The organism is Aquimarina addita, assembly GCF_039539305.1.
Taxonomy (GTDB): domain Bacteria; phylum Bacteroidota; class Bacteroidia; order Flavobacteriales; family Flavobacteriaceae; genus Aquimarina; species Aquimarina addita.
Genome location: NZ_BAABCW010000024.1, coordinates 1 through 57671 on the forward strand (window position 1 = coordinate 1; position 57671 = coordinate 57671).

The 57671-nt window shown below is 31.0% G+C and carries 61 protein-coding genes (1 of these 61 running past the window's edge); 29 read left to right on the forward strand and 32 right to left on the reverse strand.

Features of this window, described 5'->3' with window-relative positions; translation table 11 throughout:
• Positions 1–172: 172 nt before the first annotated feature.
• The 6 genes from ABD816_RS19430 to menA form a co-directional block, all read right to left on the reverse strand.
• Positions 173–2317, reverse strand: coding sequence for a YfbK domain-containing protein (locus ABD816_RS19430; protein WP_344930241.1), 2145 nt, complete (start codon positions 2315–2317; stop codon positions 173–175).
• A 241-nt stretch (positions 2318–2558) separates the two neighbouring features.
• Complete coding sequence (locus ABD816_RS19435) at positions 2559–3680, reverse strand: AMP-binding protein (protein WP_344930244.1); 1122 nt, start codon at positions 3678–3680, stop codon at positions 2559–2561.
• Between the two features lie 59 nt (positions 3681–3739).
• Positions 3740–4690, reverse strand: coding sequence for a CPBP family intramembrane glutamic endopeptidase (locus ABD816_RS19440; protein WP_344930246.1), 951 nt, complete (start codon positions 4688–4690; stop codon positions 3740–3742).
• Between the two features lie 4 nt (positions 4691–4694).
• Positions 4695–5735, reverse strand: a complete 1041-nt coding sequence (locus tag ABD816_RS19445) for an o-succinylbenzoate synthase (protein WP_344930247.1) — start codon at positions 5733–5735, stop codon at positions 4695–4697.
• A complete protein-coding gene (locus tag ABD816_RS19450; RefSeq protein ID WP_344930249.1) occupies positions 5736–6416 on the reverse strand; it encodes a metal-dependent hydrolase in 681 nt (226 codons plus the stop codon). It abuts the gene before it with no gap.
• A gap of 42 nt (positions 6417–6458) precedes the next feature.
• Entirely contained in the window at positions 6459–7388 is a 930-nt protein-coding gene (gene menA, locus ABD816_RS19455) for a 1,4-dihydroxy-2-naphthoate octaprenyltransferase (protein WP_344930251.1), read from the reverse strand.
• 731 nt (positions 7389–8119) lie between these two features.
• Between menA and ABD816_RS19460 the strand changes: the two genes are divergently transcribed.
• Together ABD816_RS19460 and ABD816_RS19465 are read left to right on the forward strand one after the other, a co-directional pair.
• A complete protein-coding gene (locus tag ABD816_RS19460; RefSeq protein WP_344930253.1) occupies positions 8120–8491 on the forward strand; it encodes a hypothetical protein in 372 nt (123 codons plus the stop codon).
• A gap of 156 nt (positions 8492–8647) precedes the next feature.
• Positions 8648–9265, forward strand: coding sequence for a YqaA family protein (locus tag ABD816_RS19465; protein ID WP_344930255.1), 618 nt, complete (start codon positions 8648–8650; stop codon positions 9263–9265).
• A 218-nt stretch (positions 9266–9483) separates the two neighbouring features.
• Here the strand turns inward: ABD816_RS19465 and ABD816_RS19470 are convergent, their stop codons facing one another.
• Both ABD816_RS19470 and ABD816_RS19475 read right to left on the reverse strand, forming a co-directional pair.
• Positions 9484–10200, reverse strand: a complete 717-nt coding sequence (locus tag ABD816_RS19470) for a LytR/AlgR family response regulator transcription factor (RefSeq protein ID WP_344930256.1) — start codon at positions 10198–10200, stop codon at positions 9484–9486.
• A 3-nt stretch (positions 10201–10203) separates the two neighbouring features.
• Positions 10204–11250, reverse strand: coding sequence for a sensor histidine kinase (locus tag ABD816_RS19475; protein WP_344930258.1), 1047 nt, complete (start codon positions 11248–11250; stop codon positions 10204–10206).
• 180 nt (positions 11251–11430) lie between these two features.
• Here ABD816_RS19475 and ABD816_RS19480 point away from each other — a divergent pair, with 180 nt between their 5' ends.
• From ABD816_RS19480 to ABD816_RS19490, 3 genes are all read left to right on the forward strand, one after another.
• Positions 11431–12759 carry a serine hydrolase domain-containing protein gene (locus ABD816_RS19480; protein ID WP_344930260.1) on the forward strand — a complete coding sequence of 443 codons (1329 nt, stop codon included), beginning with the start codon at positions 11431–11433 and terminating at the stop codon, positions 12757–12759.
• Between the two features lie 12 nt (positions 12760–12771).
• Positions 12772–13179 carry a hypothetical protein gene (locus ABD816_RS19485; RefSeq protein WP_344930262.1) on the forward strand — a complete coding sequence of 136 codons (408 nt, stop codon included), beginning with the start codon at positions 12772–12774 and terminating at the stop codon, positions 13177–13179.
• Between the two features lie 514 nt (positions 13180–13693).
• Positions 13694–13972, forward strand: a complete 279-nt coding sequence (locus ABD816_RS19490; RefSeq protein WP_344930264.1) for a DUF3817 domain-containing protein — start codon at positions 13694–13696, stop codon at positions 13970–13972.
• On the opposite strand, the gene ABD816_RS19495 is transcribed toward ABD816_RS19490, so the two are convergent.
• Together ABD816_RS19495 and ABD816_RS19500 are read right to left on the reverse strand one after the other, a co-directional pair.
• Complete coding sequence (locus tag ABD816_RS19495) at positions 13962–14555, reverse strand: hypothetical protein (RefSeq protein WP_344930265.1); 594 nt, start codon at positions 14553–14555, stop codon at positions 13962–13964. The genes ABD816_RS19490 and ABD816_RS19495 overlap by 11 nt on opposite strands.
• Before the next feature lie 160 nt (positions 14556–14715).
• Positions 14716–16758: an HD family phosphohydrolase gene (locus tag ABD816_RS19500; RefSeq protein WP_425549130.1), complete on the reverse strand. Its 2043-nt coding sequence runs from the start codon at positions 16756–16758 to the stop codon at positions 14716–14718.
• Positions 16759–16958: 200 nt separating this feature from the next.
• Between ABD816_RS19500 and ABD816_RS19505 the strand changes: the two genes are divergently transcribed.
• The 7 genes from ABD816_RS19505 to ABD816_RS19535 all read left to right on the forward strand — a co-directional run bounded on the left by ABD816_RS19505 (position 16959) and on the right by ABD816_RS19535 (position 24504).
• A complete protein-coding gene (locus tag ABD816_RS19505; RefSeq protein WP_344930267.1) occupies positions 16959–18137 on the forward strand; it encodes an acetyl-CoA C-acyltransferase in 1179 nt (392 codons plus the stop codon).
• Between the two features lie 64 nt (positions 18138–18201).
• Positions 18202–18951 (forward strand): C40 family peptidase, encoded by a 750-nt coding sequence (locus ABD816_RS19510; RefSeq protein WP_344930268.1) that lies wholly within the window; start codon positions 18202–18204, stop codon positions 18949–18951.
• Positions 18952–19093: 142 nt separating this feature from the next.
• A complete protein-coding gene (locus ABD816_RS19515) occupies positions 19094–19621 on the forward strand; it encodes a GNAT family N-acetyltransferase (protein ID WP_344930270.1) in 528 nt (175 codons plus the stop codon).
• A gap of 81 nt (positions 19622–19702) precedes the next feature.
• Positions 19703–20284: a TetR/AcrR family transcriptional regulator gene (locus ABD816_RS19520; RefSeq protein ID WP_344930272.1), complete on the forward strand. Its 582-nt coding sequence runs from the start codon at positions 19703–19705 to the stop codon at positions 20282–20284.
• Between the two features lie 69 nt (positions 20285–20353).
• On the forward strand, positions 20354–21103 hold the full coding sequence (locus tag ABD816_RS19525; protein WP_344930274.1) for an SDR family NAD(P)-dependent oxidoreductase: 750 nt from the start codon (positions 20354–20356) through the stop codon (positions 21101–21103).
• Positions 21104–21442: 339 nt separating this feature from the next.
• Positions 21443–23536, forward strand: coding sequence for a DUF5723 family protein (locus tag ABD816_RS19530; RefSeq protein ID WP_344930275.1), 2094 nt, complete (start codon positions 21443–21445; stop codon positions 23534–23536).
• Positions 23537–23946: 410 nt separating this feature from the next.
• Positions 23947–24504, forward strand: coding sequence for a class I SAM-dependent methyltransferase (locus ABD816_RS19535; protein ID WP_344930277.1), 558 nt, complete (start codon positions 23947–23949; stop codon positions 24502–24504).
• 4 nt (positions 24505–24508) lie between these two features.
• On the opposite strand, the gene ABD816_RS19540 is transcribed toward ABD816_RS19535, so the two are convergent.
• Positions 24509–25192: a DUF2461 domain-containing protein gene (locus ABD816_RS19540; RefSeq protein WP_344930278.1), complete on the reverse strand. Its 684-nt coding sequence runs from the start codon at positions 25190–25192 to the stop codon at positions 24509–24511.
• Between the two features lie 245 nt (positions 25193–25437).
• Between ABD816_RS19540 and epsC the strand changes: the two genes are divergently transcribed.
• From epsC to ABD816_RS19555, 3 genes are all read left to right on the forward strand, one after another.
• Positions 25438–26229, forward strand: coding sequence for a serine O-acetyltransferase EpsC (gene epsC / locus ABD816_RS19545; RefSeq protein WP_344930280.1), 792 nt, complete (start codon positions 25438–25440; stop codon positions 26227–26229).
• Positions 26229–27113, forward strand: a complete 885-nt coding sequence (gene cysM, locus ABD816_RS19550; RefSeq protein ID WP_344930281.1) for a cysteine synthase CysM — start codon at positions 26229–26231, stop codon at positions 27111–27113. The genes epsC and cysM overlap by 1 nt, the downstream gene beginning before the upstream one ends.
• A gap of 90 nt (positions 27114–27203) precedes the next feature.
• On the forward strand, positions 27204–28460 hold the full coding sequence (locus tag ABD816_RS19555) for an FAD-dependent oxidoreductase (RefSeq protein WP_344930283.1): 1257 nt from the start codon (positions 27204–27206) through the stop codon (positions 28458–28460).
• Between the two features lie 59 nt (positions 28461–28519).
• Here ABD816_RS19555 and ABD816_RS19560 read toward each other — a convergent pair whose 3' ends face one another.
• The 10 genes from ABD816_RS19560 to ABD816_RS19605 form a co-directional block, all read right to left on the reverse strand.
• A complete protein-coding gene (locus ABD816_RS19560; protein WP_344930284.1) occupies positions 28520–29398 on the reverse strand; it encodes a DMT family transporter in 879 nt (292 codons plus the stop codon).
• 45 nt (positions 29399–29443) lie between these two features.
• Positions 29444–30436, reverse strand: a complete 993-nt coding sequence (gene lpxD, locus ABD816_RS19565) for a UDP-3-O-(3-hydroxymyristoyl)glucosamine N-acyltransferase (protein WP_344930286.1) — start codon at positions 30434–30436, stop codon at positions 29444–29446.
• A gap of 181 nt (positions 30437–30617) precedes the next feature.
• Entirely contained in the window at positions 30618–31064 is a 447-nt protein-coding gene (locus tag ABD816_RS19570) for a KTSC domain-containing protein (protein WP_344930288.1), read from the reverse strand.
• Between the two features lie 120 nt (positions 31065–31184).
• Entirely contained in the window at positions 31185–31376 is a 192-nt protein-coding gene (locus ABD816_RS19575) for a cold-shock protein (RefSeq protein ID WP_344930289.1), read from the reverse strand.
• Positions 31377–31527: 151 nt separating this feature from the next.
• Positions 31528–32826, reverse strand: coding sequence for a DEAD/DEAH box helicase (locus ABD816_RS19580; protein ID WP_344930291.1), 1299 nt, complete (start codon positions 32824–32826; stop codon positions 31528–31530).
• Between the two features lie 17 nt (positions 32827–32843).
• Positions 32844–34181, reverse strand: a complete 1338-nt coding sequence (locus ABD816_RS19585; RefSeq protein ID WP_344930292.1) for a DEAD/DEAH box helicase — start codon at positions 34179–34181, stop codon at positions 32844–32846.
• Between the two features lie 88 nt (positions 34182–34269).
• Positions 34270–34959: an SCO family protein gene (locus tag ABD816_RS19590; RefSeq protein ID WP_344930294.1), complete on the reverse strand. Its 690-nt coding sequence runs from the start codon at positions 34957–34959 to the stop codon at positions 34270–34272.
• Position 34960: 1 nt separating this feature from the next.
• Positions 34961–35575 carry a toxin-antitoxin system YwqK family antitoxin gene (locus tag ABD816_RS19595; RefSeq protein ID WP_344930297.1) on the reverse strand — a complete coding sequence of 205 codons (615 nt, stop codon included), beginning with the start codon at positions 35573–35575 and terminating at the stop codon, positions 34961–34963.
• Positions 35576–35586: 11 nt separating this feature from the next.
• Positions 35587–35877: an EF-hand domain-containing protein gene (locus tag ABD816_RS19600; protein ID WP_344930299.1), complete on the reverse strand. Its 291-nt coding sequence runs from the start codon at positions 35875–35877 to the stop codon at positions 35587–35589.
• A 24-nt stretch (positions 35878–35901) separates the two neighbouring features.
• Positions 35902–36219: an EF-hand domain-containing protein gene (locus tag ABD816_RS19605; RefSeq protein WP_344930301.1), complete on the reverse strand. Its 318-nt coding sequence runs from the start codon at positions 36217–36219 to the stop codon at positions 35902–35904.
• Positions 36220–36621: 402 nt separating this feature from the next.
• On the opposite strand from ABD816_RS19605, the gene ABD816_RS19610 reads away from it, so the two are divergent.
• Positions 36622–37431 (forward strand): sensor histidine kinase, encoded by an 810-nt coding sequence (locus tag ABD816_RS19610; RefSeq protein WP_344930303.1) that lies wholly within the window; start codon positions 36622–36624, stop codon positions 37429–37431.
• Complete coding sequence (locus ABD816_RS19615; protein WP_344930305.1) at positions 37418–38098, forward strand: LytR/AlgR family response regulator transcription factor; 681 nt, start codon at positions 37418–37420, stop codon at positions 38096–38098. Before ABD816_RS19610 ends, ABD816_RS19615 begins: the two co-directional genes overlap by 14 nt.
• A gap of 292 nt (positions 38099–38390) precedes the next feature.
• On the opposite strand, the gene ABD816_RS19620 is transcribed toward ABD816_RS19615, so the two are convergent.
• Positions 38391–38759: a hypothetical protein gene (locus ABD816_RS19620; RefSeq protein WP_344930306.1), complete on the reverse strand. Its 369-nt coding sequence runs from the start codon at positions 38757–38759 to the stop codon at positions 38391–38393.
• 148 nt (positions 38760–38907) lie between these two features.
• On the opposite strand from ABD816_RS19620, the gene ABD816_RS19625 reads away from it, so the two are divergent.
• The 5 genes from ABD816_RS19625 to rlmF all read left to right on the forward strand — a co-directional run bounded on the left by ABD816_RS19625 (position 38908) and on the right by rlmF (position 43299).
• Positions 38908–39108 (forward strand): hypothetical protein, encoded by a 201-nt coding sequence (locus tag ABD816_RS19625; RefSeq protein ID WP_344930308.1) that lies wholly within the window; start codon positions 38908–38910, stop codon positions 39106–39108.
• A gap of 307 nt (positions 39109–39415) precedes the next feature.
• The gene (locus ABD816_RS19630) at positions 39416–39853 is read left to right on the forward strand and encodes a DUF2147 domain-containing protein (RefSeq protein WP_344930309.1); all 438 of its coding nucleotides are present in this window, start codon (positions 39416–39418) and stop codon (positions 39851–39853) included.
• Between the two features lie 585 nt (positions 39854–40438).
• On the forward strand, positions 40439–41962 hold the full coding sequence (locus ABD816_RS19635) for an aldehyde dehydrogenase family protein (protein WP_344930310.1): 1524 nt from the start codon (positions 40439–40441) through the stop codon (positions 41960–41962).
• An 11-nt stretch (positions 41963–41973) separates the two neighbouring features.
• Positions 41974–42345, forward strand: a complete 372-nt coding sequence (locus ABD816_RS19640) for a DUF779 domain-containing protein (RefSeq protein ID WP_344930311.1) — start codon at positions 41974–41976, stop codon at positions 42343–42345.
• Positions 42346–42444: 99 nt separating this feature from the next.
• Positions 42445–43299 carry a 23S rRNA (adenine(1618)-N(6))-methyltransferase RlmF gene (gene rlmF, locus ABD816_RS19645; RefSeq protein ID WP_344930312.1) on the forward strand — a complete coding sequence of 285 codons (855 nt, stop codon included), beginning with the start codon at positions 42445–42447 and terminating at the stop codon, positions 43297–43299.
• 2 nt (positions 43300–43301) lie between these two features.
• On the opposite strand, the gene ABD816_RS19650 is transcribed toward rlmF, so the two are convergent.
• On the reverse strand, positions 43302–44858 hold the full coding sequence (locus ABD816_RS19650) for a DEAD/DEAH box helicase (protein WP_344930313.1): 1557 nt from the start codon (positions 44856–44858) through the stop codon (positions 43302–43304).
• 173 nt (positions 44859–45031) lie between these two features.
• On the reverse strand, positions 45032–45682 hold the full coding sequence (locus ABD816_RS19655) for a hypothetical protein (RefSeq protein WP_344930315.1): 651 nt from the start codon (positions 45680–45682) through the stop codon (positions 45032–45034).
• Between the two features lie 194 nt (positions 45683–45876).
• Between ABD816_RS19655 and ABD816_RS19660 the strand changes: the two genes are divergently transcribed.
• Positions 45877–47109, forward strand: a complete 1233-nt coding sequence (locus ABD816_RS19660) for a response regulator (protein WP_344930318.1) — start codon at positions 45877–45879, stop codon at positions 47107–47109.
• 62 nt (positions 47110–47171) lie between these two features.
• On the opposite strand, the gene ABD816_RS19665 is transcribed toward ABD816_RS19660, so the two are convergent.
• Together ABD816_RS19665 and ABD816_RS19670 are read right to left on the reverse strand one after the other, a co-directional pair.
• The gene (locus tag ABD816_RS19665; protein WP_344930320.1) at positions 47172–47423 is read right to left on the reverse strand and encodes a hypothetical protein; all 252 of its coding nucleotides are present in this window, start codon (positions 47421–47423) and stop codon (positions 47172–47174) included.
• Between the two features lie 117 nt (positions 47424–47540).
• Positions 47541–48539, reverse strand: coding sequence for a peptidoglycan DD-metalloendopeptidase family protein (locus ABD816_RS19670; RefSeq protein WP_344930321.1), 999 nt, complete (start codon positions 48537–48539; stop codon positions 47541–47543).
• A gap of 325 nt (positions 48540–48864) precedes the next feature.
• Here ABD816_RS19670 and ABD816_RS19675 point away from each other — a divergent pair, with 325 nt between their 5' ends.
• A complete protein-coding gene (locus ABD816_RS19675) occupies positions 48865–49698 on the forward strand; it encodes an OmpA/MotB family protein (RefSeq protein ID WP_344930322.1) in 834 nt (277 codons plus the stop codon).
• A gap of 275 nt (positions 49699–49973) precedes the next feature.
• Here the strand turns inward: ABD816_RS19675 and ABD816_RS19680 are convergent, their stop codons facing one another.
• From ABD816_RS19680 to ABD816_RS19705, 6 genes are all read right to left on the reverse strand, one after another.
• The gene (locus ABD816_RS19680) at positions 49974–51029 is read right to left on the reverse strand and encodes an MJ1255/VC2487 family glycosyltransferase (RefSeq protein WP_344930323.1); all 1056 of its coding nucleotides are present in this window, start codon (positions 51027–51029) and stop codon (positions 49974–49976) included.
• Between the two features lie 50 nt (positions 51030–51079).
• Positions 51080–51268, reverse strand: coding sequence for a hypothetical protein (locus ABD816_RS19685; protein WP_344930325.1), 189 nt, complete (start codon positions 51266–51268; stop codon positions 51080–51082).
• A 207-nt stretch (positions 51269–51475) separates the two neighbouring features.
• Positions 51476–51853, reverse strand: a complete 378-nt coding sequence (locus tag ABD816_RS19690) for a hypothetical protein (protein WP_344930326.1) — start codon at positions 51851–51853, stop codon at positions 51476–51478.
• Positions 51854–52162: 309 nt separating this feature from the next.
• Positions 52163–52918 (reverse strand): phosphodiester glycosidase family protein, encoded by a 756-nt coding sequence (locus tag ABD816_RS19695; RefSeq protein ID WP_344930328.1) that lies wholly within the window; start codon positions 52916–52918, stop codon positions 52163–52165.
• Between the two features lie 19 nt (positions 52919–52937).
• On the reverse strand, positions 52938–53465 hold the full coding sequence (locus ABD816_RS19700) for a DUF5713 family protein (protein ID WP_344930331.1): 528 nt from the start codon (positions 53463–53465) through the stop codon (positions 52938–52940).
• Positions 53466–53555: 90 nt separating this feature from the next.
• Positions 53556–54770 carry a class I SAM-dependent rRNA methyltransferase gene (locus ABD816_RS19705; RefSeq protein ID WP_344930332.1) on the reverse strand — a complete coding sequence of 405 codons (1215 nt, stop codon included), beginning with the start codon at positions 54768–54770 and terminating at the stop codon, positions 53556–53558.
• An 837-nt stretch (positions 54771–55607) separates the two neighbouring features.
• On the opposite strand from ABD816_RS19705, the gene ABD816_RS19710 reads away from it, so the two are divergent.
• From ABD816_RS19710 to ABD816_RS19730, 5 genes are all read left to right on the forward strand, one after another.
• Positions 55608–55919, forward strand: a complete 312-nt coding sequence (locus ABD816_RS19710) for an ArsR/SmtB family transcription factor (protein WP_344930336.1) — start codon at positions 55608–55610, stop codon at positions 55917–55919.
• Positions 55920–55981: 62 nt separating this feature from the next.
• Positions 55982–56578 (forward strand): short chain dehydrogenase, encoded by a 597-nt coding sequence (locus ABD816_RS19715; RefSeq protein ID WP_344930338.1) that lies wholly within the window; start codon positions 55982–55984, stop codon positions 56576–56578.
• A gap of 3 nt (positions 56579–56581) precedes the next feature.
• Complete coding sequence (locus ABD816_RS19720; protein WP_344930340.1) at positions 56582–56770, forward strand: PhzF family phenazine biosynthesis protein; 189 nt, start codon at positions 56582–56584, stop codon at positions 56768–56770.
• Complete coding sequence (locus tag ABD816_RS19725; RefSeq protein ID WP_344930341.1) at positions 56751–57350, forward strand: PhzF family phenazine biosynthesis protein; 600 nt, start codon at positions 56751–56753, stop codon at positions 57348–57350. Before ABD816_RS19720 ends, ABD816_RS19725 begins: the two co-directional genes overlap by 20 nt.
• A 52-nt stretch (positions 57351–57402) precedes the next feature.
• Positions 57403–57671: the beginning of an aspartate/glutamate racemase family protein gene (locus tag ABD816_RS19730; protein ID WP_344930342.1), read on the forward strand. The gene runs 442 nt beyond the window's last position; the window shows 269 of its 711 coding nt (coding positions 1–269); it begins with the start codon at positions 57403–57405; its stop codon lies beyond the right edge, outside the window.

Sequence of the window (57671 nt, forward strand, 5' to 3'; positions counted from 1 at the left end):
CCTCGACCAAAAAAGAAAACTAGGTCTGGTCAAAAGAATTAGAAAACAAATTGATAAATTTGGATTATCTAATGATGATTTGCAAATAACTGTAAATCAGTGATGTATTTTTACGTTAGTCAGAATTTTAATCAACGTAGATTTTTGTAGTCTGAGACAACTCTTATAAAAATTAAAGTGCCTGATAACTATTCATCAACCTTACGAATTCTGCTCTATAGCCTTGATTATCATTAGCTCTATTAGTCTCTGCTAAGGCGATAATATCAGAAAGTTCGTGTTTTTGGATATACTTTGACTTTCTCATTTTCATACTAAACCAAGCGACAGATGCGGCAAAATTGAAATCCGGAGATGCTATTTGATTTTTGCTTGTATGTAGAATGTGCACCATCTCAATACTTTTAGTTTTTTGCGGCTTTTTATATCTAAATTTTACTGTTAACAATTCATCACCATAGTTTGTGTTTTTCTCTTTGTTTGTATATTTTAAATCACAAGAGTCTTTGAGATATATACTCTCAACACCCGCCGGTATCACTTCATATAAGGCAGTAACAGTATGTCCACTTCCTAATTCTCCTGCATCTTTTGTGTCATCCACAAAATCTTCATCTGCTAACATCCTATTTTCATATCCGATCAGACGATAAGCTTGTACTTTTGTAGGGTTAAACTCTACCTGTATTTTTACATCTTTAGCAATTGTATATAGTGTACCTCCAAATTCTTTGCCTAGTACACGTTGTGCTTCCTGCATAGTGTCTATATAAGAATGGTTACCATTGCCTTTATCAGCCAATGTTTCTAACTTACTATCCTTATAATTGCCCATACCAAAACCCAGACAGGTTAAAAATATGTTGGATTTTCGTTTTTCTTGTATTAATGTTTTCATATCACGGTCACTACTCATCCCTATATTAAAATCTCCATCTGTTGCCAGAATTACTCTATTATTTCCGTTTTTTATAAAATTATCCTGGGCTAATTTATAGGCTAATTCTATGCCCTCTCCTCCTGCTGTAGAACCTCCGGCATCTAATTTATCTAATGCTTTATTAATCTTATTTTTGAATGTACCAGATGTTGGTTTCAACACTACTCCTGCAGCTCCGGCATAGACAACAATCGATACCTTATCTTTTTCACGTAGTTGATTTACTAATAGTTTAAAAGCATTTTTGAGTAGTGGTAATTTATTAGCATCGCTCATAGAGCCAGAAACATCTATTAAAAATACAAGGTTTGATGCTGGAATTTCTTCTTGAGGGATTTCTTTTCCCTTTAAGCCTATTTTTACTAATTGTGTATTTTCATTCCATGGAGTTGTTGCATACTCAGTATCAATAGCAAATGGGTGTTCATCTACAGGTTGTTTATAGCTGTAGTTAAAATAATTAATCATCTCTTCAATTTTTACAGCATCCGCAGGAACTTTAGTACCATTATTGATCATTCTCCGTACATTACTATAGGATGCTTTATCCACATCTATAGAAAAAGTGGATAATGGAGATAATTGTGTTCTTTTAAAGTTGTTTTCTATAATTTCTTCATAAGATTCATTAGTAATTTCCTTATGAGATCCAAAGTTTTCTTTTTTTGTAGTTACTAAAATAACTCCATTCCCTCCTCTACTCCCATAGATTGCAGTTTTAGACGCATCTTTAAGCACATCAATATTTTTTATTAATTTTGGATCTATTTCTTCCACAGACATGTTGGTAACAAAACCATCGATAATTAATAATGGTTGATGGTTCACAGAAGATGAACCTACACCTCTTATTTTTATATCAGAAGTAGCTTGATGAACGGATAATCCTGCTACGCTTCCTTTTACTGTTGTAGCTCTTTTTTTTGATCTCCTTCTTGATCTCTTTCTGGAACTTCCATTTAAACTTTGATTACTAATTATCGAAACACTTTCTAAATCTTCATTATTAATTTTTGAAACACATGCTGTTAATGTTTTTTTCTTAACCGCAGCATACCCAACTACAACCACTTCTTCCAGTTGTGCTTGTGATACCATCATTCGTACATTCAGTGTTGCATTTGAAGCAATTTGTAGTTCTCTCGTCTCATATCCTAAATAACGAAAAATCAAGGTATCTCTTAGCGTGGTGTTTATAGCATATTTCCCATCAAAATCTGTTTGATGTATATCAGTTGTACCTTTTACAAAAACACTGACTCCTACTAATGGTGTACCTGTAGTGTCATCGATTACAATCCCTTCTACTTTAATTTGTTGTGCAAACGATACTCCTGTGCATAAAAGAAATATAATACAATAATATACTTTTCTCATAATGATGGTTTTTAAGTTATAGATCAAAACTATGAGATATGATCAGTATGTACAATCTATATTGAGTAAGTGCCCTCTTCAGTCGAGTAAAATAATATTTCTAATAAGGATAATAAAAAAACAAGGTAGAGAAGTATCAGTAGATTTTGATTTCAGGAATTATAGATTGTAATGAACTAAGTATTATAAAATCAGTATAATCATCTTAACTACATACCGTCAAAACTCTACTTATACATTTTTAATTATCTATAATATGGGCTTTGGCATACGCTAATGTTTTATTCCGCTGTATTTTACCAGTTTTAGTTTCTATGAATTGTTCTAAGAAATAAATTTCTTTGGGCGCTTCGTATTTAGTAAGTATAGTTAAATGTTGTATTGCCTCCTTTAGTGTAGCTTTTAATTCTTTATCATAAGTTTGTTCAATAAGTAATATGAGCTTATTTCCTAAGCTGTCATCAGGTACTCCAGCAATAAAAAAACGACATGAAATCAACAGTTGTAGTTTCACTTCTATTTCTTCCGGGAATAATTTTATACCTCCGCTATTAATTACATTATCGTATCTACCTTTCCAAATAAACTTTTTATACGTCTTTAATTCTACTACATCATTGGTATAGATGGTTTCATCTGTTAACTGTGGTGCTTTAATTAGTAAACAGTTCCTATCATCAGTACTTAAAGTTATGGCCGGCAATGCTTTAAAAAAAAAGGCTTCTTTTTTATCTTTCTTTTTTGGGTTAATTCTTCGTGCTGCTATGTGCGTTACTGTTTCTGTCATTCCATAGGTTTCAAAAACTTTGGTTTTTATTCCTTGAATCAACTCCTTGAGGTTTTGTGATACTGCTCCACCACCTACAATTAATTTTTTAATCAGGTGTAATCTATTAATAGAGTTATCTAACTGCAAAGGTACCATAGCACAGAAGTCATATTGCTTATACACAGTATCTAAAACATTAGCTCTTGGTGGCACCACATCAATTTTCCAACCAAGAACCATAGCCCTAACAAGCATCATTTTACCAGCAATATAAGACGCTGATAAACATAATAAAGCTGTTGTGCCCTCTTCTACTTTAAAAAATTTTCCAGTAGCCTTAGCACTATTAATCATGTGCTGTTTATAAATTTTAATTTTTTTTGGTGTACCCGTAGAACCTGATGTCTGAACAATAATATAATTATTACTATCTAACCAATCTAACAGAAAACTACCAATTTCTTGTTCATATACTTCTCCTTGTTTGCTAAAATTGTTTGCAGTAGTCTGTAACTCTTCTTTACTAAGCGATTGTTGATTTATACTAAAATCAGGATGTATTTCGGGAATAAACTTGGTGTCTTCTACTCGCATATCCAAATTTCTAATTATTCAACAGACCTGATGTTAAGTTATTATAAAAAGTATGTTATCTATTGGTTATCTTCAATTACTATATTTTCTGGTTGTACTTTTCCAAATAATTTATCTTTCCATCCGGACCATTTGTACTTTTTAGCCAGAATCAATAAAAAAATAGGATATTGAATCAACATAGGTACAATAACTGTCAATCCAGCTGTAGGCTCAGAAGTATCAATAAAAATAGCATCTGTTTGCAAAGCGCTCCAACTAGTCGTTACTAATACTGCTGCCAGTATATTATTTGCTGCATGAAAGCCCAATGCCAATTCCATGCCTTCATCCATTAAAGTCATAATGCCTAACAAAAAACCAGTACCTATATAATATACCATGATTATATAACCCAATTTTTCTACTTCAGGGTTTAAACCATGTAGTAGTCCAAAAATAACGGATGTTATTAATAAAGGCACCCATTTATTTTTTACTATAACTCCAATTCCCTGCATTAGATATCCTCTGAATAAATATTCTTCGAAACTTGTTTGTAATGGCAACAGAAATAACGCAATTAACAATAAGAGTATAAAGGGAACTAATTTAAAATTTAGTTGATAAATTTCTGGTTCTGTAACATAGCTAATAGCAAAGAGTATTGCATTTATAATAATAACTAAAAAAAATGAAAACCAGATTCTACTCCAATCCACTTTAGCTCGGGATGTCGTTAACTTACTAAACTTTTGTTCATGAAGAAATCGATTCGAAAACCAAATGCCTGCCAATCCCATTGCAAAACTAAAAATAATTAATACTAAAAATAAATTAGAGTTGATACCTAATGACATAAAACTATCTGTGGAAGCCTTCAGAAATGTCTGTAAATCTCCCGCTTCAAAAAACGCAACAACCATCAAAGGAACAACACCTATTGTCTGCCATCCGATGAATACTATAAATAATCCTACTAAATATCTCCACCAATTGTGTTTAATTTTAAATGCTTGCGCTATATACATGTGTTTAATTTAAATAATTTACGTTCCAATTTTTGTGTATGTCGTATTGTAATGTTCCTTGATTCACTACCAGAGGTGATTTTATATTATTAGTATACAGACCACCAGTTCCTAATCCTTGAGGCATCTTACTATGAAGCGTATATGTATATTGAGCAATAGCACTCAATCCTATATTGCTTTCTAATGCGCTGGTAATCCACCAACCTATATTAAGGTCTTCTGCCAAATCAATCCATTCTCTTGTTCCTTTATAGCCTCCTATCAAACTTGGTTTTAGAATAATATATTGAGGTCTTATAGTTAGTAACAATTCTTTCTTATTTGTTACACCATACACACCTATTAGTTCTTCATCTAAAGCAATAGGCAAAGGAGTATTTTTACATAACTCCCTCATTATTTGAGGCTGCCCCTGTTTTACAGGTTGTTCTATACTATGCAAATTATATTGCTGTAAACTATATAATTTATCTAAAGCTTCCTCTGGAGCAAATGCTCCATTAGCATCTACTCTTAATTCGATTTGATCTTTAGAAAATTGAGACCTGATATATGATAAGAGTGATAATTCCAAATCAAAATCAATAGCTCCTATCTTTAGTTTGATGCAATCAAACCCTTGTTGCAATTTTTCTGTAATCTGGGTTGTCATAAAATCCTTGTCACCCATCCATACTAGTCCATTAATAGGTATTGAATCCAAACTATCAGTAAAATCTGAAGGAAATAATAAAAAAGGATCTTCACTTTCCAGAGATTTAAATGCCATCTCTACCCCAAACTGAATACTGGGAAACTCTTTTAAAGCTTGCCATAATTGATCAACACCCAGATGGATTTGATCACAAGTCCATTGTAGCTTTTCTTCATAATCAGGGCGATCATCAATGCTTAGACCTCTCAGAATGCCACATTCACCAATTCCTTTGGCACCTGCATCCTCAATAACAATGAACCAGGTTTCTTTCGTTTTTAGAACTCCACGAGAGGTACCACTGGGTCTTTTGAATTCTAAAATATGCTTATGATAAGTCGCTTTCATTTATAATGTGATACTTTCTCCAATCTCTAGTAACATGAGATCTTTATCTTTTTCAAAGAATTTTGTTTTTGCCTCTTTATGATCTATTTCAATATACCCAAACGTATCATAATGTACTCCCAATACTTTATCACAAGCCACAAAATCACTGGCTATAATAGCATCATCAATACCCATTGTGAAATTATCACCAATTGGCAAAATTGCCAGATCTAATTTAGTCGTCATAGGAATTAATTTCATATCCATAGTAAGTGCGGTATCTCCTGCAATATAGATATTCTTATGCTCTCCCTCTATAATAAACCCACCGGGTTGCCCTCCATAGCTTCCATCAGGAAAACTACTGGTATGAATAGCATTCACATATTTAACCTTTCCAAACTCAAACTCCCAGGTACCACCGTGATTCATAGGATGCACTTCTATTCCTTTGGCTTGATAATGCATAGCTATCTCATAATTAGAAACAATGGTAGCATCATTATTTTTTGCAATAGCTTCTGCATCCAGAATATGATCCTGATGCGCATGCGTTAATAAGATATAATCTGCTTTAATATCATTAATATCTACAATATCCTTAGATAAAGGGTTTCCCGAAATAAAAGGATCAATCAATACGTTTACATTCTGGATGTCTATCAACAACGTATTTTGACCATAAAATGTAATTTTCATTGTGTGAATTTTTAATTAATAGGTTGGATGACTTTATTAAACCTAACCGAGACCTAAACTAAATAAAATAGCAAATAAAAAAGTTGATAAAGCCACTTTTTTTAATTCAGGATCAAGATCAACCGCTTTTTTAGTTTTAATTACTTTTACCAAATGAAATACCAATGGAATAAAAGCAATTAAAAAAAGTAAATTAAAATAAGATAAATAAGTAAGATACAAAAAGAGTAGCATTGTACTCATAGCAACAAGAATCAAAGCATAATGGTATTTTTTAGCCTTTATTAACCCCATTTTAACTACAATAGTATTCTTTCCTGCTTTTTTATCACTGTCGTGATCTCTCATATTATTAAGATTCAATACCGCAGCGCTTAAGAGTCCTATAGTTATTGCAGGAAGAAAAACAAGCCATTCTATACTTTTAGTAAATAAAAAATAACACCCTACAACACTTACTAATCCAAAAAAAATAAAAACAAATATATCTCCTAAACCTCTGTACCCATAAGCGGTGCTGCCCATAGTATATTTGATAGCGGCAATTATGGCTGCCAATCCTAAAAGAAAAAAGAATATGGAATAAAAGAAATATTGAGATCCAAAAGAAGTATAAATTAGCAAAATAGCAAAGATTAATGTAATAATCGATGTCATAACAATACCTCTGAACATTTCTTTTCTAGAAATCGCACCACTCTGTAATGCACGTTGCGGTCCTACTCTATCTTCATTATCTGTTCCCTTGACCCCATCACCATAATCATTAGCAAAGTTAGATAATATTTGTAATCCCAAAGTAGTCAATATAGCAAGCCAAAATATAGGAGTACTGAAAAAAAAACCAGTACCTTTTACCGCATAATTTAATAACTGATCAACACCTAAGGAAGACCCAACTATAATCCCGGAAACAGATAAAGGCAGGGTACGAAGCCTAGCAGCAGAAATCCACGCTTTAAATTTAGTCATTCAAGATAATTTTGTTTTAATAAAAAGAGATTATAAAAAACTGCAACGGTCGAGACCTGACAGATATAGTACATCTAATTTAATACCTCAAAGGAACAGTATTTTGATCAATAAAAAAAGTTTGTATTCGTTTAGAAGTTGATTAAAAATTAAAGAAAATAATGCAATAGGTTCTAGTACATACTTATATCTTTCTAATGAATATATAATCTTGTGATCAAACCTAAGGAAGAAATTTTATAAGTGAAAAATAAGAATTAATGATCATAAAACGCTACATCCTGTATATTAAAGAAATCTAACTTAAAAAATAACAGTATAAGTATAAAGATTATTTCTCCATTTTAATATGATAAATAAACACAGTATAAAAATGTCCTAAAAAGAACTTACCTCCTGTATTCAAGGAGGTAAGTGTGGGGAAAACAAAAAAAGTAAGGGAAAAATTGTAATTGGAATACTTGTCAAAGATAAAGAGGATAAAGGAAATATGGATACGGTTTTACCTCAAACTTTAGCCGGAAATGTAGTATATCAGAGGGTTACAAAAAATAAAGTCTTAATCCTTAGTACATTGTGGGGAAATATCCGTCATTAAAAATAATTTTTTTTTATAGTTATTTTTTTATTTAACACTTTAAGATGAATTTATTCTTTAAAAGATTTTGAGGAAGTTTTTAAAGAGTTAAATTTGTATCATAATTTATTTAGTAAAACTAATTTTATCATCCTTGGAAAATAAAAAGGCCCTCAAATTAATAGACAAAATTCTAACCGATTTAGAACAATCAGGAATTAATACTACTACGCTTATAACAGATCTAACAAGTTTAAGATCTTATGCATTAGAGCAACAAGTTCCTCTGGTTGTAAAAGTTTTAAGACTTACCTGTGAACATATTGTTGAAAATGATAGCTTCTTAATTCCTATACCAGATGATGAGCCTATCGAAGAAAATGAAGGTGAAGTAATTGAAAAGGAAGAAACACCATTTGACCCTACAGAAAGTCTTATATATCTTGTCTCTTTATTTAAAGATATTAAAAATAAAATGAATGTAATGGATCTGGGAGAATATAGAAATGGGCTTTTAGCTTCTTAAATAAGATGTTCTATAGATAATTCTATCGTTATTCTTTGCTTTTAAATAATCAGATATTTTTTTGATAACTTTCTTTTGGTTCACAAAAAAATTATGAATTTTTAAATGCTTAAAAACCAAATATGTAGTATTTTTGTTCTTTTCCGGAAAATAATTATGAAGACAAGCTCCAAATCTGTCAAAAAATCAAGATTACAACTATTACATCAGTATTATAGTTATACTGGCTTTTATAAATTTTTAGGAACCAGTTTAAAAAAAGCCTTACCTCCTATTCTTCTTTTTATAGCGGCATTATTGATCATTAATTATTTTGTGATCGATATTAATGAATTACTTATTTATGTGACCGAAAATTATTCTGATTATGTGGTATTCAGTGTATTTTTTGCTTCAGAATCTATCTTAGGATTGATTCCTCCAGAAATTTTCATCGCTTGGAGTGACAAGGCGGTTAGTCCTATTTTATATTTATCTATACTAGCTACATTATCTTATCTTGGAGGTATTATTTCTTATTTTATTGGTAAATGGATTACCAAAATTCCTTCTGTACACGAGTATTTAGAGGTTAAGATGGCAAAGCATATTAAAAATGCACGTAAATGGGGAGGCTTTTTAATTATAGTAGGAGCTTTATTACCAATACCTTTCTCAATCACCAGTATTGCTTCTGGAATGATAAAATATCCTCTGATTAGTTATTTGTTATTTGGATTATTGCGTTTTCTAAGATTTTATCTATATGCAGCTGCTATCTTCAGTTTGATTTAATAATCTTAGTAAAATAATCGTTTTTTTAACTACACCTAATTAATTCTACTCTGTTTTATTGAAGTAGCCATTCTGATAGTCTAAGTTTTGTTTAAATAATAGATATTATTATAATGCTTAAATCTAAAAAAGAGAATGCTTTAAATCCCTTTAAAAATAGATTATAGAAAACTAAGTCAATAGTTTATCTACTATTTTGAGAGATAAATAAGAAAAGTCTAAAACATTTCCAATATACGTAAAACCTCTTTTTTATAACCTCTACTAATTGTAAGAGAAGTATTTTTGATAGCAACTTCCTCATTAGTAAATGATATAATATGTTTTAAGGCAATAATATAAGATCTATGAATTCTTATAAATTTTTTAACAGGTAATTTTGCTTCAATAGCACTTATTGTTTCTCTGGTTACAATCGTTTCTTTATTCAAGTGAATCTTAATATAGTCACTATAACTTTCAATATAGACTATAGCTTCAAAATTAATTTTGACCATACGCCTGTTTGCTCTGACAAACATAAAGTCGGAGGTTTCTATAAGACCACCACCCTCATTCTTTGTAGTAATATGGGTACCAAAATAGTTATTTACTGCTTTTAATATACGGTCAAAAGAAATGGGTTTTAACAAATAATCCACCGCTTGTAATTCAAACCCCTCTACAGCAAAATCTCTATAAGCAGTAGTAAAAATAACCTTGACCTGAGTATTAATAGCTTTAGCAAAAGCAATCCCTGATATCTCAGGCATATTGATATCCAGAAAAATTAAGTCTATAGAGTTTGTTCTAAGAATAGTAAAAGCATCGATAGCATTACTACAGTTAGCAACGATTTTAATCGTAGGAATTTTAGCAAGATGTGTGGCTATGACTTCGCGTGCAATAGCCTCATCATCAACAATCATACATGATATGGTATGGTGATCTTGCATATATTAGACAGTATCTAGTTTTAAGTGTACTTTAAAAATATCATTTTCCAAAAAAATTTCCAAAACATATCTTTCCTTATAAAGAAGATCCAATCTTTTTTTGATATTCTCTAAACCAATACCTTTTTTTGAGGTCTGCAAAGTACTTGTATTTTCTATTTCAAAAAATAGCTGTTTATTTTTACAGAACAGTTTAATATTTATTAGTAGAATCCCTTTTTTTAAACAACCATGCTTAAAACTATTTTCTACAAAAGGTAGCAAAAGCATGGGAGCAATTTTTGCATCTGTAAGAACATTGTCAGTTTTGAAATCGATGCGCAAGGTATCATTAAATCGCATTTTTTCTAAGGTTATATAATCATTGATATGATTAATCTCTTCTGTAAGCGCAACAAAAGGTTTATCCACTTGATATAATAAATAATCCAATAGATTAGATAATTTTAAAATCATTTCGGGAGTTTCATCAGCTTTTTTTAAAGCAAATCCATACATAGTATTTAGCGTATTAAATAGAAAATGTGGATGAATCTGCATTTTTAAATAATTGAGCTCTTGTTCCTTTAATTTTAGTTGCGTTTCTAAAATTTTGGTTTCTAATTTTTTTGTGGCTTCTGTGTGTTTTAGATTCAGTTTTAATAGTTTAAAAGAGCTTACTATAATAACTACCACATAAACAGCAATGGCTACAAAGAGCAAACTTCTACTTATAGGTGCCATATCTGTATATTCAAAATTTGATAAATACACCAGTCCAAAAAATATGGAAATAACAATCAGATAGGCTGATATAATAAAGGTGTATAAACTATATAGAATAAATAATGCATAGCGTTTGGTAACTAAATAATCAGGAATTAATTTATAAATTAACACATAAGTTGTAGCTATGGTTATAGGCATCAAAAACATAGAGAATGCCAATACATAATTAAAATCATTACTATCAAATCCAAAAAAGTAAGTATAAAAAAAGAGGACGGCACACCAGAAAATAGTATGAAGCAGAAGTTGAATGATTTTTTGTAAAATAAGTTTCTGTAACATCTTCTTTACAATAGTACTATAATTTTAATAGTAAATAATATTTTATAGACGAATAACAGGTTTAATAACCGTTTTAGCATTTTGTCAAAAAAAGTGCTAATGAAGTGATTCGTCGCATTTTTATTTTTGGATGTCTCAACTAATGTACGTTTGTGCTGTGTTTAACTAAAATCTACATCTATGAAATCATTAATAATACTTTTTCTTTTTGCGAATACCTTATGTTTTTCGCAACAAGAAAACTTCAAACAATTGAATACGCTTTTTGACGTACTTGAAGTAAATAATAAAGCAATGGGGAGTGTTGCCATAATGAAAGAAGGTAAACTTGTCTACAGTAAATCCATAGGGTTTCAATATAAAACCAATAAAGAGAAGAAACCAACCTCTCACGTTTCTAAATACAGAATTGGTTCCATTACAAAAGTAATTACGGCAAGTATGATTTTCCAATTAATCGATGAAAAAAAGATCCACTTAGAAGATAAACTAGCCTTGTATTTTCCTGAAATACCAAATGCTAAAAAAATAACGATTACAAACCTTCTAACTCATAGTAGCGGTTTGTTTAATATAACAGAAGACACTAACTTTTCTACCTGGATGCTTAAGCCTTCTACACAGGAACAAATGTTAGCTAGAATAAAAAGTCACGAAGTGATTTTTGAGCCCGGAGACCAAAATGAATATAGTAATACCAATTTTATACTACTAGGATATATTCTTGAAAAAATAGAAGAAAAGCCATATAAAATGGTCCTTAAAGAGCGGATCGCAGATAAACTACATTTAACAAATACATATTATGGAAGTGTTATAAAGACTAATAAAAATGAATGTCAATCGTATTATTATGACAAAAATGAGTTAACACCTGCTGTAGAAACTCATATGAGTAATCCAGGCGGAGCTGGTGGTGTCGTCTCATCAGCTACAGACTTAACAACATTTATGAATGCTCTTTTTACTGAGAAAATAATGTCCTCTACTAGTTTTGAGCAAATGACAAAACCATCAGACAGTGGGACGTGTAGTGGTATTTTTTCATTAGAAAGGAATGGACAAACGATTTTCGGACATGGCGGGAGTATTGATGGGTTTACATCGTTTGCCATGTATATTCCAGAGATTAAAACTGCAATTGCGATCACTCTTAATGCATCAGAATACGGAACACAGCCAATTGCTTTTCATATGCACGATGTCATAAATGGAAAAAACATCACTATACCAAATTTTGATAAGATTGAACTAACAGCGGCACAACTAAAAGCGTATGAAGGAGTTTATGAGAGTGCATCACTCCCCTTTGATCTTACATTTAAAGCTTCTGGAAATATCCTTAAAGGAGGGCCGGATTCTAAACATCTAAGGACACTTGTTGCAAATAAAAAAGACGAATTTGCACTAGAAGCTATGGGAATAATACTGAAGTTTGATGTACAAAATAATACAGTTCTTTTTAATGATCAAACGAGTGAACCTACATTATTAACAAAAAAACAATAAATTTAACAATATATGATGACTCTAATAATAGTTCTAAACAGCAATGTATTTTCAGGATTAGCCAAACGTTTTAATGAAGGAGGCCCTTTTTTTATGTCTCTAATTTTGCTTTGCCTAATAGTATCCCTAGGTTTTATTATTTTTGGTTTTCTAAATCTTAAAACCGATATTAAAAAGTCTAAAAAAATGATAAGTTTAGCATCAGATACCAGTCTTTTGGGTCATGTGTTTGGTTTTTTAGGATCTACCATAGGACTCATCACAGCTTTTGATACTTTAGAGGCCGTGGGTGATATTAGTAGCGGAATGATGGCTGCAGGTCTCAAAATATCCTTTTTAACAATCGTTTTTGGTTGTATAACTTTTATTCTCTCCAGAATAGGTATTATTATCCTGAAGGGATTGCACGAAACTAAATAAGAGTAAGAATCCTGATTCCAGTAAGTCCATGAATAGTCGTCTTTTCAGCCTGGTAAGCAATGGATGAGAAGAAATCATAGAATTCATAACGCTACCATAAAGCGTTATTACATTTTAAAAACTTCTTAGAGCCTTTAGATAGTAATGCTACAGGCTCTTTTTATTGCGATATTCTTATTTAATAAAATTATTAAATAAAAATTGCTTAATTTATTTCTAAGATATGCTTCTAAGTCGAAAAACACATTTGACGATTATTTGTTTAAAATAAGATATTTGGTTATCTATCCATAAGAAAGGTAGGCCTTTAGATACATATGCTTTTCGAAATGATAATGTATGGAAGGGCTATAAAGATATCGTTGCTAATATTTTTGATCATTTGTTATCAGCTACTTCCTATTTTTGATCTGGAGCGATTCGAACCGTAAAATCGTCTTAAAAGCTATGATTTCATTTAGTAAATGCTATTTGTATCGTACATTTGCAATGAGATATTTTTAAACTGTATTTTATGATTAACTTTTTTAGAACCATTAGTTATCTGGAAGGGATTTCTTATCTCCTTCTTTTTTTTGTTACTATGCCTTTAAAACGTATCTACGGTTATCTCGAACCTAATTTGATCGTAGGATATACACATGGTGCTTTATTTATTACTTATATATTACTAGCTTTTATGGTAAAAAAAGAAAAACAATGGGATATTAAAACTCTAGGTATCGTATTACTTTGTTCTTTAATTCCTTTTGCTACTTTCTGGATGGATCGTAAATATCTGGCTAAAAGTTAACAGTTCCATTAAAACTTCCTTCTTGCTCAGTATGTAAATTGATTACAGAATGAAAACCTTTATTTACTAGAGGCTGCAGTGATAAGCTACCATTATTTAAAGCGATTTCTTGTCCATTTAGTAAAACTGCAAGTATAACATTACCTTGATAACGATTCATGTTCCTTACAAAATGATAATTATAATCATCAGGATTTTGTGTGCTGATAATTAGTTCTAGAATTTCATTCGTATCTAAATAATAAATGATCTTTTCTTTATGACCAGATACATCTTCTAATAAAGCGTTAGTAACGTGAAAAACATAGTTCCCTTGTGATCCATTTTGATTCTGAATTTTACCAAAGCTAAAATTACCATAATTACGATCATGAGTACATATATGATCACAAGTATGAATGATCGGTCTAGTAGCTTTTGGTACGTTGCGAGGTTGTGGAGATCTTGTAACAACAACCACATCAGGAATAGGAATATGTATATTAACTCCTACAGATACTCCTCCTCCTACCCGAATTTGAGCAAATGAAGTGATTGAAGAAATAAGTAAAAAGGCTAAAAAGTACGTTTGAGTTTTTTTCATGATTTGGTAAAATTTAAAATTAATCAATCAAAATATATGCCACGCTTTACTGCAGCATTCTTACTTTTCGTACAGAATAACATTAGGTCATCAGCTTTTGATATTTTTCTATTATTAAAAAAATTATCATTTCTAAACTATATAATTAGCTAAAATTAAATTATTCAGGATATTCAATACGTAAATGATAGATATTTGTTAACTTACGCTTAAAAACCTTTTTTATTTGCTGAATTTCTTTAAAAGTAATGTCTGCATTTAGAAATTGCCCTTCTTCCATTTGCTTGTTTACTATTTTCTCCACAAATGAGTCTATTAGGCTACTAGTAGGGTTTTTTAGACTTTTTGACGCTGCTTCTACACTATCACTCATCATTAAAATTGCAGTTTCTTTAGAAAAAGGTTTGGGACCCGGATATTGAAAATCTTTGATATCTACATGTTCATTAATTTCTTTTGCTTTAGAATAAAAATAATAAACAGTACTTGTGCCATGGTGAGTGCGTATAAAATCAATCACACGATCCGGCAAATTATTCTTTTTAGCCATCTCAATTCCATTAATCACATGATCCGTAATTATCTTAGCACTCTCTTTTGGTGATAATATATCATGTGCATTTCCTGATGCTGTTTGATTTTCAGAAAAGTAAATTGGATTAGCCATTTTCCCAATATCATGATACAAGGCTCCTACTCTGACTAGCATGGCATTAGCCCCTATTTCATTTGCTGCCGCTTCTGCAATATTAGCTACATTAAGAGAATGATGAAAAGTTCCTGGTGCTTTTTCTGATAATTCTTTTAATAAAGTAGAATTAGTATCACTTAATTCTAATAAAGAAACATCCGAAATTAGACCAAACATCTTTTCATAAGCATAAATTAGGGGATGAACCATTAAGGTGGCAAAACCACTGAGAATAAAAAGACCTACGGTTGTCCAGTCAATATCATCAAATGTTTCTTCATGTCTTATATTAAGAGCTACATATGCTAATATATATACTAAAGTAATTTGTCCTACAGAAATAAACAGGTTAGCCCTTTTGTAAGATTCTGAAATGGTGAGTACTGTAACAATACCAGCTATAATTTGCAAAAATGTATATTCATAACTGTTAGAAATGAAACCTAAAATCAAGACAGTTACTATATGTGTAAAAAGGGCTAATCTAAAATCAAAGAAAGCCTTTAGAATTAAGGGTAAAATACATATAGGTACAATGTAGATAAAATCAGGCTGATAGGTTACCACTAGTGTAGTGACTAATATTATTATTAGTACATTAAACACAATAAAAGTAACTTGCGTATTATTATTAAAAATATCTTTCTCGTACTTTCTAATAAAAAGAAAAAGCATCAATAAGACTAAAGAAACCAGTACACTATAACCAAAGACGATCTGATTAAAATTTTGGTTACTTCTTAAATCGGATTCATATTCTGCCTTAAGCGAATTAAGTATTTGTAATCGATCTCCTTCTACAACTTCTCCTTTAGCAATAATTCGACTCCCTTGAGAAACACTACCGCGCGTAGTTAATATTTTTGCCAACTCATTTTCTAATGTACTTTCAGTTAGATTCTTATTTAAAATTACATTTGGTTTAATTAAATCATAAAACAAAGAAACAAATCCACTTTTAAACTTGATATATTCACTTTTTTCTATTCGTGAATTAATCAGTTGAGTAACAGAACTTGTAGTTAATAACTGTCCATAGGTTATGGCTTCCGCTTTGTTACCTTTATTAAGAAATATTTGTCTTTTATTTTCATAAGGATGTGTTTCTTGTAAAACTCCATACCGATATATATCATTTAATAAAATTCGACCAAATAATTTTGCCTTATCTCCAGAGCTACTTTCATCTAATGTTTTTAAATAACTTTTGAATGTGGTATTATATAAATCTTTAGCAGAATTAGCTATAATAGTATCATACTGAAAATACGGAATTGTATTCTCATAAACTCTTTTTTTATCGGTTTCAATTTCTTTTTCTGTTTTAATAATGGCAAAGTCAAATGGAGCATACAAATTTTCATATTTCCATGGTTCTCCTTTTCCAAATTCATACTTAAAGACTCCACTTTTAGGTAGCAGATACAAAATGAAGGCAAGAGAAATTATAAAAAGAAAAATCTTATAGATTAAAGATTGATTTTTATAAAAATTAATTGATTTTATTTTCACAGTTATGGTTCCTATCGGTTCATCAAAAATACTAAAAATAATGTCAGCAGCTTTATTTTATCTATTTTGAAACGTTTTATGTTCTTTAAAAGAAATTGATCAAAGATAACTCGTCAAAGAGCAAAGTAAGTTCCTTATGTATATCCTTTAAAAATTCTTAAATTCGCATAATTACACACACATTTTTAAAAAAGAAAGCAATGAATAAAGAAGTCGTTATAGTATCCGCAGTTCGCACGCCAATTGGTAGTTTTTTAGGAAGTTTATCTACAGTACCTGCAACTCAATTAGGAGCAGTAGCAATAAAAGGAGCTTTAGATAAAATCAATTTGGATCCATCTTTGGTGCAAGAAGTGTATATGGGTAATGTGGTACAAGCAGGAACTGGTCAGGCTCCGGCACGTCAGGCAGCTATAGCTGCAGGGATTAGCGACACCGTTCCTTGTACAACTATAAATAAGGTATGCGCTAGTGGCATGAAGTCTGTAATGCTTGCTGCACAGGCAATTGCTCTCGGAGATGCAGATATTATTGTTGCAGGAGGAATGGAAAACATGAGTTTAATTCCGCATTATGTAAGACTTAGGACTGGACATAAATTCGGACCTCAAACCTTAGAAGATGGAATGCAACGTGATGGATTAGTTGATGCATATGATCAAAATGCAATGGGAGTTTGTGCAGACCTTTGTGCCACAGAACATGATTTTAGCAGAGAAGATCAGGATGCTTATGCAGTACAATCCTACGAGCGCTCTGCAAAAGCCTGGTCAGAAGGAAAATTTAGTAACGAAGTGGTACCCGTTCCTGTTCCTCAACGTCGTGGCGAACCTATAATGGTAACAGAAGATGAAGAATATAAAAACGTAAAAATGGAAAAAATCCCGTCGTTACGTCCAGCATTTTCTAAAGATGGTACCGTAACAGCAGCAAACGCATCTACTATTAATGATGGTGCTGGTGCAGTTGTAATTATGAGCGCTGAAAAAGCGGAAGAATTAGGATTAAAACCATTAGTTAAAATTTTGAGTTATGCAGATGCAGCACAGGAACCTAAATGGTTTACCACTGCTCCATCTAAGGCTTTGCCTAAAGCAATAGATAAAGCAGGCATCACATTAAAGGATGTAGATTTTTTTGAATTTAATGAGGCATTTGCAGTAGTAGGTTTAGCCAATATGAAAATACTTGGATTAACAGATACCAATACAAATGTTAATGGTGGTGCTGTATCCTTGGGACATCCGCTAGGTTGCTCTGGAGTACGTATATTAATTACTTTAATTAATGTATTAGAACAAAATAAGGCCAAAACAGGAGCTGCAGCAATATGTAATGGCGGTGGTGGTGCCTCGGCAATGGTAATTGAACGCATATAATTACATTTTGTTTAAGATAATTGTTTAATCCCTGGTTTGATATCAGGTTTCTATAAAGAAATTCATGAAATACGGAATTTGCAATCTAAGTGTAATCCCAATGCGCTATGAACCTAGTGATCGCAGCGAATTAGTATCACAGGTTCTCTATGGTGAACATTTTAAAGTATTAGAGCAAAGAAAAAAATGGAGTCGTATCCGTCTTGCATTTGATTCATATGAAGGATGGATTGATAACATACAGTACCAAGAAGTTACAGAAGAAGATTTCATAAAAATCGATGGGCTAAAACCTGTAATGGCTGCAGATTTAGTTGATTTTGTAAGTTGTGAAGACAAACAGTTAATGCCTATACCATTGGGAGCATCCTTACAAGTGTTAGATTATTTTAGCCATTCTTTTGAAGGTCAAAGTATTACTATACAGCAGCCCAAAAAAGCGCTCATAGAGACAGCCTATCTTTTCCTTAATACTCCTTATGTATGGGGAGGCAAAACAAATTTCGGAATTGATTGTAGCGGTTTTACACAGATTGTATATAAATTAAATGGATATAAACTATTTCGTGATGCTTCCCAACAAGTAACTCAAGGAGATCCATTAAGTTTTATAGAAGAAAGTGAACCAGGTGATTTAGCTTTTTTTGATAATGAAGAAGGTGCAATAACCCACGTAGGGATTATGATGCAAGACAATTACATTATCCATGCACATGGCAAAGTTCGCGTAGATAGAATTGATCATACAGGAATATTTAATTCCGAAAAAAGAACGTACTCACATAAATTAAGGGTAATAAAAAGAATTATTTAAATGCATCGTTTTATATAGAAAATAACGAACATTGAATATTAAATTTTTAAACACAATAGTTTAATATTCAATAATTTAAATATTTTACCTAAAGTCATTATTTAAATACAATATTCTATAAAATTATTAACTTTCAAAAGTCATGATCACACCAAATGATTTTGTCATCGAAAAAGTTCAATTAAAGGATAACCAACAATTAGCAGCACTAGGTAGGCAAACGTTTTGTGAATCATTTGCTTCGCAAAACACACAAGAAGATCTACAACAGTATATAAATGAAAGTTTTAGTTTAGAAAAAATAACCAAAGAACTTCTTAATCCGAATTCATTCTTTTACTTCATTAAATTAAACACGCAAATTGTTGGATATTTAAAAGTGAATTTTAAGGATGCTCAAACTGAAAAAGTGGATGGTAACGCTATGGAAATTGAACGAATTTATATTAAAACCAAGTTTCAAGGACAAAAACTGGGACAGCTACTAATTCACAAGGCACTAACCATTGCCAGACAAAACAAAGTAACTTATGCCTGGTTAGGAGTTTGGGAAAAGAATATAAAAGCAATTAAATTCTATAAAAGCTATGGGTTTATTGACTTTGATAAACATAGCTTTATGTTAGGGTCCGATATGCAAACGGATCGTGTGATGAAATTAATTCTATAGTATGATTTAAAATTTATGATTTTTATAACAACAGCTGTTTCTTATTTTAATTAATTTTGAAACGATCATTCCAATTAAAGTATGCCCAAAACAGAAACATTTGATAGAGCGCAAATTTTGCATAAAGCTACAGAAGTATTTCATAAAAAAGGATATAATGGCACTTCTATGCAAGATTTAGTTGATACTACTGGATTGAACAGGTCCAGTATATACAATTCATTCGGTTGTAAATTACAATTATATCTAGAGGTGTTATCAGATTATCAGAAAAAGGCAAATCATAAGTTCAGAAAAGGATTGACGTCGATTTATAATGCTACTGAGCAGATACAAATGATTTTTGAACTGACATTAATCGATATTTTAGAAGACGACGATAGAAAAGGATGTTTAATTGTAAACTGTAAATCGGAAATGGCAAATCATGAATCTTTAATCAAGTCTTTTGTAGAAAAGAATCAAGATCAAATGTTAGCAATGTTATCTGATATTGTCAATAAAGGGCAAATGGAAAAAATCTTTAATACAGAAAAAACTGCTGGTCAGTATGGACTATACTTATATACCTCTATACAGGGTTTGCGTATGACAGGAATACTAAATAAAAATGAAAATGATTTACGAAATATTATTGATACCATAATAAAGGTATTGCATTAATTTTTTTTTAACTCAATTTGAAACGATTGTTTCAAATAAAATAAATAGTAATATTAATAAAATTCAAAAATGAAGAAATTAGAAAACAAAGTAGCTGTAATTACAGGAGCCAATAGCGGAATTGGATTAGCAACCGCAAAATTATACCTTAAAGAAGGCGCTAAGGTTGTGCTTTCAGGAAGAAGACAAGAGGCATTGGATGAAGTAGCTAAACAATTAGAGGGTGATTTTATTACAGTAAAAGCAGATGTATCTGTTGCGGCAGAAAATAAAGCATTGATCTCAGCTGCAACTGCTAAGTATGGGAAAATAGATATTCTATTTCTAAATGCTGGCATCGCTCCTCCTACTCCTGCTCACGAAGTTACAGAAGAACATTATGATACTTTATTTAATACAAATGTTAAAGGACCAATTTTAGCAGTAAAAGAGGCGTTACCAAATATACAGGATGGTGGCACTATTTTATTTACGAACTCTATAGTACATCAAAAAGGTTTTGAAGGCTTAGGCATATACTCTGCAACAAAAGGAGCACTTAGAGCATATCAAAGAGTTTTAACATCAGAAGTAAAAACCAGAGGAATACGTGTAAATTCTATTGCCCCTGGGCCTATTGATACTCCTATTTATGGCAAAATGGGATTACCAGATGATGTCGTAGAAGAAATGGGCAAAGGGTTTGCTCAGCAAGTACCTCTTGGTCGTTTTGGAACCTCAGAGGAAATTGCAAAAACAGCATTATTTTTGGCTTCAGAAGATGCTTCTTACATTAACGGTATAGAAATCGAAGTAGACGGAGGACTTAGTCAGGTGTAATCAATATACTAAACTCATATCAAATTTTACTAAAGCTATGTATTAGAAATTCTATTGCATAGCTTTTTTTTAAAAAATAAAGAAAGTAATAACAACTTTACTTATAAACTAGGACGTTTTTTCTCGCTACAAAGCTTATAAAACGATGGAATTGCTGTCGGTTTTTAGATGTTACTATCCTATCGCACTAGTTATTATGATAAAAACTAGGGAATTATCACTTAATAAAGGAAGCAAAATACTTTTATCAAAAAATCATATTTCCCAGGAAATTTTAAGATCATATTTAAAAATTAAGATACATTTGCAATCTAATTAACTGAACTTAACATTTTCAATATGAAAAAAATTCTATTTACCGGATTCGTTATTTTTTGCATATCATCTGCAAAAGCACAATCCTATTTGGGATACCTTACTGATAATTACAGTGGTGTCAACAGTGTGATTTTTAATCCTGCTAACATAGTTGACTCCAGATTTAAAACAGATATCAATCTTTTTGGTGTTAGTGCAATCACGGGCAATGACTATTATGGACTAAAACTAGGGGATCTTTTTGATGATAATTTTGATATTGAAGATGATGCTAATAAATCTCCAAAGGAAAAGAACAATGTCTTTGGAAATATAGATGTTCTAGGTCCTTCTTTTATGTTTAATATCAATGATAAAAATTCTATTGCTGTTTTTACGCGGGGAAGAGTATTTTATAATATCAATGAGGTTAATGGAACTACCCTGGAAAATATTACAAATGATTTTGATGAAAATGAAGATTTTGTCGTAAATGAAGGTGATTTTTATGCCACTGCTAATGCCTGGGCTGAAGTAGGTGTATCATATGCCAGAGTGATTATGGATAAAGAACAGCATTTTTTAAAAGGAGGTATTTCCTTAAAATATTTACAAGGATTAGGAAATGTATATAGTGAAGGGAATAATGTAAATATTGATTTTGATGCAGATGGATCTGCATTACCAACAGGAGGAACAACAGGTAGTATTGATACAACTGGAGAAGTTTCTTACGGATATAGTAATAATCTGGAAGAGGATACTGATGATTTTGAGGTAGTGAGTGGTGCCACAGGAATCGGAGCTGATATAGGTTTTGTATATGAATGGAGACCTGATTATAAGGAACATACATTAACAGACAGTAAAGGACAATCTTACCCTTTAAAAGACGTAAATAAGTATAAGTTAAAGTTTGGTCTGTCTATTACAGATCTTGGTAGTATCAATTATGATGATGGAACTGAAGAAACATACGATATTAATAATACTATTAGTGAAGAACAATTCGAAAATGAGGATGATTTTCAAGATGTGTTAGAATCATTTTATACATTGACTGCTGCAGGTAATACTACAAAGGCAGTGTTACCAACAGCATTACATTTAAATGCTGATTGGAATATTAATCACAAATTTTATGTAAATTTAAACACGGATCTTTCTTTGATTTCAAAATCTAAAGTAAATGCAAGTAGAATTGCCAACGTAGTTTCTTTAACTCCTAGATTCGAAAGTAAATGGTTTAGCTTTTATTCTCCTATTAGCGTAGTACAATACAGTGGTTTTCAATGGGGAGCTGGATTAAGAGCAGGACCGTTATATATTGGTTCTGGATCTATTGTATCGCTTCTCATTAGTGATAATTCTAAAGCAGCTGATATATATGCTGGTCTTAAAATTCCTATCTATCAATCCAGACCTAAAGATAAAGATGGTGATGGTGTATTAGATAAAATTGACGATTGCCCTGAAATCAAAGGGCCTGAGGAAAATAATGGTTGTCCCTGGAAAGATTCAGATGGTGATACCGTATTAGACAAAGATGATACCTGTCCAGAGGAATTTGGTGAAGTTACTAATGCTGGATGTCCTTGGGCAGATACAGATGGTGATACCATTCTGGATAAAGATGATAATTGTCCTGAAGAGTTTGGGTTTTTAGAAAACGGTGGCTGCCCTTGGAAAGATAGTGACGGAGATTCTGTTTTAGATAAAGATGATAATTGTCCAGATGTTGCAGGAACTGTTGCTAATAATGGTTGTCCTGAGGTCACTGAGGAGATTCAAAAAACACTAAATGATTATGCTAAGACGATTTTATTTAATTCTGGAAAGTCTTCTATAAAAGAAGAGTCTTTTATTGTATTAGGAGATATTGTTGGTATACTAAAAGAATATCCTAACGCTAAGTTTACTGTAGAAGGTCATACGGATAGTGCAGGTAGTAACTCCTTGAATCAAAGACTATCTGATGCAAGAGCAAATGCAGTAAAAACATATCTTATAGATAATGGTGTAGACCAATTTAGATTATCAGCAATTGGTTATGGAGAGGATAGACCCATTGCCTCTAACAAAACAAAAGCAGGTAGAGCTAGTAACAGACGTGTAGAAATTAATTTAGTAAAATAATAGTTTACACCTGTCCAATCCTAAATGATCGATACAGATTATTAAAGGATTAAATTTATTAATTAAGAGGCTGTCTGAAAAGACGGTCTCTTTTTTTTTAAAATAAGTTTATGAATTTGTTTATACGATCAAAAAGTTTTACAAGTTTTATAACATAGGTGATACAATATTGTAAAACTAAATTGATATTAGATAGATAGGTTAGCATTTTTTATCCTAACTATGAGGTAAAAAGTATTATAATATTTAAATTGCCGATTAAGGAATATAACAAAAAAAGAAAATCTTAAAAACTATTATTATTAACTGTATTAAATAGTTCAATCATTTCCTTAAATAAGGTATTTGATTATTGATTGATTTTTTTCAAAAAACTATTAAATAAGTAATAGTTAACAATAGAATTATTTATGAAGTCATTTTTTAAAGAGGCGGTGAATTCAATCCAGACTAGTGGTACAATTTCACCAAGTTCAAAGTTTTTAATTAAGAATTGCTTAAAGGGATTAAAATTAAATAAAGCAAATGTAGTTTTAGAATTTGGACCCGGAAACGGTTGTATAACAGAGGCTCTTATTAAAAAAATTGGTAAAAACACACAACTATACTCTTTCGAAATAAATTCAAAATTTCATAACTTCTGTACTAATAAATTCAGTGAATATGAAAATATACACGTTCTTAAGGAATCAGCATTAGAATTTAAAAAAATTTTAATGTCTGAAAATATTACTGAGGTTGACTATATTATTTCCAGCTTACCATTATCATTTTTTAAAAATCATGAAATCTCCTCTTTGTTTCAGGAAATATCTACATTTCTTACGCCAGATGGTCGCTTTGTGCAATATCAATATAGTTTTGGTAAATATCCACTACTTAAACAGGTATTTGATAAAGTAGATATCAATTTTACACTTTTTAATATTCCGCCCGCATTTACATATAGATGTCATCCCGCAAAATAACTCTTTACTTCTTATCAATTAAAGATACTCCATTTAGATCGGTAGTTAATACATCGCTCATATAATCAAAAAAGGGACGTAATAATTCGTAGTGATATATTAATGTGTCTAAAAAATCAGGAGCAAATACTTCTTTATCTGTAAAAGAATGCTCTACAAAAAATGATTTATTTTTAATTAAATCTATCGCTGAATGATCTTTACTAAAACCTTTAGGTGATGTTTTTACCTGATAGTTTGTATTAAATCCATCAAAGGATTTTCTAAATTCTGGTTGTGCTAATATCTCTCTGATTTCCTGATCATCCATCTCAAATTCCTTTCTAATTCTTAAAAGATCCGCAGGTTCAGGGTTAAAGAAACCTCCAGCCATTAGTGAATTACCAGGTTCTAATCGTAAATAATACCCTCCTCTACGATGGGCCCCTGCCCTAGCAAAGCTAACACTTCGATGCACATTATAAGGTGTTTTATCTTTACTAAAACGTATATCTCTATTAATTCTAAACACCTTACTTTTTTCTATTTCATCCTTTTCATTCAATCGTTCAGTAACGGCTCCATAAAAGGCTTTAAGTGTTTTCTCATTTGCTTGATAACATTTTTTATGCTGCTGCATCCAATCTCTATGATTGTTCTTTTTAAGATCTAATAAAAATTCGAAAGCGGATGATGGTATGTTAGACATATACTATTTTAAATTATTATGACATGGAATTGACTTTTTTAATCTATTAATTACAATACCTAAATATGGATTAAAAATACCAAAATCCATATTGACAAATCATGTTTAACTAAAATTTATATAATAATCTGAAGTTTTACTATCACTTCTTATAATTACTTCAAAAATATAAGTATTTATATCAAAATCCGTCCTAGCTTTAGCAATATTCTATATATTTACTAGACTTTTCAAAAAAAACCATTATGGCTACAGATAAAGATAAAATCATAGCTAAGATTGAAGAACAGAAAAAAAATCCCAATCTTAAATTAAAAGTAAAAGAACGAACAGAATATTTTACAAATCTTTTATTTTATACATTATTCGATACAGATACAGAAGTAAAGAAAAATATAGAGATTTTAGAACAAACTTTTGAGGAACTTGTAAATCTTGCTTGCTGGAAAATTGAAAAACCATGTAGTAAAATCTGGCAATCATATTTAGAAATATTACCAGAAATATTACAAAAACTCAATAAGGATGCAGAAGCATTTATGCAAAGTGATCCATCAGCTAATTCTATTGAGGAAGTCTATCTTGCATATCCTGGTTTTTATGCAATTGCAATATATCGTCTGAGTCATGAATTATTACAATTCGGTTTACCTTTGATTCCTAGATTAATGACAGAATATTCTCATCGATTAACAGGAACCGATATCAATCCGGGAGCAACTATCGGTGAATCATTCTTTATAGATCATGGGACAGGAATAGTGATTGGAGAAACTGCCATTATCAAAAACAATGTGAAAATATATCAAGGGGTAACACTAGGGGGACTTTATGTAGCCAGAAAACTGCGCAATGTAAAACGGCATCCTACCGTAGAGGATAATGTAACTATCTATGCCAATGCAACGATTCTGGGAGGCAAAACAATTATAGGAGCAAATAGTACTATAGGCGGTAATGCCTGGATTACTGCTTCTGTTCCTGAAAATTCAATTATATCCAATACCCTGGAGGTTAAAATTAAAAAAGTTATTTAATGGCTCATCATATTTTAGACCTTATAGGAAATACACCAATAATAAAGGCTACATCATTACTAGATAACCCAAATATTACTTTATATCTAAAACTCGAGGGTCATAACCCCGGGGGCAGCGTAAAAGATCGAGCAGCCTATAATATGATTAAATCTGCGTTGGATCGTGGTGATATTGATGTCAATACAAAACTAATTGAAGCTACTAGTGGTAATACAGGTATTGCACTAGCCATGATCGCAGGAATATTCAAATTAGATATAGAATTGGTAATGCCAGAAAATGCTACAAAAGAACGTGTACAAACCATGCGTGCTTACGGAGCTAAAGTTACATTAACCGCTAAAGATATAGGTATTGAAGGTGCCAGGGATTATGCAGAGGAAAAAGTTGTCAATAATGGATATGTGATGCTTAATCAGTTTGCTAATGATGATAACTGGAAAGCACACTACAAAACTACAGGCCCAGAAATTTGGAGAGATACTAAGGGATTAGTTACTCACTTTGTTTCTTCTATGGGGACTACCGGAACAATTATGGGAACATCCACCTATCTAAAAGAACAATCTAAAGCAATTCAGATTGTAGGAGTACAACCTACAGATGCGTCCAGTATTCCTGGTATAAGAAAATGGCCAAAAGAATACTTACCCAAAATTTTTAATCCGGAAAAAGTAGATCAGGTAATAGAGGTATCACAAGAAGAAGCTACAGATATGGCCATAAGATTGGCTAAAGAAGAAGGCGTTTTTTCTGGTATGAGTAGCGGTGGATCAGTAACAGCCGCTTTAAAACTAGCAAAAACATTAGATAAAGGTGTAATTGTAGCTATTATATGCGATCGTGGAGATCGGTATCTCAGTTCTGGATTATTTGAATAATTATATTTGTACAACATATTGAATCCTCACATCTATTTTAGATTCGATTAACGTATGATTGAAAAGATATTTTGATATTGATAAGTATTTATGGAAAAAGAAGATTATAAAATTCATATTATAGGAGCAGGTATAAGTGGTTTAATTGCTGCAACTGTGTTAGAAAACAAAGGGTATTCACCTATAATCATAGAATCTTCTGATAGTGCAGGAGGACGTTTAAAAACCGATGTTATTGATGGTTATCAGCTGGATCACGGTTTTCAGGTATTATTAACAGCATATCCTACTGCACAACACTATTTAGATTTTAAAAAATTATCCTTGCAGAAATTTTTACCAGGAGCCTGTATCTTTAAAAATAAAAAAGCAAAAATCATAGGTGATCCTTTAAGAAATCTTTCTCTCCTTTTACCTACATTGTTTGCTAATATTGGTAATTTCTCTGATAAAATAAAAATTCTAAAATTAAATGCTAAACTAAAAAAGAAATCGATTAGCGATATTTTTAAAGATAAAGAAACCAGTTCTCTTACTTATCTTCAAGATATTGGCTTTTCTGATCAAATCATACAAGATTTTTTCAAACCTTTTTTTAGTGGGATTTTTTTAGAACCTAATTTGGAAACCTCTAGCAGAATGCTAGAATTTGTATACAAAATGTTTAGTCAAGGCTTTGCCACATTACCAAAAGATGGTATTAAGGGTATTATAGATCAATTGATTTCAAAATTAAAGAAAACTACATTTTTATATAATTCGCCAGTTCAGGAGGTAAAGGATGGCGTAATATATCTAAAAAACAAGGATGAAATAAAAAGTGATTTCACGATAATTGCAACTGAAGCCAGTGGTCTTATTAGTAATTTGAAAAATCAGGAGATTGATTGGAAAGGTTGTGACACCTTATATTTCGAGGTAGATAATAGAATTATTGACAAACCTTTAATTGGTCTTATTTCAGATCCGAAAGCTTTAATTAATAATATTTTTTATCATACAAGTTTACAAACTACATTGATACCCAAAAAAGAACTTATTTCTGTAACTATAGTTAAAGAACATCAGCTCAATCAGGAAGAATTAAAACAAAAAGTTATAGATGATTTACATCAATATTGTGGTATTACAGGTTGTAAATTTATCAAACACTACCCTATTGTAAAAGCATTACCTAAACTACAAAACTTGCAATATGAAAATTCTCATACAGAAACAAAACTAACTACTACCATATTTTTAGCTGGAGATCAATTGCTTAACGCATCTTTAAATGGAGCTATGATTTCTGGAGAACGTGCTGCCTTAGGAATTATAAATACCTTAGAAGATGGTTTAATCGTCTAAGAGTTTACGTCTGAAACCGATTAAAATCTATCATTTAAAGATATTTTCTTACTATTTTCCTATTTATTCTTCAAAGCATAAATATTTCCTATAATAATTAATACGATTCCGCTAAAAGCATATATATCTGGCTTATATCCCTCAAATACAGTAGAAATTGTTAATGCAATAACCGGAACCACTACGATAGTATACGCAGCCTTACCAGCTCCTACTCTACCTACTAGTGTTAAGTAAGCTGTAAAAGCGATAATAGAACCAAAAAAAACCAGATATCCCAAAGAGGATATATATGAAATTGAAGTGTCAAAACGAATCTGTTTTCCGCTAAAGATTGCGATTAATAACATTGCGATCGCTCCATACACCATTCCAAAACCATTAGTCTGGATCACCGGAAGTTTAAAAGTCCTTTGATTATAAGCTGACGTAATATTTCCTAAAGAAGCAAATATGATAGAGGTGATACAAAGAAGCAATCCCTTTATCTGATCTCCTGTTAGTTCTACTCTTCTAAATTCTGCCTGATAAATCAATACGGTACCCAAAAGACCTAAAACAGCTCCAATAATAATTTGTTTTTTAATCGTATCACCTAAGAACAATGCTCCAAAAAAGATATTAAGAAAAATCAAAGTGGAAAAAGCTACAGCTACTAATCCACTACTCAAATATAACTCAGACAAATACACCAACCAATAATTAGAACCAAATAACAGCACGCCTTGTAAAGCAATAAAAAAATGCTGTTTTCTTGTAAACTTAAGAGTCAGTTTTGTGATTTTAGCATATCCCAATATAAGAATACCTGCCAGTCCAAAACGATATCCTACAGATACTATCGGATCGACTACACCCAATTGATACTTAATAACATACCACGTAGACCCCCATATCAACGCAGGAATAATAAATAATAAATAATTTGTCTTAGGCACTTAACAGTAGATTAATATGATAATTGTCTGAATCAAAATTAATAATTATTGTTTACCTAACTTACGTAAAGCAACCCATTGTTTTAATTTTTCTCTAGCTTCACAAGCAGGATACCCTAATACTGTTTGACCAGCAGGTACATCCGCCAGAACACCAGATCCCGCACCAACAGTTGCTCCAGAATGAATTGTAGTATGATCTTTTATCGAAGCACTACCACCAATAATTACTCCATCTCCCAAAGTAACAGAACCAGCAAGACCACTACTTCCTGCCATAATACAAGAGCGACCCAATATCGAATTATGTCCAATCTGAACTAAATTATCTATCTTACAACCATCTCCTATAATTGTAGAGTTAAATTTAGCACGATCCACACAAGAATTAGCTCCAATTTCTACTCCATTACCAATAACAACATTACCTATATGGGGAATTTTAACCAATCCTCTCCCATCATCACTAGGACGATACCCAAATCCATCTGCTCCAATACTTACATTTATATGAAAAATACAATAGCTTCCTATCTCGGAACGTTCTCTAATAATAGTACCTGACCAAATAACTGTGTTACTACCAATCGTTGTTTCATCAAAAATAGTAACATTAGGATAGAGTATACTACCCTCACCTATTACAACATCTTTGCCTACATAAGAACCTGCACCAATTTTAACGCCTGCACCTATAACTGCAGACTCGTGTACTACTGCAGCAGGATGAATATCCATATCAAAAACAGGAGCTTCTGGACTAAAAAGTTCTAGTAACTTAGCCATAGCAAGATCTGCATTTTTTACTATAATAAGTGCCCGCTTATCATCTGGCTCCATATTTAAAGACTCATTTACAATAGCAGCACTTGCCTTAGATTGTGACCATAAACGCTTATATTTAACACTTCCGATAAATGTGACTTGATTATTTTCTGCAGTTTTCAGTTCACCTAAACCAGTTATTTTTTCGTTTATATTTCCTACTAATTTACCATCTACGATGGTAGCAATCTCATTAATTGTAAATGATTTCATAATTTTCTTAAGTTATTGTTGGTTTTTGATGATATGCTAATAATCAAAATACCTTTTTGAATAATTGACAAAGCATACAACCAAAACTGATCAACAATATATGCTTATTAAATAATAATTAACATTATTTAATATTTTTTTTAAGGAAGCATAAATCTTTTAATTAAAATACAGAAGCAAATTAAGCCTCTATATTTTTTTTAGACTTTCTATATAAATACGAATTAAAAATATTTCTTTTAGCAAATCTAAATAACTTATCAGAATTAATCATCTTAGTATATACTGTTTTAGGCACCCCAAAATACTCATAGGTTGTTCCATCCAAAAAAGAGATTTCTAATAATAACCCTTTATGATGGTAATCTGCTATACCAGATTGTGACGTAGTTAATACATACTCTTCAAGATTAGCGGCTTTCGTTTCTGGAGCGATACTTACTAAAAAATGATACCCATCAATAATTTCCCTGCTTTTTTCTTCTGCTTCTTCTCTCTTTTCATCACCTTCCTGAAATTTGTCTGGATGCCATTCTTTTACTAAATTTCTGTAAGATGTTTTTAGTTTTTTAAGATCAATTTCTTTTTCAACAGCAAACATCTTTTTATACATATTAATACGCTTCATAATTAATGCTTTAAAATTAGTGCGCGAAACTACAGTATTTATAGAACTAATTCTTTGTATTGCATAAAAAAACCTGTCAAAATTGACAGGTTTTGAGATAAAAAACTTAAAGCGTATATGTTAGATAACTTTTACGTTTACTGCATTTAATCCTTTTCTACCTTCCTCAAGATCGAATTCAACTTCATCGCCTTCACGAACTTCGTCAATTAATCCTGAAATGTGTACAAAATGTTCTTTGTTTGAACCCTCTTCTACGATGAAACCGAAACCTTTTGCGTCGTTGAAGAATTTTACTGATCCTTTAGCCATTGTAATAATTTTAATTTTAATAATATGTTATATAGACAAATATAGTTCCATTAAATTAAACATTACAATACTTATATATATTTTTTGAATATTTGTCCATTAAAACTACTAATTAACCAAATAAAGTAAAAAAAAGGAATATAACAGACAATTAAATTATTGTGATACGTACCTTTTTCTTCTTTAACCTACTATTATTTAATGTAGTAACAAGTTTATTTGCAATAGAAACGGGTACTGCTACAAAAGTACAATCTTGTTTTAATTCTATAATTCCAAGTTGATCTTTTTGAATTTTTCCTTGCTTAAAAAATAAGCCCGCTATATCTCCCTTAGAGATTTTATCTTTTCTACCACCAGAAATAAATAACGTTTGCCAGTAAGAAGGATTTCTTTTGGTTTCCCCCGTTATTGTTGCTTGGGAAGTGTTTTTAATAAAATCTGGTAGATTTTCTTTTTCCCATTTTAAAATATAGGCTGTTCCCTCAGCATTTACTCTGGCAGTCCTACCATTTCTATGTGTAAATTCTTCTATTTTCAATGGAAGCTGATAATGAATAATATATTGAATCTCTGGTATATCAATACCTCTGGCTGCCAGATCTGTAGCGATAATAATTTGATGTGTTCCGTTTCTAAATTTAATCAAAGATCTTTCTCTGTCTTTTTGTTCCATTCCTCCATAAAAACAACCATGATCTATATTATGTTCTGTTAGGAAAGTACTTACATAATTAATAGTGTTTTTAAAGTTACAAAATATAATCCCTGGTTGATTACCCAGATAATTTAACAAATCTACCAGAGTTTGTAGTTTGTTTTTTTCTGGAGAATCTAATGTTTTGACTTCTAATTTAGAAACTCCCTTATCCAGATGGTTTACCGTGACTGGCTTCTCAAATTTTACAAAATCGGGAATCTCTGTTTGATGCGTAGCAGAAGTCAGGATTCTTTTCTCTATACCGGTCAACTCATCGATGATACCTTTCATTTCATTTTCGAAACCTACTTCTAAAGACTTATCAAACTCATCAAGAACAAGTGTTTTAATATGTTCCTTACTGAAATTTTCTTTACTAAAATGATCCGCTATTCTTCCTGGAGTTCCAATAAGAATGGCAGGTGCATGTTTGAGCTCAACTTTATCTTTAGACATTGATCTCCCACCATACACAGCATTTACCTTATACCCTGACCCCATTACTCTCACAACTTGCTCGATTTGTATTGCTAATTCTCTGGAGGGTACCAGGATCAATACTTGTATATCTTTGGATTTAGGATCTAATCCTGCAATCACTGGTAATAAAAAGGCTAATGTTTTTCCTGTTCCTGTAGGAGAAAGAATAATCGTATTCGCTGTATTTTCTACAGCGAGTAGTGCTTCTTCCTGCATGGTATTGAGTGCCGGAATATTTAGTTTATCAAGGATATGTTGTTGTGATTTCATATAATTATTTGGAAAAACTATTTTTTCTTGACTGTATGTTTTGTAATCTCAGAAGTAGAATTTGCATGCTGTGCTACATAATTTGCTATCATTTTTTCTATCAACTCTTCTTTAGTAAGATGATGAAAAATTGTTTTGATTTTTTCTTTAAATTCTGATGATACGGTATGATTTGGTTTAGTCTTAAAGATCTTTTTAGCCCATAAAAATGCTTTATTTTCTTCTATACTTTGTGCATCCGCTTTTTTAAATTCTTTATAAACGATATCTAATTCATCTTGAAATTCTGCTAAATAATGCACCTCTTCTTTCTGTAACACCGTTAACGAGAGTCCTCTTGCTCCTGCTCTTGCTGTTCTTCCACTTCTGTGAATATAGGTCTCATAAGCATCTGGTAAATGATAATTAATAACAAAAGTAATCTCTTTGACATCAATTCCTCTGGCTGCCAAATCTGTTGCCACCAGAATATCTATATGTCCCGCTCTAAATTGCTCCATAATTCTATCACGAATAGGCTGAGAAAGACTTCCGTGCAATGCTCCTGATGAAAATTTATGAATCGCTAGGTTCTTAGCAAGCTTATTAACGGCAGCTTTTGTTTTACAAAAAATAATGCCTCGCTCCCCTATTCTACTGGTAAGAAAATGCATCAAAACATCTAATTTCTCAATAGGTTCTACAACTACAAACTGATGATCTATTCCTTGATGTCCAATAGTATCCATATCCGCTTGTACCTGAATCACATGCTTAGACATATAATTTTGGATCAATTGCTTAATAGTTCCAGGCATTGTAGCCGTAAAAAGAATAGTTCTTCGTTTTTTTGGTAATACAGCTACAATTTTATCTAATCCATCTTTTAATGAACTCATCATCTCATCTGCTTCATCCAGCACTAGATAATCTGTATCTGTTATATCTACCGCATTACGTTTTATCAGATCGATTAAGCGACCTGGTGTAGCTACAATAACGTGAGTATCAGAAGTCAAACGTTCTATCTGAGGTTTAATAGGAATCCCACCACAAACAGCTGCAATAGATACTGCAGGGATATGAGTTGAAAAAGATAGTAGGTTTTGATAAATCTGATGTCCTAATTCTCGGGTTGGGACGAGAATAACCACTTGAATTTTGGATTTTTTTATATCAATTAATTGTAATAAAGGTAGTCCAAAAGCGGCCGTTTTTCCTGTACCTGTTTTAGCTAAACCAACAACATCATCTTTTTTTTGCAACAAGAGTGGTATCGCTTTCTTTTGAATATCTGTAGGTGTAGTAAAATTAAGTGAGGATAAGGTTTTTTGTAATGCTATTGAAACTCCTAAATCGGAAAATTTTGTTGACATAAAATATTTTCGACAAAGATAGGTGTATAATTAAACTTGTCCTAATTACAGAAATAGCGCTATAACAACGGTTTAAGATACACAGTGCTTACAATTCTGATTTTAGAGCTTTCACATCTATTATTAATTGAGCGATTGAAGTTTTATTCAATCCATTATAAATACCTCGTATATGATTTTTATCGTCTATTAACAGAAAGTTTTCTGTGTGCAAAAAATCATTTTCATCTTTTTCTTTACCCAAATCTTCTTCAACAAAATAATGATTTCTGCCTAAATCGTATATTTCATCTCTATCTCCCGTAACCAAGTGCCATTTATTAGAAATGACTCCTTTTGTTATCGCATATTCTTTTAATACAGGAACAGAATCAAAGGATGGCGTAACAGAATGAGATAATAATAGTATATCCTCATCATTTTTAAACTCCTCTTGTAATTTGATCATATTATCGGTCATTCTCGGACAAATTCCTGGGCATGTAGTAAAAAAGAAGTCTGTGATATAAATTTTATTAGCAAACGTTTGTTGAGTTACAGTATCACCATCTTGATTGATTAGTGAAAAATCCGGAATAGAATGAAAATCTATGGTTTCCTTACTGTCTGGTGTTAACCAATGTGGGGTAAAAGCAGGATCATTAAAAAACGGAAGTGACTCTACTCTACTAGTTTCTTTGCGCACTACCGGCTCGTGTTTTGATTTTTTACAACCGGAAGCGAATAAAACTATAATAAATAACACGCCAGAAAACTTATGGATATACGACAACCTCATTTTATTTATATTTTTCTTTTATTTTTTCTTTTTTCAATTGATAGCATAGATCTGCACGTTGTAGACCAAAAACACGACCATTTCTGGCTTCATAATTTACATATATTTTACCATTTTCTAACCAAGCTTGCTGCATTCCATTTTCCTTGCCATTTTCAAGATATGTTTTTTTTGCTAATGATCCACTTTGAAACCATTTTTGCTGAACCCCATCTCTCACACCATTAATATAACGAGCCTGTGAAGCTATTTTACCATTACTCCACCATACAGTAACTTTACCATCCAGATGATTTTGAATATAAAAAGATTCTTTTTGTAACAAACCATTATCGAACCATTTTTTTGCAACGCCCTCTTTTTTTCCTTTATAATAGCCAATCTTTTCTTTTAATTTGCCATTAGCATGATAGGTAATGGCAAATCCATTAAATGGAATAGTTCTATAATACCACTTTCCTTCATTTTGATTCAAAACTAACTGATCCTTCTTAACGCAAATGTCTAAAACTTCGTATGTAGCATCCACAAAAAGTTTAGGATCAGCTATGTTTTTTTTGCAACCAATGGTTATCAAAAAAGTACTGCAAACCATATATGAGATGAATTTGATCATATCATAATTATTTATTTTCCCCCAGAAGGTCTCTGACGATTAGGCTTAGGAGCATTTTCTAATTCAGTTTTGGAAATAAAACCATCTCCATCTGCATCAATTTTCGAAAAATCACTCTTTATAGGTCCTTCAACTTCTTCTACACTAAGTTTACCATCACTATTAGCATCCATACTCGCAAATGTGGGTCTATTTCCTTGGCCTCGCTGTCCCCTATTATTTTGGGTATTACTAGTTGTGTTACTCGTAGAGCTACAATTTACGAAGAGAACTGCCATTATTATGATCATTAATGATTTCATACTACTATTTTTAATATTTAAAATTTATTGTCTTTTTTCATTAGGAGGCCCCTTTCTTTCGGGTTTTGGTGCATTTTCTAGTTCCTCTTTAGTTAAAAAGCCATCCTCATTAGTATCAATTTTAGAAAAATCCCGTTGTAAAGGACCTTTAATTTCTTCTTTCGTTAATTGACCGTCTTTATCCGCATCCATTTTCTCCATAATCTCCTCAATACTGGGATGTTCGTGATTTTTAGGCTCTTCTTGACTAGATGCTTCTTTTGACTGTGCTTTAGACTGACAAGACAAAAAGCATAATGTCAAAATCAACACCATACCTAATTTAGTAAAATTGTTTTTCATAATCTTAAATTTTTATATTTATGAGTATAAAGTTCAGGTAAAGTTTTGGATATCTATAGTGTTTTCTGTGAGCCTATATTTACATTCTGTTAATACCTTTATAAAATCAGTAAAAGCACGTTTTTACAAAGGTTTTTAAAGGCTATTTTCTCAAACTACTGATTTTATTTTTCTTTTATTTGCGTTATGGGAACAAAAAGAAGACTATTTTTTCAAATCACTTTGTGGTTAATTGTATGGATTATTTTATGGCTTGGTCAAAATCGAAGTAGTAGATTTCTTATGGAAAATTCTATTGCTTTCTTTCTTCAAATTATCATCATTATTAGTATTATATATTATACTGCACCGAAATTTTTATTTAAAAAAAAATATATCATTTTCACAATTATTTCCCTTTTTGTGATTATTATTTTTTCGGCAGTTTCCTCAACTGATTTTAAACCACCAGAAAAACTACCTCCTATTGAGGCACTAAGAAAACCCGGTCCAAAACCACCTTCACAGTTTGCTTTTAATTTTTTAATCTTTACTGTATCTTATGTGATTGCTACCTTTATTGAAACCTTTATTTTTGCTCAAAAAAAAGAAGAAGAAATCATTAAAAGTAAAAATGAGACACTTCAGACAGAGCTTAAACTCTTAAAGTCTCAGATAAATCCTCACTTCCTTTTTAACTCACTTAATAATATTTATGCACTTTCTGTTATTGATTCAAATAAAACTCAACAAAGTATTAGTTACTTATCAGATATGCTACGTTATGTTTTATATGAATGTGAACAACAATTTGTGCCGCTTCAAAAAGAAATTACTTATATTGAAAACTATATTAGGTTATTTTCGCTTAAAAGCAGCGAGCCATATCCGATTAAAACTGAATTTAATATTTCTAATTACCATCTAAAGATTGCTTCTATGCTATTTATTCCATTTGTGGAAAATGCATTAAAACATAGTAATATAGAAAAAAGGAATGGTTCATTCATAAGAATCTTTATTGATGATACTATTGACAATAATGTACAGTTTAAGATAGAGAACAGTGTTCCCAAGCAAATGGTGAATAAGGATAAAGTTGGCGGGATAGGTCTGGAAAATGTAAAGAAAAGACTGGATATCTTATACCAAGAAAGTCATACATTAATTATCAATTCGACTCCAGAAATATTTCAGGTTGAATTAAATATAAAAATTCATGGAGAAGATTAAATGCTTAGTTATTGATGATGAAGAGTTAGCAAGAACTCTGATCAAAACATATATCAGCAAAGTTGATTTTTTAGAAGTTATAGCATCGTTAGAGAGTCCTATTGAAGCTATAGAAATTATGAAAAATACGGTTATCGATGTTATTTTTCTGGACATACAAATGCCGGACTTAAAAGGAACTGACTTTGCAAAAATGATTTCTTCAAAAACTCAAATTATATTTACCACAGCATATTCTGAATATGCTTTAGATGGTTTTGAATTAAACGCATTAGATTACTTATTAAAACCCGTAACCTTTGAACGTTTTCTTGTTGCTGTAAATAAAATTAAGAAAGTAAAAACATTTTCTGATGAATCAGAACAAATGATTGTTATTAAATCAGGTTATGACTTACATAAATTAAAATATAATCAAATTCTCTATATAGAAAGTGATAGTGAGTATGTTGTATTTTATACAAAAGATAAAAAGATAATGAGTCATCAAACATTAAAATCTTTAGAAAAAGCATTACCTAAGACTCTTTTTATGAGAGTTCACAGATCTTATATAGTTAATAAAAAAATGGTAACCGCATTAAAAGGAAAAGACTTATTGATAGAGAACACTAAAATACCAGTTAGTGCAACTTATTATGAGGTAGTAAAATCAACATTATTTTAAAGTCACCAGTATATATTAAATAAGGATCAGTTGTAGCTCTATTATAAGGTTAATTGAAAACTTATCAATAAAGGCACATTAATTATTAACCAATTATGATATAGTAAAATATTTCATAGTTAGTTCATATTTTTCTTACATACATCCTATATAAAACAGAAAAACCCCAATATCAGTGGGATTTTTTTGTTCTGAATTTTTTATGATCTTATAACAACCTTATGCATCTACATCTAATAGATAACCAGAGTGAATCATACTATTTATTTGCAATTAACTAATTATTTGACAATTAGTTACCAGCTAACAAAATAATTGAACTACCTGAAACAGGAGAAACTCTATATTCTCTTACTTTCTTTAAAGTCTTAACATATTTTTCTGCCTCTTCAAAAGCGGCATCCATAGTACTTGTCGATGCATTCTTATTAATTGTGATAGTTTTTGAAATAACCTCTCCACTATTATACACAATCGTCATTTTCCATTTTTTAATTGAATGAAAATTACGAGAAGTTAAATTATTCCCAGCAGACAATTTATCCTCTTCTTTTTTATTTTCCTTTTTCCCTTTTTTCTTATCTGTATTAAACTCATTTAATACAGGATACGCATTTCCAAAAGCCACGCAAAGCATTGCAGCTACTAATATTTTTTTCATGATGTGAAGATTTAGTAAGTTTTTAGCAATATACAAATTTTATTTTAATAAGCAAATAAAACTTTAATAAAAAATTATTTGTATATTAAAAAAACACATGTATATTTGAATTCTCATATAGATTTTCAGAATTATGGTAAATAAGAATTTGAAAAAACTCCTTAAAAGAAGTAAAGGAGCTAAAACTGTGTACGGAATATCAAAAACATTAGGAGTGAGTCCTCAAGCCGGTGATTATGTAGTAAAGAAAAAAAATCTTGCTAAAGATTTTGAGAGACTGCAAAAGATTGCTGATTATATGGATGTAGATATAAAAGATATTATAGACTTTAAAAAGACAAAAAAATGATACTAAATACTCACAGGTTGTTCAACTCTATTATTTTCAGGTTATTTACTTTTTTAAAAACCTTTCTTACACATCATACTATGTAGATCACTATTAAAAATCTATGTTAAACCACTAATACTCTTCTAGTATAGTTGACTAATACTCAAAATAACAATCTCTTTTTCATATTATACACCTTACTGATCATTAATAATTAGTAATTTGTATACCTGCGTTTCTTCTTTAAAGCATTGATCAAAAATTAAATTCATTTATTATTGTTATATTCCGAACTGAATTTAAAACCATCAATACGCTTTTGTTTATGAGATTACTTTTACTAGGTTGTGTTTCCGTATTATGCATTTCATTTTTTAACGTTATCTCAGTAAATTCTGATACTTATATAGGTCAATGGATAATAGAAGGAGGATCTATTATTGAGATCTACGAGAAAGATCATCTTTTTTACGGAAAAATTTATAAGCGTGCAGAAAAACCTATTTCTAACCTTAATGGATTAGACAATAAAAATCCTGACAAAAACCTTAGAAATCGTCCTTTATTAGGGATGGTTATATTAGATAATTTAAGTTTTATAGAAGGCGAACTTTCCGGTGGCACCATTTATAATGCTGATAGTGGTAAAAAGTATACGGTAAAAGTATGGATTGATCCTGATAATATCGATTTGTGTTTTATCCGCGCTTACAAAGGTTTCTTATTTAAAACTTTTGAAGCCAAAAGAGTAAAGCAACATTAAAGAATCTATATTATTTATTAGTAAATCAATTATAAGTTCATCCCTTAAAATTGAACTACCTTAACTTAAAGATTCGAGGTACTAAAAAAACAAGACCGTTTTGATATAAAAATTAGGAAACGAGACTCTTTTATCCCGATTCTATACATTATACTCAAGGCAAAGCCTCTAAGAATTGTAATTAATTAAAGTGATAACCCTGCTTAATTAACAATCAATACTCATAAAATTAAATTGAAGAGAGAGATTATACCTTTGCTCTATGATTATTTTTCGTACTAAAAGCAATGGAAAAAAGGATAGATTAATTCATTTTAATAATTCATAATTGAACGATTATACTTATTCCATTACTACTTCATGATATGTCATTTTAACAATACTAGTGTTAATTATTAACAAAATTGCTAGAATAAAAGTATCTAAAATACATTATCTTTAATCATACACCTTTTATTGTCAATACATTATACCAACTCAAATTTTTTTTGAGCAAAATAGGGCATCCTTTTCTATAAATCGGTGTAGTATTCTTGACAGCATACAAAAGTAATTTTTCTATAAATTTTTAAACTTTTTATCACTATGAGTATTGTAAGATCCACCCCAAAAGGAAAAATTAAAAAACCTAACTTTAAAGACCAATATGACAATTATATTGGTGGAAAATGGACAACACCGGCAAAAGGTCAATATTTTGACAATGTATCCCCTGTCGACGGCAATAGCTTTACCAAAGTAGCCAGATCCACAACAGAAGATATTGAATTAGCCATTGATGCTGCCTGGGAAGCCGCTCCGGAATGGAATACATCATCAGCAACGTATCGAAGTAATTGCTTATTAAAGATTGCTAACGTTATTGAAGAAAATCTGGAAACACTGGCAAGAGCAGAAACTTGGGATAATGGAAAAGCACTTCGAGAAACTTTAGCGGCAGATATTCCGCTGGCTGTAGATCATTTTAGATATTTTGCCGGAGTAATACGAGCAGAAGAAGGGTCTGCAAGTGAATTAGATGCAAATACAGTGTCTTTAAACATTCAGGAACCTCTTGGTGTCGTAGGTCAAATTATCCCATGGAATTTCCCGATCCTGATGGCAACCTGGAAGATAGCTCCTGCTCTGGCAGCAGGAAATTGTGTTGTGTTAAAACCAGCAGAACAAACTCCGGTAGGTATTATGATTTTGATGGAATTAATCGAAGGAATACTGCCCAATGGTGTGCTTAACGTAGTTAACGGTTTTGGAGTTGAAGCTGGAAAACCTCTGGCATCCAGTCCCCGTATAAATAAAGTTGCATTTACGGGGGAAACTACAACAGGGCAGTTAATTATGCAGTATGCTTCAAAAAATATTATACCGGTAACATTAGAACTAGGAGGAAAATCTCCAAATATCTTTTTTGAAAGTATTATGGATGCAGATGATGATTATTTTGATAAATGTATCGAGGGTGCTGTTTTATTTGCACTTAATCAAGGAGAAGTATGTACTTGTCCATCCAGAATTCTAATACAGGAAAGTATTTATGATAAGTTTATAGAACGTGTTATTGAACGCACAGAAGCTATACAAATAGGTCATCCTCTGGATCCCGGAACAATGATGGGAGCGCAAGCATCTAATGATCAATACGAAAAGATTTTAAATTATTTGAATATTGGTAAGGATGAAGGTTGCGAAGTACTTTCTGGTGGAAAAGCTGCTTACGTAGAAGGATTAGAAGGAGGTTTCTATATAGAACCTACTTTATTAAAAGGCACAAATAAAATGCGTGTTTTTCAGGAAGAAATTTTTGGTCCTGTAGCTTGTGTGACTACTTTTAAAGATGAGGAAGAAGCTATTGCTATTGCCAATGATACTCTTTATGGATTAGGTGCTGGCGTATGGACACGTGACACCCATCAAGCATATCAGATTTCCAGAGCAGTTAAAGCCGGAAGAGTTTGGGTCAACTGTTACCATACATACCCGGCACATGCACCTTTTGGCGGGTATAAAAAGTCAGGGATTGGAAGAGAAAATCATAAAATGATGCTTAATCATTATCGCCAGACAAAAAATATGCTTATCTCTTATGATAAAAAAGCGCTTGGTTTCTTTTAAAATTTGATGATATGACTTCACGCGTAATTATTACCGAAGCAGCAACAAAGATTATAGATATTTTAAGAAAAGAACATGGGGAGTTAATTTTTCATCAAAGCGGCGGTTGCTGCGATGGATCCTCCCCTATGTGCTTAGCAAAAGGAGAATTGATGATTAATGAAACTGATGTTTGCTTAGGAGTTATTCATGACTGTAATTTTTATATGTCTGCTGATCAATTTCAATATTGGAAACATACACAATTGACTATCGATATTGTAACGGGTCGTGGATCCAGTTTCTCTCTGGAAATCCCATTAGGAGTTAGGTTTGTAACTAAATCACGCTCATATAATAATAAAGAAACAAGAGAACTACACCCCGTGCATCGTGGAATGTAAGTAGTAATATTTTTAGAGTATATAACATCTGGTTTTACTATACATTTTATAATTCGTTTATGTATATTTACTAATTATATATTTCAAAATTAAGATATTTTGCATCCAAGAAATATTCACAATGAAGGGTATGATTTCGCTTCATTAATTATGAGCCATCAAGAATTACAAACGTATGTTGAAAAAAACGCTTTTGGAAATAATAGTATCGATTTCTCTGACAATAGAGCTGTCTTACAATTGAATAAAGCCATCTTAAAGCATTATTATCAAATTACAGAATGGAATATTCCTGAATATTATCTTTGTCCGGCTATACCAGGAAGAGCTGATTATATTCACTATATAGCTGATTTACTTAAAGAAGAAGATGATAATCTACCAATAAAAGGATTAGATATCGGAACAGGTGCAAATTGTATTTATGCCATTCTGGGAGCTCAAATATATGGATGGCATATGGTCGGATCCGATATTAAGTTACCCTCAATTGCAGCTGCTCAAGCTAATATAGAAGCAACTAAAGCACTTAAAAAAAAGATTAAAATTCGTCATCAAAATGATAATGCTCATATTTTTGAAGGGATTATTAAAAAAGATGAGTATTACCACTTTACTATGTGTAACCCTCCTTTTCATAAGTCTGAAGCAGAAGCGACAAAAGGCACTTTGAGAAAGACAAAAAATTTAGAGTATAAATCCTCCATTTTAAATTTTGGAGGACAATCCAATGAATTATGGTGTAATGGTGGAGAAGCTTTATTTATAAAAAGAATGATAAAGCAAAGTATAAACTATAAAAGACAAGTAGGATGGTTTTCTTCTTTAGTATCTAAAAAGGAAAACTTAGCTAAACTTTATAAACAACTCAATAAACTACCCGTTGTTCATAAAACTATACAAATGAATCAAGGCAATAAAAAAAGTCGTTTTATAGCCTGGAAATTTCAGTGAAATTATTCTGCGGGTCTACCGTGAATTTCTTCGAATAAAGTATCAAAATTTTCACGCAAATAAGCATTCAGCTTTTTTCTGTAATCATCCTTTAACCAAGACAAGAAATTATAGGTGCTTTTACTAATACACTTCGCATAACTTTGTATTCTATTATCAATATCATCTCCTAAAAGCTTAGCTAAGGCTATGGCATCATATACATCTTCGCTATTCTCTATACATATATATGCATGTTGTGCTATGGATCTTTCTAAAACAACTTTTGAAGATTCTCCCTTTTTTACAGAATTAATATAGGTTTCTTTAATATCAAAATATACTTCCTCAGAATTGGCAAATTCTGCCCTTAATTCTTCTGGCATTTCATGTTTGAAACTGCTTTCTATATCTTCATCGTTTAGCAGTTTATCCAGATAATAATTAGGTGATCTAAATATTTTCTGCCAATCCAAATCTGCGCCCCATGGACCAAATCGATGATGATTATTACCTAGATCAATTACATTAAACTTAGATTTATTTTTTAAAATACGAGATCCACGACCAATCATTTGATAATACAGCGTAAGTGATTTTGTTGCTCTGTTTAAAATAATAGTATCCACGGTAGGCTCATCAAAACCAGTGGTAAGAATACTAACAGAGGTTAAAATAGCATTAGGTGTCTCCTTAAACCATTTAAGAATTTGTTTACGTTGCTTCTTAGTCGCAGTATTATCAAGGTGTGCAATTGGGTATCCACCACTTCTAAATGTATCAAAAACATGTAATGATGTATTGATTCCATTATTAAAAATTAACGTTTTTTTACCTTTAGAATGTTTTTCATATGCTTGTAATAATTTGCTAAGCATATCACTATTAGTATATAGATCTTCAGAAGATTTTACTGTGTAATCACCATTAGATCCAACTTCTAATGATGTTAAACCCATATTATAAGCAAATACTTCTGCACGTGCTAAAAACTCATTTTCAATTAATGATTCGATGGTTTCTCCTACAATTAATTCATTGTAGTTATCCTTCATAGGGAGTTTCATATTAGAACTGAGCGGTGTAGCTGTTACTCCTAAGATAAATGATTTTTCAAAAAACTTAAATAATTTAGTAAAAGAATTATAATGTGCTTCATCTATAATAACGAGACCAATATCAGATATATCCAGAATACCTTCATTTAATCTATTATTTAAGGTTTCTACCATTGCGACAAAACAACTATATGCATTCTGATCATCAAGATTTGCTTTGCTATCAACCACCTTGTTTACTACACCAAAACCAGTAAGCATATTAGATGTCTGTTTACACAATTCAATTCGGTGTGTCATTACTAACACTTTTTTCTGATGATGTTTAAGATACTGCCGAACAATTTCAGAAAAAATAACCGTCTTCCCTCCTCCCGTAGGCAACTGATACAGTAAATGGTAATCTTCTGGTGCTTCTTCAAAACTTTTAAAAATCTTGTTTATAGCACCCTTTTGATAACTGTATAAGTTCTTACCAGTTTCAGTTTCTTCCAATTCTAATACTTTAGTTTTCTTCGACATGTTCTCTAAAATTATAGGGAAGCAAAATTAGTGTCTTTAAAGGGGATTTAACGAATATTTACAAAAAAAAATAGTTGAATTTTTAAAAAACTTGAAGATCTATCCAATTTATCTACGATAATACCATAAAACAAAGCAAATAGTGATTTGTTATTCCTGATAGAAATATGTAATCATTCTTTTACAACTATCAATGTTGCTTTAACACCAGTAGTTAGATTCCATTCATTTGATGTTATAAGCTTCCCTGTATCGTCAAATAACTTAAATGCAGCAGTATTAGGTCCGGATGCGCCTTGATTGAGTGCTTGAATATCTATTCTATTGAAGCCTTTAATCAGGTCAATTTTAAAACCTCTAAAAGTAGCATCCAGCAAAACGTTAGGACGAACTATATCATCATTCACAAAAATCCTAACAACATCACCATCAACAGATTCATGATCTCTATATACTAATTCAACAAAAACCGCTTCACTTTTAAAATCACCTAAATATTGATCGCTTTTATACGCTTCTTTAATTTTTTTATCTTTTTCAAAATATCTGGGAGTACTCTCTGCTGTAGGTTTTAGTAGCCCATTATCGTTACTCATATAAAAAGATTTCTCAGTACGATTAAACGGTGTTGAATCTTTTAATTTACCACTATGCATTGTAAAATTATTAACTGGTGCAGTTAACCCGGGAGATAATTTATAACTATCTGTACTAAGATCTCCTCTATTATCAATGATAACTGATGATGATGTTAATGGTTTATCTATTTGTGCTTGTCCTGTTAAAGCAAAAAATAATATGATACAGTTTACAAAATATTTCATCTCTATATTCCTTTTTTGAAGGTAGTTTTAAATATAACTAATCCTTGACTATTTCTTTCTTAAATACTTCAAAAATCTAACCAAATTACAAAGTCTACAATATTTAAGTTAAAAATAATTAATCTGGACAAAAAACACCGTTCTAAATTTGTTTGACATAAGGGATATCTCGTATTTTGTCACAAAAAAAAATTATGGGATACTACATCATCGGCATCTTACTTTTTTCGGTGATTCTTTTTTTGATTTTTATTTGTTATAAATTAAAATCAAGATTAGATCAAAAAAATAATGAACTAAATATTTTAAGAGATAAAGCAGAAACTCAATCCCAAAGAGGTCAGGAATACATCTCTTCACTAAGTCAGGAATTAAGAACTCCGCTGTATGGAATTATGGGACTGACTAATCTTCTTGTAGAAGAACATCCTGAAATCAGTGATAATAAAAATTTGAAATCATTAAAATTTTCAGGGGATTATCTTTTAACACTGATTAATAACGTACTACAGGTTAATTATATTACTTCTAAAGAAATTATTCCTCATAAAACAATTTTTGATCTCAAAGAAGTAACTCAATATATTGTAAATTCATTTAGTTATGCCACAGAAAATAGTGGCAATACCTTACATTTTGATTTCGATGATTCAATTGATCAGTCGGTTAAAGGTGATTCGTCTATTTTATCGCAAATACTTATGAATCTGATAAGTAATTCTCTAAGATTTACAAAAAATGGTAATATTTTTTTCTCGGTGAATCTAAGTAAGCGTTCAGCACTTACTAATACAATATCTTTTACTGTAAAACACGATGGAAACGAGGTTTCTAAAGAAGAAGAGAAATCTATTTATCAGGAGTTTATTAATATTGAAAAAGTAAAAAAAACATATTTGGGCACAGGTCTCAATGCAACCATAGTTAATAGACTAGCTAAAGCTGTAGGAGGTAAAATTATTTTACAAAGTAAGGAATATGCGGGCTCAGAATATTCTTTTATTGTCGATTTAGAAAATACAAACGTTAAAGAAGATAAACAAGGTCATACTTCATCTGTTAACGACAAACAGAAGGTTCTCATTGTAGATGACAATAAATTAAACTTATTAGTAGCTGATAAAATCTTATCTAATGAAAACTTTGATTGTACTACAATCGATAATGGATTTGATGCTATAGATCTGGCAAGAGAACATGATTATGATATCATTTTAATGGACATCAATATGCCAAAATTAAATGGTATAGGAACTACAAAAAGAATTAGAGAGTTTAATGAGAATGTTCCGGTAATTGCACTTACAGCAGTAGATGTAACGCAATTAAACAGACAAATTATGCAAGCGGGATTAAATGATTATATACTGAAACCGTATGATAAAAATCTTTTATTAGATATGATTCATAAATATATTAAGAAATAAGTGAACATTTATTAATTAGCATAATGTGTGAATAATACTTTGCCACTGTTTGTCAGTTCAAATTAAGCAATTAATACATTAACAGAAAGAAGTTTATCCTTAATCACCTCCATACTTCCCTTATATTCCCAATACATTATTCTATTATGAGCTGAGGTAACCAATATATATTTTTCGCTGATGGATTGAATACGATCAATGGATACCATTTTTTTTATGAATTCTGTTTCTTCAACGACTTCTTCTATTTCTTTATTGTTAGTATCAAACCCATGCACAATAATTGCCGTTTTAACTTCGATTTCTATAAACATAAAAATACTGATTAAATTAGTGCTGACTTCATAAACCAAGTAAGCGTAAACACAAAAATACGATTTTTAGGCCGGTTCATCTATAGAAATCACCCCGATACGGCGGTCACTAATTCACTAATAAAGAAGAATTTCTTGTCCTATATTCAACACTGAGCTTTGCGGAATTTCATTTAATTTACATATCTCAGATACGGGAACATCATTTTTATTGGCAATACCATATAAGGTATCTCCTTTCTTAACGATATGTATTTTTTTAACCGATGCTGTATCTTCTGTATTAATATCTTCAATAGAGGTATGAATTATAATATTACTTTGTTTCTTAGAAGTATGAGACCTTACAGTAGCCCATTTTTTTGTTACTACTATATCTTGAGATCTTACCTTGGTATCATTAGTAAAATCAAAAAGATATTCTGGATGTATACTTTCTCCTTTATATCTAACCTCTAAGTGCAGATGACTACCTCTGGCATTCCCAGAGACACCGCCTTTACCAATGACTTGTCCTTTTTCTACGATCTCATTTTCTTTTACTTCATATTTTGACAGATGGGCATACACGGTTTCTAAACCATTATAATGTCGTATAACAATTGTTTTTCCATGTCCTCCGTGTGTACGAGCATACCTAACTTTACCTCCTAAGATTGCTTTTACGTTATCACCGGTAACCAAATCAATATCAATCCCCTGATGTGGTCTTCCTCTTCTCCATCCATATCTCGAAGTAACTACCATGTTATGATCTACAGGAGATGAAAAAGCTTCATCTTCAAAATGTAATTGAAATGGATAAGATAACTTTTGATTCCAAAATGTATTAAAAACAGCAGTGTTCCAATTACTGGTAAATACTTCATTTTTTATTCTTGCATCAGATATCGTATGAACAGACGATTCAAAAATATGGTGATGATACCTATTATATATAGGTAAATAAACTATGTTACCATCTATTACCAATTCTCTTTGATCTATAATTTTGATATCCTCTACCTCTATTTTATCTAATGATTGAGATTGTACCGTATTTACAGTAATACAGGCTAGATATAATGAACAACCCAGGACATTATGTATTACATGTTTTATTTTATTAAAAAACATTAATTCTATTTAAATTTTAAAATTGAACGTATTTATGGTCCTACTTTTAATAAAGCGATTAAAAAAAAAGATCGTTACACTTAAAAAAAGATAAATTTTCATAAAATACTACCCCTAACTAACCAACAAAAACTAAATGATTATAAATCAAATAGCTATAAAAATTAAAACGGCTAATTTACCGTAAAAAAGCTGTGGTTGACCAATTAAATAAATAAATTTAACATATCTTAAGATTTTACTATGAAAAATTTAGTAGGTCATATTACAATAAAATAATCAAGTTCCAGTTTTATATCACATATTAAGAACTAATTAAATGACCATGAAAAAAGTATTCACATTAATTGCATTATCAGGAGTTTTGATGACAACGTCTTGTGTATCTAAAAAGAAATTTTTAGCTGTAGAGGCTGATTTACAAAACACTAGAAGCACGTTACAGAAAACTACTGTAGAAAAAGAAGAATTAGAATCGAAATTTGCTAAAATTGAAGCTCGAGTTGCAGATTATAATTCAAAAATCAATTCTCTTAGAGAAGCTAATGACGAAAAAATGGTACAGGTTGGAGATCTTGCTGTTATTTCTAATAACACTAAAGAGAAAATGAAACAGACACTTGCGAATGTAAGCCCTGAGAAACTACAAGGTGCCCAAACGCTTCAGGATTCAATGAACATAGCTGTTTCTCATAACCTAAAAAGTTCTTTAGATGATAATCTTAAAGAAGATGAGGATATTTCTATTGATATTGAAAACACGGTAGTGATGATTAATATTTCAGACAAAATGCTTTTTAATAGCGGTAGCTATAGAGTAAGCAATAAAGCAAACGATGTTTTAGAAAAATTAGCTCAAGTAATCAATTCTGAGCCAAGTCTTGAAGTAATGATTGAAGGTCATACTGATCCAAAAACGATCAATACTCCTGCATTAGAAGATAACTGGGATTTAAGTGTAAAAAGAGCAACTTCTATTACTCGTTTATTACAGAATAAATACAATGTAGATCCTTCAAAATTAATCGCATCAGGAAGAAGTAGCTACAAGCCTCTTGTAGAAAATGATTCTAAAGAAAATATGGCTACTAACAGACGTACAAGAATTGTATTGTTGCCTAATTTAGATAAATTCTTTGCTATGCTTTCTTCGAACTAAGAAATTTATAAATAGTAAAAAAAAGGGATGACTTATTGAGTCATCCCTTTTTTATTGACTATAATCTAAAACTATAGATTACTTTTCAACATCTTAAAAAAAAATTATATTTATCTGGTTTTACCTTATACGCGCTTCTGTGCTTCAACTAAATTATTTTCTATATAATACCATTATAATTAAAAATATGAAGCCAGAAACGAATAGTCCATATATACCTCAGATAGCTATAACTATCAAAATTTGACTTAATATTAAAATTATACAATAAGTGTTTATTGTATAATTGTATTTAAGGTTTGATCTAGTATCTCAAATACAGCTTGATTATCCTTCTGCGTATATTTTTTTATGTTTTTCTGAAATCTGGGAAGATCGTATAAAAATGATTTAATACCATCTAATTCAAAATCTTCCAACATCTTTCCGAACTCTAATTTTTGAATATAAGCTCCGTTTAGATACTGTTCAAATTGATTTTGAATAGGTACAGTACATATAGGTTTATGTAAGAACAGTGCTTCAGAAAGAAAAGAATACCCTCCATTTGAAAAAACAGCTTTTGCTGATCTAAAGTTATTAATAAACTCAGCTTCACTAAACTTTTTTAATTGAACATTTCCATAAGTTATTTCCTTATTAAATCCATATAATAAAAATGTTTCATCAACTAGATTGTTTAAGATTTTTACCATCTTTTCTTCACTACACGAAGACTGATAGATTAAGATATGATTTTTTACTAATGGTTTTGCTTTTAAAATTTCGGTTCTGATGATTGGAGGTACTAAGACACTATTTTTCTTCTTAACATCAATATCAAAAAATGTAGATATGACATAGAGATTACATTTAGGCACTTTGGCTTTTACCACTGCTTTTGCAATTCTATAATTTGTTTTTTCTGATTTAGGAATTTGAATATTAATTCTTCCACGATTCATAATCTGCATATTATCAATACTAATAATAGGAAGGCTATGATATTTAGCATACATATAAGTAAATGACTCAAAATCAGATATCACAATATCGGGCTTAAAACCTAATTCAAGGTCTTTATATTTTTTTAAATTTTTTAATAAATTTTCTGGAGCATCTTTTAATATGGTTGCAGAAGTCTTTGACTTAGATACCACGCCATCTTCATATGCAAAGCGAAGACCTTTAATTTCGATGGTTTGACCAGGAAATTCTTTTTTTAGAAATAGAAAAGCTTTATCACTTGAAACAATTTTTATTTCATGATTTCTTATCAAATGTTGTATAATAACCTTTGCGCGTGTAGCGTGCCCCATTCCCTCACCAGGAACTCCATATAAAATTTTCAAAATTCAGTATTATTTTATAAATCAGAAGTTAGTAATAAATATAGGTAAAATTATCCTATATAGGTATTCACACTAGTTCTTAAACTACAAGAACTATGGAGCATTTGCTTAAATTTATGAGCTAGTTGTTCATCTGTGAATTTCATAGCTTGACTAATACTATTAGATAGAATTAATTCTCCGATAAGATACTCTACAAAATAAGTCTGTTCATCAGTTAATAAAACATATTCCGTCATATAACAATAACTGTTTCAAGCATCATATTTTATGTCGTGTGATGCATTTATTATATAAAGCAAATGTACTTGATGTGATTATTGGATTTAAGTTTTAAAAACAATGTTATTCAATTCTTATTCACAATTTAATAAATTATGTGGTGGTATACATTTTTGATATCTTATGCCTCCAAAACCATTTGCATATTAATATTTAATAGATTATTAATGCATACAGCCCAAATACACTGATGATGTCTTAATATATGCATCTTTATAAAATTTTCTTGCGCTGGATAAAAGTTCTTTTTGTTCATCTATATAACCGCCGGTAGATACGATAACCATATACAAACCTTTTGTAAACCCTTCATAATAATCTGAATATTCAATACTTATATATTCACCACTATCAAATCGTCCACGTGGTATATATCCATGATTTTCTCCACATCCACATAATTCATCGGTTGTAAGACCTTCTGTGGGGCTTTCATACATTCCACGTAGTTCTAATTTCATATCTAATTGTCTACTTGCTTCTTTAGCCAATCTTAGCGCAGTATCATACTCTTTTCCAGAATGAATAATCAGAAAATCCATATCATAATAGTCAGATTCTTGAGCACACAAAGGATATATACCAAAAATGATTGTTAGAACATTTAAAATTATTATTTTTTTCATTTCAATGTTGTTTTACCGTTTAATAGCAGGTACTAAAACTCCTGTCATTAGATTACTTTAAAATTCGAAACAGCTAAGCTAATCTATAAAATAATTTAATACTGTGGTTACCTACAAATATCAAGATTATAGCCCTACTATAACACCCTGTTTCCAGTGAAATAACAGAAGAAGTATTCACACACCAAAAGTTATAACCAACATAAATTATAATCAATTTACATACTAATTGGAAGATATGACACCAATAATAGTCCCAAAACTACCATCCAATTGTATCCAATCCTCTGAAGGTATATAAGCTCTGGAAACAAATCCATCAAGATATAAAGCATTTTTGCAACCGTGTTGTTTAAAATATGATGCAAAATCATAAAAATTGATTTTCTCTTTTGAGATTGCAAAAAGAATATTACCATTAGGTAAAATTCCCACTCCATTCCTTATATGAACATTAGAAGAGCCCTTGTTAAATTTAGGATGCATTTTCCCATCAATTAATAACATTGGTCCTGATTGAGTAGCATACTGTATATTTTCAGAATAGTTAAAATCTGTAGTTTTGCAAACTCCTGGTTCTTTATTTTCTGTAAGATAAAAAATACCATTAGGCTGTAGATAAAAATTACCATATCCATTATTTGCACTATCTATTGGTGCCTGGATGATACCTTTTTCTATAAAAAGTCCCTGTGGAGATTGATCTCTTAGATACATACCACCATTCATAGCAAATACTAATTTTTTACCTTTTTTTTCTAAGGCTGTTTCTAAATTTTGGAAATTACTATAGTTTACGCCATTATTGTCCTTCCAATATATATCCAACGAAAATTTAGTTGGATCAACACTATAAGTGACTAATCTTGACTCATCAATACATTCGATAATAATATCTTCTGAGTATGCGTCATTAGTACCCTGAGAGCATGCTATAGAATTAAAAAAAAATACTGATAGTAACAATAGAATATTCTTCATTATAATTTCCTGTTATACATTACCATTCTCCTGATGCAATTAATTCTTCTACATCAGCATCAACAAAACCGTACATTTTTGCAATAAAAACAAAATCAGCTCCAATACACTCTCTCGCCCCTGTCTCAATTTCACTATTATTTGCATCAAATACTACTTGTAGTAGATTAAATTTTTCTGTTGCCTCTTGCGTTAGATCATATAATTCTGATAACGACTGTGGAGATTGTTTTTCAATTCTAAAACACAGATCAATTAATATCAGTTTTCCTTTATCAACAACATGATTAGGAAAATAAGGATCTCTATACATCATTGCTAAAAATTCATAATTTACCATAACCTTATTCTGCAGATTATTTTGATCCAAATTCATCGTTTTGTCATCCACTATTGTATTACTATTGGACTCACTAAATGCTTGATATGAGTTCCATGCTGCCAATGGTATCATTATATAATTAGGAACAATAAAGAAAATGATATAATACAGACCTATTAGTCCAATCATAACATATATCATATTTCTCAATAGCTTAATATTCATCTACAATTTATTTGTCATCTTATTTTAATATATACTTATTAAAAGTCAAATCAGAGATATTTTTTTAGTAGTTATTAATACTAATACCATCTAATCCAAACGATAATATCCACATTTTAGATAGGCGCCTTCAGGAAAATTAATAGGATGATCAATGTCATGATATGTTTTTTCTATGATTTGAAAATTTCTACCTATACTTACAATATTTTTCTCAGAAATTTTAAAGAACCTTTCTGCCACCACTCTTGATGAACAAGATGCTACGATTAATATACCATTTTTTTCTACTAATCTAGCTCCTAGCCTAGCGAGTCTGGCATAACTATTTTCTGCTTTTACAATTTCACTTTCTCTTTTTGCAAAAGATGGTGGATCAATCACGACAATATCAAACTTTTTATGTTGATCTATTAAACGCTGGAGTCCTTCAAACGCATCTATGGCAAAAATAGCATGAGTACCTGTATAATTATTTAAAGAAGCATTATCAGATGCCATTTGTAATGCTTGTTTACTGATATCTAAACTAATTACTTCTTTTGCTCCTCCCACAAGTGCATGCACAGAAAATCCTCCGGCATAAGAAAATACATCCAGTATTTTTTTATCTTTTGCTAAACCTCCTACTTTATTCCTATTATGTCTATGGTCCAAAAAATAACCAGTTTTATGACCTTTGATCACATTAGCAGAAAACAATACACCGTGTTCTCTAAAAATAACAACCTCATTATCTAAAACTCCGTAGATTACTTGTCCGTCTTGTATCCCATACGTTTTATTTTCAGATTGTAAGGATCTACTTAATCTTATTACCACAGTTTCGCAGCCTGTTTGTGCTATCAAAATTGGAACTATCGTATTAAGGTACGGAAACCAGATATGAGAGTATAGTTTGATAACTAATACAGTGTCATATACGTCTGCTATAAACCCAGGTAGATGATCATTTTCTCCAAATATTAAGCGATAACTATTAGTATCTGTAGCTAAAAGTGGTTTTCTAATCCTATATGCTTGCTTAATTATTATAGTAAACCATTCATCGTTAATCTGAGCTGGCTTTTCAAATTGTATAATCTTTATACGAATTGGAGATGTAGGATCATATAAACCAATAGCAAGTATTATATTCTTTTTAGAATCATAGATAATAGCCAGATCTCCTGCACTTCCTTTTATATTTTGCTTAACAATACTATCTTCAAAAATCCAGGGATGTCCTCGCTTAACCATTCGTTCTCCAGCTGGACGTAGCTTTATTGCTAATCTTTTTATTTTAATTTCCGGAATAATATTCATAGACTACAAGAATAATACTATTTTTTATTTTTAAAGACTATTTTTTGATGCGAAGTTATGAATACCAGGATAAGAAATTTATAGCTCTTATATTGAACCACGAGACTATTGTTTTATTGTCATCTTATATTTTATCAATACCCTTCATGAATTACTTCAATCTAAAGACACGAGGTATCAGAGGCAAGACTACTGATTCACTACAAAATTTAAGAAATAAAACTCTTTTATCCTTATTCTAAATACTACAACGGAGGAAAAGCCTCTCATTAATTTGTAAAAAGTTCTTCCAGAAGAATGATATGTTCTATTAATTCAGTTAAAATAACAATAAAAAAAGGGATTGTTAAAACAATCCCTTTTAAAGAATTTTTGTCTAGTTATAAAAATATCATTAAAATACTTTCAATAGTAGTATACAACTAGCCAGTTTCTTCTGGTTTAAGAGGTGAATTTGTGTAAAAAACTAATTGGCTAATGAATAAATGATTAAACAAAAATCAGTCTGTTACTAAATACAAAGATAGGATATCTAGTTAAAATCTGACTATGTGTAAACCTCAAAATATGTGCTTTAATAGTGTTGATTGATCGTATATATAAACCGTCCAAATGCAAGGATATAAAGTATTAAACAAAGCCACATTGCTACTCAAATAAGGGAATTAACCTCTCCCCTTTATCCCGACTCTTGAGCCCCAAAATCCTGATTTTATACGCTACACCCAAGCCAAAGACTCTAGGAATTTTATTGATTTAAGATTATACATTACAGAAGATTGTTACCAAAAATTAAAGTCATACATATTTATAAAATTAAATATGTATATTTGTACTATGGATACAGATAAAATTTTAGAAATAAATAAAGCGCTTGCTAATTCGACCAGATTGAATATATTAAAATGGTTAAAAGATCCAGATGCTAATTTTCCTCCACACATTGAATTAGGACATTTTAATTTTGGAGTTTGTGGACAATTAATTCAGGATAAATCCGGATTATCGCAACCTACAATTTCACACTTCTTATCTACAATGCATAAAGCAGGTTTGTTAATTCCAACAAGGCATGGCAAATGGACTTATTTTAGAAGAAATGAGGAGGTAATAAAAAAATACACTAAAGAATTGGCAACCAATCTATAATAGAATTACGAAACAAAAATAAATAATTACCACTACATATTTATAAAACTAAATATATAATTATGAATATTTTACTCATCGGATCAACAGGAACTATAGGCAAAGAAATTTATAATACTTTGAAGGATAAGCATACGGTGTATGGAGCACATAGAAATTCTGACTCCTACCCTATTGATATTACCAAGCCAGACTCAATAACACGACTTTTTGAAAAACTACCAAAATTAGACGCCGTCATTAACGCCTCTGGTACTGCAGTATGGAAACCTTTATCAGATCTTACTACAGAAGATTACCATACTGGTATTCATAGTAAATTAATGGGACAGGTACATCTTGTTCATATTGCAAAAGATTATTTAAATGATAATGGTTCTATCACGCTTACTACAGGTATTCTTGCAGAACATTATGAACCTAATGCAGTAGCTCTTTCTCTTGTTAATGGTGCATTACATAGTTTTGTCAATGCTGCATCACACGAACTGGATCGAGGTATCCGTCTTAATGTTGTTGCTCCGGGTGCAATTGCCGGTGATTTTCCCAAAGATCAAAAATTCGCCGGATACTTTCCCGTACAAATTAATGAGGTCATAAAAATATATGAATATATACTTACAAGCACACTAACAGGTCAAACTCTAAAAGTTTATTAACACATGAAAATTCCTATATATCAAATAGATGCCTTTACAAAGAAACTTTTTGGAGGAAATCCAGCTGCAATCTGTCAGTTGACACATTGGCCGGATGATGAAACGTTACTTAATATTGCGATAGAAAATAACCTGGCAGAAACGGGTTATTTTATTAAGAAAGGTGTGGTTTATGCCTTATGCAGAGATTGATTTATGTGGCCATGCTACACTAGCTGCTGCTTATGTAATCTTTAATTATATAGACCGTACCATTAGCGAAATTTCGTTTTCTTCTAAAAGTGGTATTCTAAAAGCTAAAAAAGAAAATAATGGAGCAATTACATTAGACTTTCCTTCACGTCCACCAGAGCCAATTGATATTCCTGAAGAAGTTTTTACCGCCTTTACAGCTACCCCTATAAATGCATATGCCGGAAGAGACTTAATTATTACAGTGGCATCAGAAGATGATGTATTAGCAGCGACACCTGCGCTAGAATATTTAAAAGATTTACCTTATTTATGTACTGTAATTACAGCAGAGGGTAAAGACTCTGATTTTGTGTCTCGCGTTTTTGATGCGAATCCTGAGGCTCCTAGTGAAGATCCGGTAACAGGTTCTGCACATGCGGCTTTAGTACCTTTTTGGGCAGATAAACTAAACAAAAATGTTCTTAAAGCCAGACAATTATCTAGTCGCGGTGGAGAACTGGATTGCAAACTAGAAGGAAATCGGGTTTTTCTAAGCGGGTATGCAGTACTTTATCTGATTGGAGAAATAAATATATAAACTAACTAAACATTCATAACTTTAAAACAAAAACTTACAAAACAAAAAACATATGAAAACCATTGGATTAATTGGGGGAATGAGTTGGGAATCATCAAGCCTGTACTATGAATTAATAAATAAAAAAGTAAAGGAGACTCTGGGAGGTTTTCACTCTGCACCATGTATATTACTTTCTGTAGATTTTGCTGAGATAGAAAGATCATTTGGCAGGGATGACTGGGATAGTATAGCGGAACTTATGGTTACATCTGCTAAAAAATTAGAGCATGCGGGAGCTGACCTGGTCATCCTATGCACAAACACTATTCATATATGCAG

Bases quoted from the DNA above. Each gene is read 5' to 3' on its own strand.
- ABD816_RS19490 (WP_344930264.1), top strand. From the start codon at position 13,694: ATGATTAACTTTTTTAGAACCATTAGTTATCTGGAAGGGATTTCTTAT.
- ABD816_RS19600 (WP_344930299.1), bottom strand. From the start codon at position 35,877: ATGAAATCATTAATGATCATAATAATGGCAGTTCTCTTCGTAAATTGT.
- ABD816_RS19590 (WP_344930294.1), bottom strand. From the start codon at position 34,959: ATGAGGTTGTCGTATATCCATAAGTTTTCTGGCGTGTTATTTATTATA.
- ABD816_RS19695 (WP_344930328.1), bottom strand. From the start codon at position 52,918: ATGAAGAATATTCTATTGTTACTATCAGTATTTTTTTTTAATTCTATA.
- lpxD (WP_344930286.1), bottom strand. From the start codon at position 30,436: ATGAAATCATTTACAATTAATGAGATTGCTACCATCGTAGATGGTAAA.
- ABD816_RS19720 (WP_344930340.1), top strand. From the start codon at position 56,582: ATGAAAATTCCTATATATCAAATAGATGCCTTTACAAAGAAACTTTTT.
- ABD816_RS19480 (WP_344930260.1), top strand. From the start codon at position 11,431: ATGAAATCATTAATAATACTTTTTCTTTTTGCGAATACCTTATGTTTT.
- ABD816_RS19575 (WP_344930289.1), bottom strand. From the start codon at position 31,376: ATGGCTAAAGGATCAGTAAAATTCTTCAACGACGCAAAAGGTTTCGGT.
- ABD816_RS19470 (WP_344930256.1), bottom strand. From the start codon at position 10,200: ATGCAAGATCACCATACCATATCATGTATGATTGTTGATGATGAGGCT.
- epsC (WP_344930280.1), top strand. From the start codon at position 25,438: ATGGCTACAGATAAAGATAAAATCATAGCTAAGATTGAAGAACAGAAA.
- ABD816_RS19655 (WP_344930315.1), bottom strand. From the start codon at position 45,682: ATGAAATATTTTGTAAACTGTATCATATTATTTTTTGCTTTAACAGGA.
- ABD816_RS19670 (WP_344930321.1), bottom strand. From the start codon at position 48,539: ATGTTTTTTAATAAAATAAAACATGTAATACATAATGTCCTGGGTTGT.
- ABD816_RS19700 (WP_344930331.1), bottom strand. From the start codon at position 53,465: ATGAATATTAAGCTATTGAGAAATATGATATATGTTATGATTGGACTA.
- ABD816_RS19585 (WP_344930292.1), bottom strand. From the start codon at position 34,181: ATGTCAACAAAATTTTCCGATTTAGGAGTTTCAATAGCATTACAAAAA.
- ABD816_RS19570 (WP_344930288.1), bottom strand. From the start codon at position 31,064: ATGAAGCGTATTAATATGTATAAAAAGATGTTTGCTGTTGAAAAAGAA.
- cysM (WP_344930281.1), top strand. From the start codon at position 26,229: ATGGCTCATCATATTTTAGACCTTATAGGAAATACACCAATAATAAAG.
- ABD816_RS19515 (WP_344930270.1), top strand. From the start codon at position 19,094: ATGATCACACCAAATGATTTTGTCATCGAAAAAGTTCAATTAAAGGAT.
- ABD816_RS19535 (WP_344930277.1), top strand. From the start codon at position 23,947: ATGAAGTCATTTTTTAAAGAGGCGGTGAATTCAATCCAGACTAGTGGT.
- ABD816_RS19465 (WP_344930255.1), top strand. From the start codon at position 8,648: ATGAAGACAAGCTCCAAATCTGTCAAAAAATCAAGATTACAACTATTA.
- ABD816_RS19725 (WP_344930341.1), top strand. From the start codon at position 56,751: ATGCCTTATGCAGAGATTGATTTATGTGGCCATGCTACACTAGCTGCT.
- ABD816_RS19650 (WP_344930313.1), bottom strand. From the start codon at position 44,858: ATGTCGAAGAAAACTAAAGTATTAGAATTGGAAGAAACTGAAACTGGT.
- ABD816_RS19630 (WP_344930309.1), top strand. From the start codon at position 39,416: ATGAGATTACTTTTACTAGGTTGTGTTTCCGTATTATGCATTTCATTT.
- ABD816_RS19615 (WP_344930305.1), top strand. From the start codon at position 37,418: ATGGAGAAGATTAAATGCTTAGTTATTGATGATGAAGAGTTAGCAAGA.
- ABD816_RS19520 (WP_344930272.1), top strand. From the start codon at position 19,703: ATGCCCAAAACAGAAACATTTGATAGAGCGCAAATTTTGCATAAAGCT.
- ABD816_RS19715 (WP_344930338.1), top strand. From the start codon at position 55,982: ATGAATATTTTACTCATCGGATCAACAGGAACTATAGGCAAAGAAATT.
- ABD816_RS19525 (WP_344930274.1), top strand. From the start codon at position 20,354: ATGAAGAAATTAGAAAACAAAGTAGCTGTAATTACAGGAGCCAATAGC.
- ABD816_RS19530 (WP_344930275.1), top strand. From the start codon at position 21,443: ATGAAAAAAATTCTATTTACCGGATTCGTTATTTTTTGCATATCATCT.
- ABD816_RS19605 (WP_344930301.1), bottom strand. From the start codon at position 36,219: ATGAAAAACAATTTTACTAAATTAGGTATGGTGTTGATTTTGACATTA.
- ABD816_RS19510 (WP_344930268.1), top strand. From the start codon at position 18,202: ATGAAATACGGAATTTGCAATCTAAGTGTAATCCCAATGCGCTATGAA.
- ABD816_RS19580 (WP_344930291.1), bottom strand. From the start codon at position 32,826: ATGAAATCACAACAACATATCCTTGATAAACTAAATATTCCGGCACTC.
- ABD816_RS19495 (WP_344930265.1), bottom strand. From the start codon at position 14,555: ATGAAAAAAACTCAAACGTACTTTTTAGCCTTTTTACTTATTTCTTCA.
- ABD816_RS19505 (WP_344930267.1), top strand. From the start codon at position 16,959: ATGAATAAAGAAGTCGTTATAGTATCCGCAGTTCGCACGCCAATTGGT.
- ABD816_RS19665 (WP_344930320.1), bottom strand. From the start codon at position 47,423: ATGTTTATAGAAATCGAAGTTAAAACGGCAATTATTGTGCATGGGTTT.
- ABD816_RS19440 (WP_344930246.1), bottom strand. From the start codon at position 4,690: ATGTATATAGCGCAAGCATTTAAAATTAAACACAATTGGTGGAGATAT.
- ABD816_RS19685 (WP_344930325.1), bottom strand. From the start codon at position 51,268: ATGACGGAATATGTTTTATTAACTGATGAACAGACTTATTTTGTAGAG.
- ABD816_RS19445 (WP_344930247.1), bottom strand. From the start codon at position 5,735: ATGAAAGCGACTTATCATAAGCATATTTTAGAATTCAAAAGACCCAGT.
- ABD816_RS19675 (WP_344930322.1), top strand. From the start codon at position 48,865: ATGAAAAAAGTATTCACATTAATTGCATTATCAGGAGTTTTGATGACA.
- menA (WP_344930251.1), bottom strand. From the start codon at position 7,388: ATGACTAAATTTAAAGCGTGGATTTCTGCTGCTAGGCTTCGTACCCTG.
- ABD816_RS19595 (WP_344930297.1), bottom strand. From the start codon at position 35,575: ATGATCAAATTCATCTCATATATGGTTTGCAGTACTTTTTTGATAACC.
- ABD816_RS19430 (WP_344930241.1), bottom strand. From the start codon at position 2,317: ATGAGAAAAGTATATTATTGTATTATATTTCTTTTATGCACAGGAGTA.
- ABD816_RS19635 (WP_344930310.1), top strand. From the start codon at position 40,439: ATGAGTATTGTAAGATCCACCCCAAAAGGAAAAATTAAAAAACCTAAC.
- ABD816_RS19640 (WP_344930311.1), top strand. From the start codon at position 41,974: ATGACTTCACGCGTAATTATTACCGAAGCAGCAACAAAGATTATAGAT.
- ABD816_RS19620 (WP_344930306.1), bottom strand. From the start codon at position 38,759: ATGAAAAAAATATTAGTAGCTGCAATGCTTTGCGTGGCTTTTGGAAAT.
- ABD816_RS19660 (WP_344930318.1), top strand. From the start codon at position 45,877: ATGGGATACTACATCATCGGCATCTTACTTTTTTCGGTGATTCTTTTT.
- ABD816_RS19540 (WP_344930278.1), bottom strand. From the start codon at position 25,192: ATGTCTAACATACCATCATCCGCTTTCGAATTTTTATTAGATCTTAAA.
- ABD816_RS19475 (WP_344930258.1), bottom strand. From the start codon at position 11,250: ATGTTACAGAAACTTATTTTACAAAAAATCATTCAACTTCTGCTTCAT.
- ABD816_RS19435 (WP_344930244.1), bottom strand. From the start codon at position 3,680: ATGCGAGTAGAAGACACCAAGTTTATTCCCGAAATACATCCTGATTTT.
- ABD816_RS19705 (WP_344930332.1), bottom strand. From the start codon at position 54,770: ATGAATATTATTCCGGAAATTAAAATAAAAAGATTAGCAATAAAGCTA.
- ABD816_RS19710 (WP_344930336.1), top strand. From the start codon at position 55,608: ATGGATACAGATAAAATTTTAGAAATAAATAAAGCGCTTGCTAATTCG.
- ABD816_RS19485 (WP_344930262.1), top strand. From the start codon at position 12,772: ATGATGACTCTAATAATAGTTCTAAACAGCAATGTATTTTCAGGATTA.
- ABD816_RS19450 (WP_344930249.1), bottom strand. From the start codon at position 6,416: ATGAAAATTACATTTTATGGTCAAAATACGTTGTTGATAGACATCCAG.
- ABD816_RS19690 (WP_344930326.1), bottom strand. From the start codon at position 51,853: ATGGATTTTCTGATTATTCATTCTGGAAAAGAGTATGATACTGCGCTA.
- ABD816_RS19555 (WP_344930283.1), top strand. From the start codon at position 27,204: ATGGAAAAAGAAGATTATAAAATTCATATTATAGGAGCAGGTATAAGT.